Below are 44,192 nucleotides of genomic sequence, written 5' to 3'. Positions count from 1 at the left end.
CATGGACTTCCAGATGTTGAGCCCGGCGAGCGTCGGCACCGCCCAGCCGCCCGAGCCGAAGAACAGCACCGGCTCGCCGGTGAGCTTCGTGAGCCGCCGGTTCGCGCCGGTTCCCGTCAGCCGCACGTCCTCCCGTCGATCGCGAAGGCCGCCGGGTTCGTGTTGCTTCCCGTGTAGCTGCCGTTGAAGCCGATCGCGACCGACTGCCCCGGGGCGACCGCAGCGTTCCAGGACAGCGCCGTGGCGGTCACCTCCGCCCCGGACTGCGCCCACGTCGCCGACCAGCCCTGCGTCACCTTCTGGGTGCCGGGGAACGTGAAGCCCAGTTTCCAGCCCTTCCACGCCGTGGTGCCGGTGTTCTTCACCGTGACCGTCGCGGTGAAGCCGCCGTTCCACGTGTTCGCCGCGTACGTCACCGCGCAGCCGCCCGCCGGCCGGGTCGTGAACGACGCGGCGGGCGAATCCGGGCTCGGCGTGCCCGCGCCGTTGCGCGCCACCACGACCACCGTGTACGCCGTCGACGGGGACAGGCCCGTCAAGGTCGCCGTCGTCCCGGTGACCGTGGTCAGCACCGTGCGGACCGAACCGGCCACCCGGACCACGTCGTAGCCCCGGACGCCGCTTTCCGGATCCGCGGCCGCCGTCCAGGTCACCGTGGCGCCGCTGTCCGACACGGCGGACACCGCGGGGGTGCCGGGCGCGGACGGCGGGGTCGTGTCCACGGTGGACGCCGACTTCTCGGCGGTCCAGCCGGCCAGCCAGGCCAGCGCCGCGTTCCAGTTGATCGCGACCTCGTTCACCGAGTACGCCTGGATGTCGTCGACGAAGCAGCGCTGCGGTGCGCACCCGGTGAGCAGCCGGGCCGCGGTCGGGTCCTGCAGGCCGCTGTTGGGGCCGCCGGACAGCGCGCCGGGCGGCGCGGACGGCAGCGACGCGTCCAGCTGGTGCGCCCAGAACCGGTGGTGCACGTTGCGCACCGGCTGGTCGCCGTGGCCGGACACGTAGGAGTAGTTCGCCGGGTTGCGGCCGAGCAGGTAGTCCATCGCCGCGAACGCGCCGTCGCGGTACCTGGCCTGCCGGGTGAGGTCGTAGGCCAGGGCGAGCACGACGCCGTTGTTGGCCACCAGGCCGTTGGACCCCCATTCGTACGAGCCGTCGGCCGTCCGGTAGGGCGCCGGGTAGCCCATCTCGGCCATCTGGGCCAGGTGGCTGTCGGCGGCCGTCGTGATCGCCGTCCTGATCGCCGCGACGTCCGCGGCCGGCAGGTCGGTCGGCACCACCGCGAGCGTGATGTCCCCGAGCGCTCCCGTCGAGGCCCAGTCGAAGCCGTGCGTGGTGAAGCTCTTGCCGCGGTAGAGCGGAGAGCCGGTGACGTCGGCCCGGTACGCGCTCTCGCCCGTGGTCGTGAACAGCTCCGCGGCGGCCCAGTAGAACTCGTCGGTGACGGTGTTGTCGCTGTAGGTGCCACCGCCGGTGCCGTCGTTCGGATCGGCGAGCACGGCCGGGTTCGCCTTGGCCGCGGCGTACGCCTTCCGCGCCGCGGCCAGCAGCTTCGCCGAGTACGCCGGGTCGGTGGTCCGCCACAGCCGGGACGCCTGCGCGGCGACCGCTGCCATGTTCAACGTCGCCGCGGTGCTCGGCGGCGACAGCCGGCGCGGCTGGCTGTCCTGGTCCGGCCGGGTGGGCAGGGACGTCCACTGCGCGTCGTGGATCTTGTGGTGCACCATGCCCGCGCGCGGTGCGCCGTCCGGTACCTGCATGGCGAGCAGGAAGTCGACCTCCCACCGCGCTTCGTCGAGGATGTCCGGCACGCCGTTGGCCCGTTCCGGGATGGCCAGCGTGCCGTCGCCCAGCGCGCTCGCGTCGCCCAGCCGCACGGCCCGCTCGTACTCGTCGAGCAGCTCCCACGCCGCGATCCCGCCGTTGACGACGTACTTGCCGTGGTCACCCGCGTCGTACCAGCCGCCGCGCACGTCGAGGGTGTAGCCGCAGTCCAGGTCCGCCCGGCAGGGGACGTTGTCGTCGCCCTGGTTCGGCGCGACGTTCACGTGCCCGGCCGGACGCGCGTAGGCGGCGCCGACGTACGCGGCGCCGATCGCGATACCGCTGCGCTGGTGGTAGAAGAACGCCAGTGAGTCGGAGCGCAGCCGCTGCAGCCCGGCGGCGGAGATGCCGAACGGGAAGCTCGTCTCGGTCCCGACGCTCAGCGTGTACCCGGTCCCCACGGTGTCGTAGGCGGAGAAGTCGATTTCGTGCACGTTTTCCCCGGAGGCCGCGTCCGCGCCCCGCGGCGTCGTCCGGCCGGTGGCCACCGCGGTGCCGGCGGAGTTCTTCAACGTCCAGGTCTGCGCGGTGGCCGAGTCGCTGATCAGCGTGGCCCGCTTGGGCAACCCGGGCGCGTAGCTCTCCTGGTTCACCCGGATGCCGCTCGTCGGCGGCAGGCCGCCGGGCGGGAGGACGCCGCCGATCAGCGAGATGTTGTCCAGGCACACGGTGTTGGCGGCGGCCTGGCCGCCGAACCAGAACGCCAGCTGGCCGTTGCCCGCCGCCGGGAAGTCCAAAGTGGACGTGAACGTGACCGTGAAGTGCTGCGTGGACGGGGTGACGGTCAGGTCGGTCCGGGAGATCTGCCGGTAGGGTGACACGGCTTCCCCGGCGACGGCGGAGATCTGCTGGGTGGTCGTCGCGTGCGCGTCGAAGGTCAGGGTGTACTGCTGGCCCGCCTCGAACGGCACCCCGTTCTGGCCGGACAGCGCGTCGTAGCCGTTGGCCGTGCCGCCGGGGACGTCGGTGCAGAACTCGCCGCCGGTCACGCGGCCGGTCGTGCCCGACCCGGCCCACCACGGGTCGGAGGTGCCGCTGGAGAAGCTGCCGTTGAGCAGCCGCTCGTAGTCCGCGGCGGACGCCGGTGCGGCGGCTCCGGCCAGTCCGAGGGCCACCACGACCAGCAGCACCGGTCCGGCTCTCAGCTTTCTCGCCCGCATACGCCATCTCCTCGTCGTCGTCGACTTACGGATGAACCGGACTGAGAGCGCTCCCAGGCGACGGTAACCGGCACTCGCACCCCTTGGCAATCGTCGCCGAAACTTTCGAAGGGCCCTTCCGCGAATTCGGGCGAGAACCCCTTCGCCCCCTTTCCCGATCCGGCATCCCCGGCTACAGTCCAAGCGAATTGGGAGCGCTCCCAGCCTTTTCGGTCCGGCGATGCCGGAGCGGAGACGGTGCTGCGTGCCCGGCACGTTCGCCGGCGCGGCCGTCCTCGCCCCGACGCCACCCCGTCGCTCGAAGGAGAAGGTGCATGCGAAGCAGGACAGTGGCAGCCGGTGCGCTCGCCGCGTTGGCCGTGAGCGGTGTCGTCGCCACGACCACGTTGGCGGGCGCGCGGGCCGCCGGGTCGGCGTACTACACCGACCCGGGTACCAACGCGGCCAGGTGGGTCGCGGCGAACTCCGGCGACTCCCGCGCCGCGGTCATCCGCGACCGCGTCGCCGCGGTGCCGCAGGCGAGGTGGTTCACCACCACGAACACCTCCACGGTGCGCGGCGAGGTGGACGCCTACACCGGGGCCGCGGCCGCCGCGGGCAAGATCCCGATCATGGTCGTCTACGACATCCCGAACCGTGACTGCGGCGGCGCCAGCAGCGGCGGCGCGCCGTCCCACGACGCCTACCGGGCGTGGATCGACCAGGTGGCGGCCGGGCTGGCGGGCCGGCCCGCGGCCATCGTGCTCGAACCCGACGTGCTCCCGCAGATGACGAACTGCCAGAACAGCGACCAGCAGCGCCAGACCACGGCGTCGATGGCGTACGCGGGCAAGAAGCTGAAGGCCGGTTCCACCCAGGCGAAGGTGTACTTCGACATCGGCCACTCCGCCTGGCTGTCCGCCGGCGAGGCCGCGACGCGGCTGCGGGCCGCCGACGTCTCCAACAGCGCCGACGGCATCTCCACCAACGTGTCCAACTACCGCGCGACCGCCGACGAGGTGGCCTACGACAAGGCGATCCTCGGCCAGCTCGGCGACTCGCGGCTGAAGGCCGTGGTGGACACGAGCCGCAACGGCAACGGGCCGCAGGGCAGCGAGTGGTGCGACCCCGGCGGGCGCGCGATCGGCACGCCGAGCACGAACCAGACCGGCGACGGCCAGATCGACGCGTTCCTGTGGGTCAAGCCGCCAGGCGAGGCGGACGGCTGCATCGCGACAGCCGGCCAGTTCGTGCCCCAGCGGGCCTACGACCTCGCCGTCGCGGCGGGTCCCGTGCCGACCACGACCCCGACCACGCCCACCACCGGCAGCACTCCCCCGACCAGCACGACCCCGCAGCCGTCCGGCGGCTGCGCCGTCACGCACCGGGTGGTCAGCACCTGGTCGACCGGCTACACCGGCGAAATCGTCATCGAAAACCGCGGAGCGCCGATCGACCATTGGACGCTCACGTTCTCCGCACCGGGCGTGACGGTCAGCCAAGGCTGGAACGGAAACTGGACCGACACCGGCGACATCGTCGAAGTCGGCAGCGCGGCGTGGAACGGCACCCTCGGCACGGGGGCGACCACGACGATCGGCTACAACGCGAACTACACCGGCAGCGCACCGCCTTTCCGATCGGCGACGCTGAACGGCGCCTCCTGCGCCTGATCACCGCGACCGCACGGGAAGTCCTCTCCGGAGAGGGCTTTCCGTGCGTTCCCTTGCACCGGAATGCCTCGCGATCTGCACGGACGGCCCGATCTCACGGCGATTGTGGACAGCGCACCGCATCGTCAGCATGATCTCCGGCATGGCAATGCAAATCCCCCGAAATGTGACTATTCCGGCTATCGGTGTCACAATAATGGCCGCGGCCCTGACCGTGGCCTGCTCGGCGAAATCGTCGAATGCCCCCGCGCCGCAGAGCATCCCCACTTCTTCCGCGTCACCGGCGGCCGGCACCACGAGTGCGGCCGCCGACGCGACGGCCAAGGCTTCGACCGCGGAACAGGCACTGGCCCAGTGGGTCGGCGCGGTCGTCTCCGGCGACTTCGTCCAGGCGTGCTCCGTCATGGCCGACGCCGGCCAAACGCCGCCGAAGACCTTCACCCCCGAAGCCTGCGCCGGCCAGGACAAGACCATGAAGGCGATGCGCAAGGTCCTCGACGGCTTGCACACCGCGTTCACCCCGGACAACGCGGCGAACCCGCCCAAGGTCGAGGTCGCGGGTCCGGCCGCCACCGGCGACTCGGCGAAGATCGCCGCCGAAAAGATCTCGGTCGAGGGGAAGAAGCTCGACGACATCGTCCTGTCCCACTCCACCGGCGTGAAGCCCGGCCAGACGAACATCACCTTCGGCCTGCAGAAGGTCGAGGAAGCCTGGTACGTCACCAAGTTCGACCTGGACTTCTGAGTCCGGGACGCCGGGAACGGCCGGCGCCGGGCGTCAACGCGAGCCGGCGCCGGACGTGACGGTGAACCCCCGGCTCGGGAAGATCCGGTCCATGAAGAACTCGTGCACGGCGGGATCTTCGTCGGCGCAGCAGTCCGCGAGCACGGAGACGCCGTAGCCACGGTCGGCGGCGTCATAGGCTGTCGCGGCGACCATCGCACTCGTCGCCACCCCGGCGAGGGTCACCGTCTCCACACCGCGGGCCCGCAGGACGAGGTCCAGGTCGGTACCGGCGAAGGCGCTCGCCCGGCGTTTGCGCACGACCACGTCTTCGGGGCGCACCGGCAGCTCGAGTTCGACGCCGGGCGAGCCCTCGTGGAAGACGTCGCCCGCTTCGAAGAACGCGGCGAACAGTGCGCTGTTCGGCGGCAGGTCCGCCCGGTTGACGCGGAAAGCGGTGTGGACGTGGACCACCAGCCCGCCATTCGCGCGCACGCGGGGCACCAGCTCGGTCAGCGGCCCCAGCACCTGCCGGGTGAAGGCGAAGGAACCGAGGATGCCTCGCTGGAGGTCGCCGATGATCAGTGCGGTGCCCATGGGATCAGCTTTCCACCGAGGCGCTCCCCGCGGCGGCCCGCCGTGGCCAGGACGCCGAGCCCGGCCACCTCGGTCACGGCGATCACCGGCAGTAGCGTAGCTCTCGGTGTTCGGCGTTCAGACCTGGAGATACCGCCATTCGGCGGTGGCCAGGAGTCCGATTTATCTGATTGGATCGCCCGAAGAGCGTTTTACAACGTTGTAAAAACGAAGGGGATCTCGCCGATGAGAAGAGCCGCTTCCGTCCTCCTCGCCCTCCTGGTGGCGCTGGGCGTGGCGTCGGGAACGCCGCCCGCCGGTGCCGCCGAGCCCCTGCACGGCCTGAAAGCCGAGTACTTCACGATGTCGGCGCCGGGCGCGCACGACTTCGCGAACCTGGCCGGCACCGCGCTCGACGGGGAGGTCGACCACCCGGACCTGACCTCGGTCTTCGGGCTGGTCGCCGGGCAGACGGAGAACACGACCGCCCGGTGGAGCGGGCAGCTCGCCGTGCCGCAGACCGGCGACTACACGTTCTACGCCATCGGCGACAACGGGTTCCGGCTGTTCGTCGACGGCGCGCCGGTGATCGACCACTGGGTCGGCGACTGGGACCGGGAGCAGACCAGCGCACCGGTCACGCTGACCGCCGGCCGGCAGTACGACTTCAAGCTGGAGATGTTCCAGGACACCGGCGGCGCGAACATGTTCCTGCGCTGGTCGAGCGCGGCCATCGCGAAGCAGATCGTGCCGCTGTCGGCGTTCACGCCGCCGGCCGGCTACACCGGCGTGCCGCGCTCGGCGGAGGTGTCGAAGGACGGTCGCACGCTCACGACCGGCTTCGACGGCCGCGTCTCGGGTACCGGCGACCTCGCCGACCACCTGCGGATCGCGGTCGACGCGACGCCGATGCCGGTCTCGCTCATCACGACGAACCGCGACCGGGTCACGATCCGGCTGGCCGAGAGGGTGCTGAAGGGCCAGCGGGTCACGCTCTACTACGACGGCGCGGGTGCGCTCGCGGTGGACGGCGCGAAGGTCGGCAAGACCGGACGCATCGTCGCGAACGCGTCGACGGAACGGCTCAGGACGCCGTGGGGCGAGGACGCCGACCCGCGCCACCCGTTGCCGGAATACCCGCGGCCGCAGCTCGAGCGCGACCAATGGGTCAACCTGAACGGCCCGTGGGAGTTCTCGGCCGCCAAGGAAGGCCAGCAGCCGGCGTTCGGCAAGCGGCTGCCCGAGAAGGTGATCGTGCCCTACCCGATCGAGTCGCAGCTTTCCGGGCTCGAACGGCACGAGGACCACATGTTCTACCGCCGCACGGTCACCGTCCCGCGCGACTGGAAGATCGGCGGCGGGCAGCGCCTCAAGCTCAACTTCGGCGCGGTCGACTACCAGGCCACGGTCTGGGTGAACGGCAAGCTCGTCGCCGAGCACACCGGCGGGTACACGGCGTTCAGCGCCGACATCACCGACGCGCTCAAGCGCGGCGACGAGCAGGAGATCGTCGTCGCCGTCACCGACACGACCGGCCCGTACCAGCCCAAGGGCAAGCAGTCCGCCAACCCCGGCGGCATCTTCTACACGCCGTCGTCGGGCATCTGGCAGACGGTGTGGCTGGAACCCGTGGCGGACAAGGGCATCGACGAGATCAAGACGACTCCCGACCTCACCACGAACTCGCTGGCGCTGAACGTCAAGTCCGCCGGCAACGCCACCGTCACGGCGGTCGCCAAGGACGCGCGCGGCCGGCAGGTCGCCACGGTCACCGGACCGGCGAACGCGAACCTGAAGCTGCCGGTGCCGAACCCGCACCTGTGGACGCCGGACGACCCGTACCTGTACCAGCTGGAGGTCAAGCTGGGCGGCGACCGGGTCAAGAGCTACTTCGGCATGCGCTCCACGGGCATCACGAACGTCAACGGTGTCCCCAAGCTGACGCTCAACGGCAAGCCGTACTTCTCCCTGATGCAGCTGGACCAGGGCTTCTACCCGGACGGCCTGAACACCGCGCCGAGCGACGAAGCCCTCGTCTTCGACCTGAAGGCGCAGAAGGACCTCGGCTTCAACGCCGTCCGCAAGCACATCAAGGTCGAGCCCGCCCGCTGGTACTACCACGCGGACCAGCTCGGGCTGCTGGTGTGGCAGGACTTCGTGTCCGTCGAGGACGGCAACAACCCCGCGGCGCAGCAGGCGTGGCTCAGCCAGGGCCTGGAAGAGATGCACCAGCTGCAGAACTACCCGTCCGTCTACGCCTGGATCGTGTTCAACGAAGGCTGGGGCGAGTGGGACAAGACCGCCACCGGCCGGATCACCGACCAGGTCAAGGCCACCGACCCGAGCCGCATCGTCAACGCCCACAGCGGGGTGAACTGCTGTGCCTCCAAGGGTGACTCGGGCGCGGGCGACGTCATCGACCACCACGACTACAACAACACCGATCCGGCGCGTTCGGACGGCAAGCGTGTCGCGATGGACGGTGAGCACGGCGGCTTCACGCTACGCACGCCGGGCCACCAGTGGCCGGGTGCGCCGATCGCGATCTACAGCGGTGTCGAGGACAAGGCGGCGCTGACGGCGAAGTACGTCGACAACACCCGCACGTTCTACCTCGGGCAGGCGCGGGCCGAGCTGTCGGCGTCGGTCTACACGCAGGTCACCGACCTGGAAGGCGAGCTCAACGGGCTCTGGACCTACGACCGCAAGCGCATCAAGGTCGACCCGGGTCCCGTCCGCGAGATCAACCGGCGCGTGATCGAGGCCGGTGCCAATGCGGGCAAGCCGTACCCCTACGCGGGGAAGGGTTCGTGGAACCTCGACGAGCGCCGGGGCACGACCGCGAAGGATTCGAGCGGCGGCAACAACCCGCTGACGCTCACCCCCACCGGGGCGGCCTTCAAGGACGGCGCACTGCAGTTCACCGGCGGCTCCGCGGACACCTACGGCCCGGTCGTCGACACGACCGGTGACTACACCGTGTCCGCGAAGGTGCGGCTCGACGCGCTGCCCGGCAACTACGCGACCGCGGTGAGCCAGGACGGCCGGGAGCGCGAAAGCCCGTTCTACCTGCAGTACGGGCAGGGCGCGTTCGCGTTCAGCACGCCCGGCGGCAACCGGGCCCGGTACGAGGTCGTGCCGGAGATCGGCCGCTGGTACCAGCTCACGGGTGTGCGGGCGGGCAACGAGATCCGGCTCTACGTGGACGGGGTGAAGGTGGCGACGGCCCCGGCCGGACCGGCGCTGGTCAGCACCGGCGCGTTCACGGTCGGCCGAGCCAAGTACGACGGCCGCAACGTCGACTTCTGGCCCGGCGCGGTCGACGAGGTCGCCGTGACCGGCAAGGCGTTGACGGACACGGAGGTGGCCCAGCTCCCCTGAGCCCTTCCTCGGACGGCGCGGGTGCCACGAATCGCGGCACCCGCGCCGTTCCGCGTCGCACGTCTCGTCACGGCAGCGGGTAACGCACCCCGGTGAGCTGCTCGCACCGCTCCCACACCATCGCCCCCGCACCCTCGTCGCGCGCGACCGCGGCCGCCTCGACGCGTTCCGGCCGACCCTTGATGCCGTGTGGCCCGGCCGGGCCGTACAGGTCACCTCCGCGAACCTGCGGATCGACGGCCGCCCGCAGTGTGGGCAAAGCGCCTTCGGCCGCCGTGTTGACCAGCGGCGCCAGCAGCCACCGGACCGGCGGTGCCGAAGCCACCCGCAGCACACCGCCGCTGTTGCGGCCGAATTCGGTGGCCGCCGCCCCGGGGTGGGCGGCCACCGAAATCGCCGGCGTCCCGGCTGCCGCCAGCCGTCGCTGGAGCTCCGTGGCGAACAGGACGTTGGCCAGCTTCGTCTGCGTGTAGGCGCGCCAACGGCGGTACCGGCTCTTCGCGAAGCCGAGGTCGTCGAGGAGCAGCCGGCCCATCTCGTGGCCGCCGCTGGTCACCGTGACGATCCGCCCGGCCGGTGCGGCCGTCACGCGGTGCAGCAGCAGCCCGGTGAAGGCGAACGGCCCCAGCTGGTTGGTGACGAACGTCCGGTCCACGCCGTCCACAAGGGACAGTTTCCCGAACGCGGCTCCGGCGTTGTTGATCACCAGGTCGATGTGGTCGAACTCCTCGTCGAGGACCGCCGCCGCCGTGCGGACCGACGCCGCGTCCGCGAGGTCCAGCCGGACGGTGCGGAGGTCGGCATCCGGTGCGGTCGCCCGGATCGCGTCGCACGCCGCGGCGGCCTTGCCCGTGTCCCGGCACGCCAGGACCACCCGCGCGCCCCGTTCGGCGAGCATCCTCGCGGTCTCGAAGCCGACCCCGGAATTCGCGCCGGTGACGACCGCGATCCGCCCTCGCTGATCCGGGATGTCGGCGGCGGTCCAGCCCGAGCTCGCCATGAGCGCGTTCCCTCCTCGACGCGACGTCGTCGCACCGCAGTTCCGGCGTATGCCGCAAAAGACTAGGGAACGTCGACGGGGTCGCGAATCCCCGCTCCGGGGACAGCGCGGGTAGCTCCCCCGAGGGACATCGAGCGGAAGAACGGCCGGGCCTCAGCCGGGCATCGTGAGGACGACCTTGCCCCGCAGGTGCCCACGGTCGAGCAGCCGGTGCGCGTCGGCGATGCGCTCGAACGGGAAGGTCTCCTGGACGTGGACCCGGAGGCGGCCCCGGTCGACGAGATCGGCGAGGCCTCGCAGGGCGACCGGATCGGGGTCGACCGCGATGCCGCTGAAGCGACTGCCGGCCGTCTCGCACCGGGCGGCGAGGTCCGCGTTGTCCTCCGCGACCGCCGTCACCAGGTGACCGCCGGGGCGGAGCACGTCGAGCGACCGTTCGGCCGTCTCGCCGCCGATCGTGTCCAGGACCACGTCGACGTCGCGAACCGCGCCGGTGAAGTCGACCGCCGTGTAGTCGACGACTTCGTCGGCACCGAGTTCCTTGACGAAGCCGGCCTTGTCGCCGCTCGCCGTCGCGATCACGTACGCGCCGAGCGCTTTCGCGATCTGGACGGCGACGTGGCCGACCCCGCCGCCGCCCCCGTGCACCAGAACGCGATCGCCCTCGGCCACCCCGGCGAGGTCGACCAGGCCCTGCCACGCCGTCAAGCCGGCGATCGGCAACGCCGACGCCTCGACGTGGGACAGCGAAGCCGGCTTGCGCGTCAGGTGCAGAGCCGGCGCCGCCACCAGTTCGGCGTACCCGTCGGCCGCGCGCGGGAACAGGGGCATCCCGAACACGTCGTCGCCGGGCCGGAACCGCCACGTCTGCGGCGACGCCTCGACCACTCCGCTGATGTCCCAGCCGAGGACGAAGGGCGGCCGGCCGAGCAACGGGAACTCGCCGGCGCGCAGCCGCGCCTCCAGCGGGTTCAGCCCGATCGCCTTGACCCGGACGACGACTTCGGTCGGCCGGGGCCGGGGCTCGGGGGCGTCCACGACGGTGAGGACCTCGGGACCACCGAACGACTGCTGGGTGATGACCTTCATGGTCTCCTGACTCCTTTTTCGGGTGAGCTGCGACCCCAAGCTATGGTCCCGATGGGAACCCCCGGGTACCTTTCGGCGCCATGAGCGGTTTCCGCCCCCGGGACTTCTTCCTCGCCGACTGCCCCGGGCGCCTCGCGGTCGAGCTGATCGCCGACAAGTGGACGGTGGTCGTGCTCGCCGGCCTCAGCGAGGGCCCGGTGCGCCACGGCGACCTGGTGGAGCTGATCGGCGGCATCTCCCGCAAGATGCTCACCCAGACGCTCCGGCGGCTCGAGGCACACGGGCTCGTCCACCGCCGCGCCTACGCCGAGGTGCCGCCCCGCGTCGAGTACGAACTGACCCCGCTGGGGAAGACCCTGATCGACCCGATCCACGTCCTGACCGAGTGGGCCAGGACGAACGGCGACGCCGTGCTGGCCGCGCTCGACGCCGGATCCTCGGCGGCACCTCGCGGCTCTTGACGAAACACGGCGGCAAGATCACGCACGCGTGAAACCGGCCCCAGTGGGTACACGCGCTTGTCTCCTTGTGAGACGAAGGGTGGCGCCGGTTGAGCCAGCAGCCGGCGCCACCGCCCGGCCTCGGGGCCTCCGAGAGCTTGATCACGTCGGTGGCGACCGGCACCGCCGGTGTCGATCCGGTACCCGGCCCACGAGCCACCACGGAGGAGGATTCCGACATGAGCGATGTCGACAAGCAGACCGACGTCGGCTGGGAAGCGGATCGTGTCCGGTTCCGCGCCGATCCGGCCGGTGACGGCTGGGACCGTTGTCCCCTCCCGGAAGACGGGCCGCTGGCTCACCACTTCGGCGCTTTGGCCGGCACGCTGCTGGAGGCCGAAACCCTGCACGAGGCGATGAGCCAGGTGGTCGTCGCGGCGTTGCGCATCGTGCCGGAGGCGGATCTGGCCAGCATCACCCTCCGCTCCCCCGACGGCGGCTTCCACACGGCGGTGAGCACCGACGAGACCGCGGAGGAGCTGGACCGGATCCAGTACCTGACCGGCGAAGGCCCCTGCGTGGCGGCGGCGGAGCACCGAGGTCCCGGCCACGCGCTGGCCGACGACCTGGCCCGCTCGGCGGAGTTCCCGGAGTTCGGTCCGCGCGCCGCCGAACTCGGCTTCGGGTCGCTCCTGGCGACCACGCTGCTCACCGAGCGCGACTCCGACCGGGAACCCGGCGCCATCAACCTCTACAGCCGGCGGCGCGGAGCTTTCGGCGACGGAGCGGTCGACCACGCGCTGGTCCTCTCGGCCCACGCCTCGGTCGCGCTGGCCGGGACCGCCGCGCACACGGCGGCCGCACTGCGCGAAGAGCAGTTGCGGCGCGCCATCGACAGCCGGGACGTGATCGGCCAGGCCAAAGGGATCTTGATGAACCGCCGCGGGGTGAGCGCCGACGAAGCGTTCGACATCCTGCGTCGCACCTCCCAGGAGCTCAACGTCAAACTGAGCCGGCTGGCCCACACCCTCACCGAGCGGCACCAGGAACTGGACGGCTGATGCGCACGTTCACCTGCCCGGAATGCGCCAACCTGCTGTTCTTCGAGAACTCCCGGTGCGTGGTCTGCGGCACCGCCGTCCGCTACGACCGTGCGACCCGCGCGATGGTCGAAGCCGAGGACTCGCACGGGTGCGCCAATGCCGAGCTCGCCGGGTGCAACTGGACCGCGGCCGAGGGCATGCTGTGCGGCTGCTGCGCCTTGACGAGAACGCGGCCCGACGACGGCGACGACCGGGCCCTCGACGCGTTCCGCCGGGCGGAAGCCGCCAAGCGCCGGCTCGTTTACCAGCTCGACGACCTCCGCCTGCCGGTGACCGACCGCACGGCCGATCCCCGGCAGGGCCTCGCTTTCGACCTACTGTCCAGCCGCGACCGCCCGGTGACCACCGGGCACGCCGGCGGCGTCATCACGATCGACCTCGCCGAGGGCGACGACAGCCACCGTGAAGCCGTCCGCGCCCGCCTCGACGAGCCCTACCGCACGCTGCTCGGCCACTTCCGGCACGAGGTCGGGCACTGGTACTGGGACCGCCTCGTCGCCGACGGGCCCGCGCTGCCGGAGTTCCGCCGGCTGTTCGGCGACGAACGAGCCGACTACCGGCAGGCCCTGAGCGACCACTACGCGACGACGCCCGGCACCGCGTGGGCGGAGAGCCACGTCAGCCACTACGCCGCGGCGCACCCGTGGGAGGACTGGGCCGAGACGTTCGCCCACCTGCTGCACATCCGCGACACCGTGCAGACCGCCGCGGCGGTGGGCGTGCTCGTGGCCGGCGACCCGATCGAGCCCCACCGGAGCACCCCGGTCGACGCCATCCCCGACGAGCACGGCGACGACCTCGACGTCCTGCTGGCGACGTGGACGCCGTTGTCGCGCGCCCTCAACCAGCTCAACCGCAGCATGGGCAAGGACGACCTCTACCCGTTCGTCCTCGCGCCCCGGGTCCACGCCAAGCTGAAGTTCGTCGACGACCTCGTGCGGCCCGGCCGCTGACCGGCCGGGCGGGCACCGCGTCAGCCGAGCCGGACCACGGCCCACACCGTCTTGCCCGCGTCATCGACGGCCTGGCCCCAGGTGCTCGCCCCGTCGCCGACCATCCGCATCCCGCTCACGCTGCGGACGTCGGGAGCCGGAACGTACGCGAGCGCCGGACTGTGGTCGGCGACCTTCACCACCACCCGGTCCGTCTCCACGGCGAGCACGACGTGGCGGCAACCCCCGCCGTGGAGCACGGCGTTCGACATCAGTTCGTCGACCACCAGCAGCACGTCGGTGACCCGGTCTTCGGGGAGGTCCGGGCTGACCTGCCGGAGGGTCCACCGCGTCCACGCGCGGGTCCGGCCGGGGCTCTCCGGGCCGTCTCCGGGCACCAGCACGCAGCGGGCCTTCGTCCGGGTGGGCGTCGCGGGGTCCTGCGGGTCGTCGATCGTCACCGGGGCCTGCCTTTCGCCGAAGTCGAACCGAGGGCTACCCGTTCCCCCCGCGTTTACTCCGCCGCGACGCCGTGACGCCGTGACGCCGTGGTGACTACCCCCGGCCGACCGCGGGATAGGCGCGGTTGAACCGCGGCGGCGTGTAGGGCAGATAGCGTCCTTGCCCGCCGTCCACGGCCATCGCCAGGCGGTTCATCGTCGCGGGTGCGGTGTCCGGCCAGTGCCCGGTCCGCAGCCGCGCCAGCATCCGGTCGATCGCCGCCTGCTGCTCGCCGGTGGTGTAGGTGCAGTGGCCGGCGGTCCGGACGTAGGTCTGCCGGAGCAGGGACGCGGTGCCCGCCCGGCCGGCCAGTGCGCCGTAGGACTGCTGCTGGGCGACGGTCGAGATCTGGTCGCCGGTCCCGTTGACGGTGAGCACCGGGATCCGCAGGTCGCCGGTGAACACGATGCCCCGCTCCAGGTGGCGGACGGCCGCGGGATCGGCGGACACGCGGGGTTCGGCCGCGAGCCGTCCCAGGTCCGCGCGCAGGTCGAGCCCCGCCCGCTCGTACAGCCGGCGCACGGCGTTCCGCTGGTCCGGCGTCGCCGTCGCGAGCTGGCGTGCGTAGTCGACGCCGGTGTTCCACGACGGGTTCCCGCCCGTCACCTGCTCGATCGCCCGGCGGCTGCTGACCGCCTGCCCGAGGTAGGGCAGCGGACCACCGGCGAGCGCCAGGTACATTCCCTGCTCGACGCCGTCGGCGTCACGGCCGTCCGGCACCGGGGTCGTCGTGCCGTCGGCGGCCAAGCCCCAGCCCGGCAGCTGGCCGATCGCCGCCGCGAGCGCGATGCGTGCCCGGCCCGCCGCGGTGCCCTGCGCCGACGTCACCGCCGACAGCCACCGCTGCTGGGTGCCGGGGACGTCGGCGGGGATGCCGGTGACCGGCAGGGCGGTGTCGCGGAACAGCAGGGTCTTGAGCGTGAAGACGGTGTCGAGCTTCTGGTTCCACTGCCCGACCGAGCCGCCGAGGCCGCCGCACATCGGGACAGCCGCGTCGAAGCGGTCCGGGTGCACCTGCGCGGCGCCGGCGGCGACCATGCCGCCCATCGAGCGGCCTTCGGCGATCGCGTACCGGGCCGGGCCGAACGCGGTTTCGAACCGGCGAAGCGCTTCCGCCTGGTTGTCGATGGCTCGCGCGATGTTCCAGCCGGTGACCGTGCGCGTGGTGCCGCCCACGGCGTAACCGCGCTCCAGCAGGCTCGCGGTGAGTGCGCTCGCCAGGCCGCCCGCGGCGAAGTCGAGGTCCACCAGCACGGCGCCGTTCCAGCGGCCCGGTCTGGCGAAGGTGTACGGCGTGCCGTCGGCCAGCTGCCCGTCGACGCACCGCGCGGCCGAAACCGGTGCGGGGCAGGGTTTCCCGGCTTCCGCCGCGTGCGCGGTCGCGGGGAGACCGGCCGCCAGGACCGTGAGCACGGCCAGGTGGGACAGCACCTTGGTGCGCATGAGCAGCTCCTTCATCCCTGCGAGGCCGCGTTGAGGACCGGCTTCGGAACCGAGACCTGGTTGAGTCCCCAGCGGGACATGATTCCGACGTAGGTACCGTCCTGGAAAAGCTCTTCGAACACCTTCTGCAGGACCGGCCCCAGCTTCGAGGACTTGGGGACGTACAACGCCAGGTCGTCCTTGGTCGCTCCCTGCGCTTCGGTCTGGGTGACGTACTTGTTCCCCCCTTGCCGCTGCGTGACGTCGATCGCGGCGGCCTCGGTCATGCCGGCGGCGTCCGCGCGGCCCGAGCGGGTGGCCAGCAGCGTGGCGTCGGTGTCGTCGAGCCCGACCGTCCGCGTGGCCGGGCGCTTGCTTTCCGTGCAGAACCGGGACAGCTTGTTCAGCTGGTCTTCCACGACGCTGGCGGTCACCACGGCGACGCGCTTGCCGCAGAGGTCTTCGACCCGGGCGATCCCGGCCGTCGAGCCGGTCGGGAACACGTACGCGGTGCGGGTGGTCATCCAGGTGATCGTGTCGAACTGCTTCTCGCGCTCGGCGGTGGCCTTGACCGGGCCGTTGAACGCGTCGTACCGGTTGCCCAGCATGCCCTGGAGCGCGGCCGGGAGCCCGGCGACGACGGTGGTCCGCGTCCGCACCCCGAGCACCTGGCCGATCGCAGCCTGGAAGTCGGCGTCGATTCCGGTGACCGACCCGTCCGGGGCGACCGTGCGGTAGGGCGGGTGGGAGTCGCCGGCGAACCGGATCACCCCGGCGTCCTTGATCGCCTGCGGCAGCGCGTCGTGCAAGGACTGCACCACGGCGAGGTTCGTCCCGGTCGCCAGCGGCGGCGAGCCGGCTCCCACCGTGCACCCGCCGGCCGCCAGGCCGAGGGCGGCGGCCGCGAGGATCGTTCTTCGGCTTCGTCGGCGAAGAGGTCGTCTCACAGGGGTTCCTTTCCTGACGGTCAAAGCAATGCGTCGAGCCAAGCGGTCATGCGCGCGTCGAGGTCGCCGCCCGTGCGGGCGTCGACGTTGTCCGCGTGCAGTTCGAGCACCGGGACGCCCGCCGCGCGCAGGGCCCGGGTGGTGAAATAGCTGCCGCGGGCGTCGTCGGAGACCAGGTGCACCACCCCGTCCACCCCGTGGTGCCGGGCCTCCTTCACGTACCACTCCGCCGACCACGGCGGTGTGTAGAGCTGGTCGCCGAAGGCGGCGAAGCGGGCGGCGAGGGCGCGCAGCGGGTCGTCGCCGTAGCGCAGGTAGCCGTCGGCCGCGATGGCCAGGTACATCGACCACACGAAGACCGCGCCGTGCGACCGCTGGAACCGCTGGTAGAACTCGAGGTCGAACCACAGCCCGCGGCCGATCCACATCAGCCGCAGCCGCTCGTCCGGGCACACCGCGACGCCCGTGTCGATCCGCTCGCGCACCTCGTCGTGGAACGCGCGCGCGGCGTCGCGCGCCCATTCGGTCCCGCGATGCCACTGGGGCACCATGACGCTCGGGATGCCGTCGGTGACGGCGATCGGGCACGGCCGGGCGGCGGCGATGAGGTCACGGGTGCGGCGGTTCCACTCCTGCTGCTCGTTGACCAGGTCCAGGACCTCCCGGAACCGCGTCTCGGAGAACACCCGGCCGGTCGTCTGCTCCAGGAACCGGATCAGCCCGGTCAGCTCGCCGGTCAGCAGGTCGAGACGGTCGCTGCCGATGGCCTCCTCCCAGCGGTGCGGCATCAGCTCCCACCACCGCTCCGGAACCTCGTTCTCCGCCGCGCTCTCGAGCGGGTAGTAGGTGACGCCGGGCTGGGCGTCCCAGACGTCGAAGATCTTCCGGGACGCGTCGCCGGTGGTCTCCCCCAGCACGATCGACGGCTTCGGCAGCCCACCCCACGGCGCCTGGCCGGGATCGTCCTCGAACGCCGACGCGAGCGACGTCGCGCTGTACTGCTCGACGTAGTCGGGGTAACCGCGTTCGCGCAGCAGCCCGAGGTAGCGCTGGGTCTGGCGTTTCGCCGCGACGATCGAGGCCCACCACTGGTTGACCACGTACGGGATGTCCATGGCGCGGAAGATCTCCTGGGGCGCGTCCGCGTTGACCAGCGCCACGGGGCCATCGGCGGCGCGGACCCGGGCGAACCACTCGCGCTGGTAGGCGGTCGCGGTGGTCGCCGACGCCAGCCGGGCGGTCATGCCGCCGCTCCCGCCGGGACCAGGGCCGCCAGCGCCTCGGGAGTCAGCTCGCCGTAGGGCTGCCGCTCGGCCAGGACCGCGCGCAGCCCGGTCGCGGCCCGCTGCTCCGGGAAGTCCCACGGCGGCGCGTCGTCGTGGACGCGCGCGTAGGAGAACAGGACCTCCGCACCGCAAGCGCGAGCAGCCGCGGCCGTGTGCGCGGCGCGCTGCCGGATGGACGCGCGGGGGGCGGCGGGGCCGTTGTGCTGGTAGCGCTCGGCGAGCGCGAGTTCCGTGGGCGCCGCACAGGTGCGGGCGAACAGCAGCTCCCCCCAGTCGTGGTCCTCCCCCACGACGAGGAAACCGTTGTGCTCCAGCGTTTCGTACACCTCCGGGGAGTCGTGCGAGCTCCCGGTGAGGAACAGCCGCACCCCTTCGGTCTCGCGGGGGTCGGCGAGGACCCGATCGACGAGCGCGATGGCCTCCGTGACCGGCACCGCGGTGGTCGCGGCGACGAGTGCGAGGAAGCGGGTGCCGCTCAGCCGGTTCGCCCGGCGCAGGGCGGCGGCCTGCCCAAGCGACCGCCGGAGGGTGTCGTGGGCGGTGATGGCCGCGGCGAGGTCGTCGTCGCCGATCGGCCGCCACTGCCCCAGCCACTCGCGCAGCTGCGCGATCTTCGCGTGGACGTACCGGGTGGTCGTGTGGTGCGGCAGGTGCAGGACGTCCACCAAGCGCACCGGCGGCAACCGCCGCTCCGGCTCGACCCGGTGCAGCTCGCGCAAGGCGTAGAACAGCCGCAGCGAGGCTTCGCAGTCGCGGGACACCACGATGGCTTCGAGCGGACCGTAGTCCTCGGCGAGGATCCGCGTCAGGATCGACCGGGCCACCGGGTCCACGCCCCGGCCCAGGTACCGGTCGCCGGGCGCGCGGTCCTGGCCGGGCTTTCCGGTCAGCCGCAGCGGGAGCAGCCCCGCCGCGGTGATCAGCTCGACCGGGACGTCCGCGCCGACGTACCCCACGGCGCTCAAATCACGGCCTCCGCGACCAGGTCCGCGACCTGCTGCTCGGTGTAGCCGAGCAGCTCGCGGTAGACGTGCTCGTTGTGCTCGCCCAGCCCGGGTGCGGGCCGGTCGAGAGCGACGCGGGCGCCGGAGAACCGGATCGGCACCCCGGTGCCGGCCAGGTCGGCCACCGCGCCGTGCCGCGGGTGCGTCAGCGGCACGACCTCCTCGCGGGCCAGGACCAGCGGATCCCGCACCGCCTCGCGCGGCTCGCGGACCTCGGCCGCGGGCACGCCTTCGGCGGTGAACGCGGCGAGGATCTCGGCCAGCGGCCGCACCCGGCACCATTCGCGGATGAGCTCGTGCAGCTCGTCGGCGGCGCGGACGCGCTGGTCCCGCGTCCGGTAGCGGTCGTCGTCGGCCAGTTCCGGACGGCCGATCGCGCGGAGCACCCCGTGCGCGAACGCGTCGGTCGGCGCGCAGAGGGCGAGATAGCCGTCCAGCGCGGGCAGGATGCCGAACGGCGCCAGCCGCGGCACCATCGACCCGGTGCGCTGCGGCAGGCCGACCGCCTCGAAGGCGTCGAACGGCTCGCACGCGACCAGCGAGGTCAGCGCGCCGAGCATCGACACGTCGACGTGCTGGCCCTCGCCGGTGTGTTCGGCCTGCAGCAGCGCGGAAACGGTGCCGACCACCGCGAACAGCGGCGCCAGCAGGTCGCCGATCGGCAGGCCGAAGCGGACCGGGCCCTCGTCGGGCTCGCCGGCGGTCATCATGACGCCGCTCAGCGCCTGGATGATCGAGTCCATCGCCTTGCCGGAGCCCGGGCCACCCTGCGCGCCGAACCCGCTGATCGAGGTGTAGACGAGCCGGGGGTTGATCTCCCGGACCCGCTCGTAGGAGATGCCGAGCCGGTCGGTGACGCCCGGGCTGTAGTTCTCGACCAGGATGTCGGCGTCGCGGACGAGGTCGGTGAACACCGCGCGGGACCGGGGGTTCTTCAGGTCGAGCGTGACGCTGAGCTTGTTGCGGCCGCGCAGCAGCATCGACACCGACAGGTCGTCGTCGTGCCGCCGCGCCAGGTTGAGCCCGTCGCGACCGACGTAGGGCGCGTTGTTGCGGGAGGAATCCCCGCCCGTGGCCGGGTTTTCGACCTTGATCACCGTGGCGCCGAGCCCGGCGAGCAGCAGCGTCGCGTACGGTCCGGCGAGCGCGGTGGTCAGGTCGACGACGGTGCGGCCGGCCAGTGGCTGGTCGGTCATGCGGGAACCCCTTCGGAGAGAGCGACGAGCACTTCGGTGCCGCGGGTGGTGAACCGGCCGTTCAGCCGGGCACCGCGGGTGATGTCCTCGACGTACTTCGCCACGGCCTCGCCCTGCGGAGTGCCCCCGACCGGCACGGGACGGCCGCGGTCGTCGATCCAGCACGGGACGAAACCGGCTTCGCGGATCCCGTTCTCGTCGAAGCGGCAGAAGGCGATGACCGTGTTGCGGCTTTCCGGGTGGAACGGGAAGAACGGCATGTCCGGGTCGGGCGCGAAGCCGTAGAGCTTCGTCCGCCGCTCGGCCCACGCGCGCAGCTCGTCCGCGCCGACCCCGGCTCCCGGCGTCAGGGCGTGGGTGACGGTGGCGAAGTTGCCGAGGCCGTGGAAGATCGGCCGTCCTCCGTGGACCTCGATGCCACGCATGATGTGCGGGTGGTGGGAGAACACGGCGTCGGCACCGGCGTCGACCGCCGCGCGGGCGACCGGGCTTTCGTACATCGCGACGGTGACCGGCGTGTGCCCGACGCCCTTGTGCAGCGCCACGAGCACGACGTCGGCCTCGGCCCGCAGACGGCGCACGTCCTCGGCCATCGCCTCCAGGCTGTCCGGGTCGGCGAAGGTGTAGATCTTCGGCGGTCCGCCCGGGCTGGCGTGGTCCAGTTCGTAGTGCGTGAGGACGTGGACGTACGCGCACCCCGGCTTGCGGGAGGCCGCCCAGGACTCGCGCGGGCCGACGCAGTTGTAGGACAGCACCCCGATGCGCAGGCCACCGCGTTCGACGATCGCCGGGCGCCGGGCTTCGGCCAGGTTCGTCCCGGCGCCCGCGGTCACCATGCCCGCCGCGCGGGAGTAGGCGATCGTGTCGGCCAGCCCCCCGGCACCGGCGTCGAGGACGTGGTTGCCCGCCAGGGTGACCACCTCGAAACCGGCCTCGGCCACCGCTTTCAGCGCCGCGGGATCCGCGGGCGGCGCCGGGACGTCGGTGCTCTGCTGCACCGCGGTGGTCGAGTGCGGCACCTCGACGTGCCCGATCGCCAGGTCCATCCCGCGCAGCACCGGCGCGGCCGGGGCGAGGAAGGACTCCGGGTCCGGCTCGTCCAGAATGAGGTCGCCGACAGCGCCGACAGTGATCACGAAACACCCTCCTTTTCGGACAGATGACGGGACAGGAAGGCACGCAGCCGGTCGGTGCGCGGCCGCGCGAAGAACTCGCCGGGCGGACCCTCCTCGACGATCCGGCCCGCCTCCATGAACACGCACCGGTCGGCCACCTCACGCGCGAAGGCCATCTCGTGGGTGACCACGACCATCGTGGTCCCCGCCGCGGCGAGGCTCCGGAGCACGGCCAGGACCTCGTCGACCAGCTCCGGGTCGAGGGCGCTGGTCGGCTCGTCGAACAGCATGATCCGCGGCCGGACCAGGACGGCCCGGGCGATGGCGACCCGTTGCTGCTGCCCGCCCGAGAGCTGCCGCGGGTAGTGGTCCTCGCGCCCGGCCAGGCCGATGCGCTCCAGCAGTTCCCGGGCCTCCCGCTCCACAGTGGACCGGTCCCGCCCGTGGACGCGGATCGCCGCGTCGGTCACGTTGCGCAGCACCGTGAACTGCGGGAACAGGTTGAACTGCTGGAAGACCATGCTCATCCGACGGCGCTGGGCGGCGATCCGCCGCTCGGTCAGCGGACGCAGGCCGGCCGGGGAGCGCCGGTGGCCCAGCAGCTCGCCGTCGAGGTACATCGCGCCGCCGTCGATGGGCTCCAGCTGGTGGGCGCAGCGCACGAGCGTCGACTTGCCGGAGCCCGACGGCCCGACCACGACGACCGCCTCCCCCTCGTGGACGTCGAGGCTGACGCCGTCGAGCGCGGTCACCGTGCCGAACCGCTTGCGGACGTCGCCGATCCGCAGCACCGGCGCGCTCATCGCGCACTCCGGTGCCCGCGGGAGAACCGGCGTTCCAGCCGGCGTTGCCCGGCCGTCAGGACGGTGACCACGACCAGGTACCAGAAGCAGGCGACCAGCAGCATCGGCACGATCTCGTAGGTGCGGTTGTAGATGACCTGCACCGAGTGCAGCAGGTCCGACATCGCGATGACCGACACCAGCGCGGTTCCCTTGAGCACGTTGATGAACTGGCTGCCCGCGGGTGGGATGATCACGCGCATCGCCTGCGGCAGCACGATCCGCAGCAGCGTCTGGCCCGGCGGGTAGCCCATCGCGCGGGCCGCGTCGCGCTGCCCGGGGTCGACCGACGTCACCCCGGCGCGGAAGATCTCCGCCAGGTACGCCGATTCGACCAGCGACAGGCCGATCACCGCGGCCGTCAGCGGCGTGATGACGCTGTTGGCGTCCCAGCTGCCGAAGACCGGGCCGAACGGGATGCCCAGCGAGAGCCGGGGCAACAGGTAGGCGAGGTTGAACCAGAAGATCAGCTGCACCAGCGGCGGGATGCCGCGGAACAGGCCCACCCACAGGGTCGCCACCCACCGGGCGGGCCCGAACCCGCTCAGCTGCATCGCCGCGACCACCCCGCCGGCCAGCGAACCGAGCACCATCGCGGCGACCGCGAGCAGCACCGTGGTGCCGAGGCCGGCCATGACGCTCTTTTCGAAGAGGTACTTCGCCACGACGTCCCACTGGAACCGGGGGTTGCCGACCAGGAAGACGACCAGCTGGGCCAGCACCACGGCCAGCACGAGCACGAACAGCCAGCGCAGCGGGCGGAAGCGGCCGCGGGCGGCGGCGACGTCGTCACCGGCCGCCGACGTCTTCTCCACAGTGGACACCGCGGTCATTTCGCGGAGGCCACGTCGAACAGCGGCTGCGGGACCGTCACGTCCTCGAGGCCCCACTTCTGCATGATCCGGGTGTAGGTGCCGTTGCGGAACAGCTCTTCGAAGGCCTTCTGCAGGACCGGGCCGAGTTTGCCGGCCTTCGGGGTGTAGAGCGCGAGGTTGTCCTTCGTCGCGCCCTGCTCCTCGGTCTGCGTCACGTATTCGTACTGCCCCTTCTGCTGGCTGGTGACGTCGATCGCCGCGGCCTGGGTCATCCCGGCGGCGTCGGCGCGGCCGGACTTGGCGGCCAGCAGGGTGGCGTTCGTGTCGTCGAGCCCGACCACCTGCACGGCCGGGCGCTGCTTGCCCTCGCAGAACGTGGACAGCTTGGCGAGCTGGCCCTCCACGACGCTGGCGGTGACCACCGCGACGCGCTTGCCGCACAGGTCAGCGGCCTGCTTGACGCCCGCGGCGGAGCCTTCGGGGATCACGTAGGCGGTGCGGGTGGTCATCCACGTGACGGTGTCGAACTGCTTCTCGCGTTCGGCGGTGGCCTTGACGGGTCCGTTGAAGGCTTCGTAACGGCCGCTCAGCATGCCCTGCAGCGCGGCCGGGAGCCCGCTGACGATGGTGGTTTCCGTGCGCACGCCCAGGAGCTGGCCGAGCGCTTCCTGGAAGTCGTGGTCGATGCCGGTGACCGTCTTGCCGTCCGGGCCGACGGTCCGGTACGGCGGGTGGGAGTCCCCGGCGAACCGGAGGACGCCCGAGTCCTTGACCGCCTGCGGCAGCTGGTCGTGCAGCGCCTGGTCGGTGGTCAGCGCGGCGGCCGTGGGCGCCGGGGCCGCACCGTCGTCGACCGTGCAGCCGGCCAGGACGAGCCCGGCGGCGACCACGGCGAGCGAGCTTCGACGCCATTGACGAAGAGAGGAACCCATGTCGTTTTCTTCCTGGGGAAGGCCGTCCTGGCCGGGCGGCGAGGGAACCTGAAGAATCAATTGGTTGCTATCTGGGCGCCGATCGTCGCATGATGTGTCGCGTGATTCAACCCCTCGATGCGACCGGGCGGAGCGCACTGCCACCATGGACACCCGCGGTGGGCAGCTCCGGCCGACCGCCGAGCCGAACCCCGGAAGAGGCAGGCGCGCGATGACGACCGGCCCGCTGCCCCGCGCTCAGCAGGGAGCCGAACCGCAGCTGCTCCTGACTTCCCTGCTCGGCGACTTCTGGTACTGGCGCGACGAGCACATCCCGTCGGCCGCGCTGGTGGAGCTGCTCGGCGAGTTCGACATCAGCCCGGCGAGCGCGCGGGCGGCGATCCGCCGGCTCGCCGCCCGCGGCCTGCTCACCGTGTCCCGCAGCGGGCGGACGACGGCGTACGGCATCCCGGCCCGCACGTCCGAGGTCATCATCGAGCGCACGCACCGGATGCTGACCTTCGGCACGACCGCGCCCGACTGGGACGGGCAGTGGACCGTGGTCACCTTCTCGGTACCGGAACAGGACCGCGGCCTGCGCACCGCGCTGCGGTCACGGCTGCGGGTCCTGCGGTTCGCCGCGCTCTACGACGGGGTGTGGGTCAGCCCGCACGACCTGACCGGACCGGCGCTGACCGCACTGGACGAGCTCGGTCTCCGCAGCGCGACGGTCTTCCGCGCCACCGAGGCCCCGGGGCCGGCCGCGGCGGTCGCGGCGTTCGACCTCGAGCCCCTCGCCCGGGAGTACGAGCAGTTCGTCGAGCGGTACGAGCAGGTGCTCACCGGCCTGGACGCCGGCCTGATCAGCCCGGCGCAGGCCTTCCGCGCGCGCACCGAGCTGCGCGTCGACTGGCGCCGGTTCCCGGAGTCCGACCCCGACCTGCCCGCCGAACTGCTGCCCGCCGACTGGGCCCGCGACCGGGCCCAGAAGGTCTTCCTGCAGATCTACGACCGCCTCGGCCCGCTCGCGGAGCTCCGGTTCCGGCAGGTGCTGGCGGCCACGGACCCCGCACTCGCCGAATTCGCCTCCCACCACGACTCGGTGAAGGTGGCGGCGTTGTTCGCCGGGCTGGGCGATCGTCACCCGGCGGGCGACACGCCGTTCGAGCAGGCCGCGCAGGCCCGGCGCCTGGACGACGCGCGACGCCGGTAAGCGCGGCACTTCCCGGTTCGTTCGCCTGAGCACCTGCCCCGGTCCGGGGACCGAAAGTCGATCGAAACTCTTTGCGGGCCGGCGATCCACCGTGTTCTTCTGCTGGCGGTAAGTAACTACGTCGACTCGTCCAGGTCACCGGCGACCCGCGGTGGGCAGTTCCTGGGCGCGCATGCCGGTAAGGAGACCACCGATGGCAGGAAGTTCGCCGGGCCCGCGCAGATGGTGGCGGTCACCCGCCACCCGGGCACTGGCCGGAGTGGCCACCGTCGCCGCGACCGCCGCTGTCCTGGTGACAGCCCCCGGCGCCGACGCGGCGGCCAGCACCCTGGGGGCGGCCGCCGCCCAGTCCGGCCGCTACTTCGGCACCGCGATCGCCGCGAGCAGGCTCGGGGACTCGGCCTACACCACGATCGCCGGGCGCGAATTCAACATGGTCACGCCCGAGAACGAGATGAAGCCCGACGCGACCGAGCCCAACCAGAACCAGTTCAACTTCTCCTCCGGCGACCAGATCTACAACTGGGCCGTCGGCCACGGCGCCAAGGTCCGCGGCCACACCCTCGCCTGGCACGCCCAGCAGCCGGGCTGGATGCAGAGCATGGGCGGCAGCTCGCTGCGCAACGCGATGATCAACCACATCCAGAAGGTGATGGCCCACTACCAAGGCAAGCTCGCCTACTGGGACGTCGTCAACGAAGCCTTCAACGAGGACGGCAGCCGCCGCTCGTCGAACCTGCAGAGCACCGGCAACGACTGGATCGAGGTCGCGTTCAAGACCGCGCGCGCGGCCGACCCGTCGACCAAGCTCTGCTACAACGACTACAACATCGACAACTGGAACTACGGCAAGACCCAGGGCGTGTACAACATGGTGCGGGACTTCAAGTCCCGCGGCGTGCCGATCGACTGCGTCGGCCTGCAGGCCCACTTCACCGGCGGCAGCTCGGTGCCGAGCAACCTGCAGACCACGATCTCCAGTTTCGCGGCCCTCGGCGTCGACGTGGCGCTCACGGAGGTCGACGTCACGAACGCGTCGACCTCGCAGTACGCGGCGCTGACCCAGGCGTGCGTGAACGTCGCGCGCTGCGTCGGCATCACCGTGTGGGGCGTGCGGGACAGCGACTCCTGGCGATCCGGCGAAAGCCCGCTCCTGTTCGACGGCAACGGGAACAAGAAAGCCGCCTACAACTCGGTGCTGAACGTCCTCAACTCCGGCGGCGGGACGACCACGACACCCACCACCACACCGACGAATCCGACGACGACACCGACGACTCCGACCACCACCCCGACCACCCCGGGCGGGGGCAGCTGCACCGCTTCGCTGTCGGCCGGGCAGTCCTGGAGCGACCGGTACAACCTGAACGTCTCGGTCAGCGGCGCCAGTTCGTGGACGGTCACGATGACCGTGCCGAGCCCCGCGCGGATCAGCGCCACCTGGAACATCAACGCGACGTGGCCCAGCAGCCAGGTCCTCGTCGCGACGCCCAACGGGAACGGCAACAACTGGGGCGTCACCATCCAGCACAACGGGAACTGGAACTGGCCCAGCGTCAGCTGCAGCACTTCCTAGGGTGCCCACGGGTGGCTCGTCCGCGCGAGCTGCGCCGGCGAACGAGCCACCCGTGCGGTCACGGTTTCCCGGGCGTCCCGCCCTTGCCCTTGACCTTCCCGGCGTCCGGGTGACGACCGCCCTCCGGCTTCGCCGGGCCCTTCTCGGGCCCCGCACCGGCTTTCGGCGGTGCGGCGGCCACCACACCGTGGGACGCGGGCCTCGCGGCCTGCGACGAGACCACCACGACGGCCGACGCCGTCACCTGGGACGGCAGGACGACGGAACTGGTGGGCGGTGCGGCCTCGGGCAACCGGGCCGGGGGGTTCCCCGGATCGGCCTGCCCGGTGAGCACCACCGCGAGCACGGCGGCCGCCGCGGCCGTCAGGACACCGGCCGCGGCCACCACCCGCCGTCTCCGCGTGGGCGCCGCGGCGGCGAGCGGGACCTCGTCGAGAGTGGGGGAAGGGCCGCGCAGCAGCTCCGGCAGCTGCGCGGCACTCGGCCGGTCCGCGGGTTCGCGGGCGGTCATCCGGGTCAGCGCGTGCGCGAGCGGCTCGGGCGTGCCGGCGGGCACGCACGGCGCGCGGTGCAGCCGAGCCATCGCCGATTCCGCCAGGGTGCCGGGGAACTCGCGCTGCGCGGTCAGGCACTCGATCAGGATCAGGCCGAGTGCGTAGATGTCGGCCGGCGGGCCGGCCGGCTCCCCCAGGATCTGCTCCGGCGCCAGGTACGCAGCCGTGCCGGTGACCAGGCCGGTACCGGTGATGTGCGTGGAATCCAGCGCGTGCGCGATGCCGAAGTCGGTGATCACCGGACCGTCGGGACCGAGCAGGACGTTCGCGGGTTTCAGGTCGCGGTGCACGATGTGCCGGGCATGGACGTGGGCGAGCGCGTCCGCCAGCCGGACCCCCAGCTCGCCGACCTCGTCCGCGGTGAAGGGCCCGGCGGCCAGCCGCTCGGCGAGGTTCTCCCCGTCGACCAGCTGCATCACCAGGTACGGCCGGTCCCCTTCGGTGCCGCTGTCGAACAACGCGACGACCCGCGGGTGGTGGACGCTGGCCAGCAGCGTCTTCTCCCGCGCCCGCCGCAGCTCGTCCACGGCCACCGCCTGACGGTCGTAGACCTTGATGGCGACCGCGCGTCCCAGCTCCCGGTCGAAGGCCCGGTAGACCAGGGCCGTGGCTCCGCTGCCGATCGGCGAACCGACCTCGTACCGCCCGGCGATCACGTCCGGCAGTTCGTTCGTCAGTTCGCTCGTCATCGGCAGGTACCCCATCCGGCTCGTGGTCCTACCCGGTACCCGGAACGCGGGGCGGGGTAAACACGAGTGGCCCGGAACACGGGACCGGCCTCAGCGCCGATCGCCCTCCGCGCGGACCACGAGAGTCCGCGCGACCAGGTCGCCGATCCGCTGGCGCCGCCGGGTCACGACCACGCTGACGACCGCCACCAGGCCCAGCAGCAGGCCGTCGATCGTGAGGAGCACCCAGCGGACCAGGTAGGCACGCCCGCTCGGCCGGCCGCCCCGCAGGGTCTCGACCCGCAGGCCCATCACGAGCATGCCCGGGGTGACCCCGCCGCGCCGCACCGGAATCCAGATCTGGATCACGATGTCGGCGGCGTAGAAGACCGCGAGGAACGTGATCGCGGGTGCCCAGAGGATCAGCTTCGGCGGCACCCAGCCCCACCGCAGCAAGGGAATGGTGACGAGCCCGGCCGCGAGCGCGGCGAACACCCCCACCCCGACGGCGAGAGCCTGGTCCAGCACCGCCTGGACCACCCGGCGACCCGCCATCCCCAGCCGCTCCGGCACCTCGGCCGTTCGCCGGGGGCCGGCCGGTTCCGGGGCCGGATCAGGCGGGGCGGTCATCGCGCTGACTCCACACCCGGCGAGTTTCGCACACCGGCCGAGGACGGGCTCACCCGAGCAAACCACGCTGCCACGCCCACACCGCGATCTCCGTGCGGTTCCGGAGTTCGAGCTTGCGCTGCACGCCGGCCAGGTGCGTCTTGACCGTCGACAGCGAGACGCCCAGCTCGTCGGCGATCTCGGCGTTGGTGCGGCCCCGGGCGACCGCGAGCACGACGTCGGATTCCCGGTCGGTCAGGAGGGCCGGCGTTCCCTGCGCGCGCCATCGGGCTTTCTCGGTGAACCGGGCCAGCAAGCGCAAGGTCACCGACGGCGAGACCATCGCCTCACCGCCGGCCGCCGCGCGGACGGCGTCCACCAGCATCCGCGGACCGGCGTCCTTGAGCAGGAACCCGCACGCGCCGCCGAGCAGGGCGGCGTAGACGTTCTCGTCGGCGTCGTACGTCGTCACCACCACGACCCGCAGCGGGTCCGCGACGGCCGGTCCGGCCAGCAGCTCGGTCGCCCGGAGACCGTCCACGCCCGGCATCCGGATGTCCATCAGGGTCACGTCCGGCCGCAGCTTCCGCGCCAGCCGGACCGCGGCCTCCCCGTCGGCGGCCTCGGCGATCACCTCGATGTCCGGCGCGGCGGTCAGCACCAGCCGGAAACCGGTGCGCACCATGGCCTGGTCGTCGGCGACGAGCACCCGGATGGTCATCAGATCCCCCGCGGCAACGACTCGAAGGGCGCGTCCTCGGCGCCGAGCGGAAGACGGGCCGAGACCCGCCAGCACGAGCCGGCCTCGCGGCCCGCGGTCAGCTCGCCGCCCAGCATCGCGAGGCGCTCGGTCATGCCGATGATCCCGAACCCGCCCGGCGATGGCAGCGGTGTCGCCGGGACACCGTTGTTGCGCACCTCGAGCACGAGGTCGTCGACCTCGACACGCGCGGACACCGACACTTCGGTCGCCGCCGGCGCGTGCCTGCGGACGTTGGTCAGGGCTTCGGTCACGACGCGGTGGAGGGTCGTCGCCAGCTGCGCCGGCACGGGAAGCCGGTCCAGTTCGTCCGCGACGTCCACCCGGGCGGCGGAACCGGCGGCCGCGCGCACCGCGTCCCCGAGCGCGGCGCCCGACGGCGGGGGCACGTCTTCGGTGTCCCGCAGCATCCCGACGAGCTGCCGGGCGGCGGCCAGCGCGGTGCCCCCGGCCTCTTCGATCTCGCGGTACACCGCGGCGTGGTCGCCGATGTCCGGATCCGCTTCGGTGATCGCGCGGGCCGCCTGCACCCGGACGACGATTCCGCTGACGTGGTGGGACACCAGGTCGTGCAGTTCCCGGGCCAGCTGCAGGCGTTCCTGGCCGCGCGCCCGCTCCAGCGCGTCCCGCTGCCGGGCGTCCGCCGCCCGCAGGAGGAGCCCGACCCCGAGGCACGCGCCCCAGTACGCCGCGGCGGCCACCGCCACCAGCGCCTCCGGCGCGCCGGAACCGTAGCGGAGCAACGGCGCGGCGATCATCACGACACCCAGCGCCGGCACCAGCGCGGCCGCGTGCTTCGGCTCGAGCCTGCGCGCGGCCGCGGCGGCGAGGATCCCGGCGGCCACGACCTCGGAGACCGGCGGCTCGCTCCGCGTGTGCCCGGCGAGCGGCACGATCGTGGCGACCACCGACAGCGCGACGACGACGCTTCCCAGCACGCCGATGTGGCGGGGGAAGCGCCGCCGCAGCACGGCCAGCACCGGGATCGCCGTCCCCGTGGACGCCAGGATCCCGGCCAGCGGGGCCGCCCACCCGTGGTCCCCACCGGGCCCGCGCACGACCAGCACCGCGTCGGCGACGACGGCCGCGGCCAGCACCGCGATCTCGGGGCCGAGCATGCTGTGCCGGGCGCGGTTCCCCGCTGTGCGCATGGGCGTCATGATCCACCGGCCGGGGTCACCCCGCGCGCCGGACCCCGGCGATGTAGCGGTTGGAGGGCGACGCGTAGCTCAGCACGGTCGCCACGACCGCCACCCCGCAGCTGACGTAACCCGCCCACGACGGCTCCGTGGCGACCAGTGAACCGGCCTGCAGCAACGTGAAGATGGTGAGCGTGACGCGGGCCCAGTTGCGGCCCGCCTTGAGCTTGAACGACAGCCACAGGTAGACGAGCGCGATGACCGCGGCGATCGCGACCGGGATGGCCTGGGCCAGCAGGGTGAGCTTGTCCAGTTGTTCCGGTGACACGGTGGCGTTCGTGCGGCGCAGGGCGGCGGCTATTTCTTCGCGCGAGCCGAGGATGACCACGGCGCCGGCGATCGAGGAGACCGTGGACACCAGGAAGCCGAAGAACGCGGCGATGATCGTGCTGGGCGGGTTCTCCCGCACCGTTTCGGTAGTCATACCGGGAAATTAGGACCCCGCGCCGCCCGCCACCCGCTGAGTCGCGCTCGTCTCGTACTTTCGGCCGAGGTATCGACGCTTTCGATCAGCTCGGACCGAGGAGCTGATCGAGGATCCAATCGAGGCCGAACCCGGACGTGCCGAGGGTGGGGTAACGCTCGGCGGAGCCGAGGACGTGCGCGCGGACCTTGGCGATCGCGGCCGGGCCGTCCAGCCGGCGCCAGGTCGCGTCCGCCATCGACGAAGCCGGCAAGTTCCGGCTGCCGGTCGAGCGGACTTTTCCCCTGTCCGACATCACTGAAGCCCACCACGCGAGCGAGACCGGCCACGGCCGGCTGGTCCTCATCGCCGGCTGAGGGAAATCAGGTTCGATCGGCCACCGCCGGCTTGACGGTTTCTTCGGCGAACTCGCGGAAGGTGGTGGGCGTGGTGTTCTCGGCGGTGCGCGGTGTGGTGTTGTTGATGCCGCGTTCGCCGGCGCGGTCCATGTCCATCATGGACCGGGCCATCGCGTCGGAGAACCCGCGTCCGGTGAGGAACTGCTCGATCGCGGCGCGTTCTCCGAACTGGTACCGGACGGGCGTGCCGAGAACGTCGGTGAGGGTTTCGGCGATGTCGTGGTACGAGAGGTCCTCACCGCCGAGGGTCTCGACCGAGTCCTGCCCGGTCCAGGTGCGGTCGAGCAGGTACCCGGCGGCGAGCGCGGCGATGTCCTTGGTCGCGATCCACGGCATCCGGAAATCGGCGGGCAGGGTGCCCGGGACGACCCCGTTCCCGATCGCGGCCACCTGCCGCAGGATGTTGTCCATGAAGGTCGGCAGGGCCAGTGCGCGCACGTGCGCGCCGGTGCTGCGGAAGAGGTCCTCCATCGCGTGTGACGCCGACACGTGCCCGGCGTAGATCCGCGAGCCGCGCCCCAGCGCGGAAATGATCACCACGCGCGGTACCGCGTGGCGGACGACGGCGTCGGCACCCGGGATGGAGGCGGTCACGTACGCCTCGTAAGGACTGCTCGCGGTCGCGGCGGCCGGCATGAGCCAGAACAGCGCGTCGGCGCCGTCGAGAGCGTGGTCCAGGACGTCGCGATCGCGGTGCGACCCGACGACGACTTCGGCTCGCTCCCGGACATCGCCGGGCAGCTTGGCGGGGTCCCGGACGACGAGCCGGACCGGCTCGCCCCGCCCGAGCAGCATGGGGACGAGCTTGGCGCCGATCTGCCCGGTGGGAGCGGTGACGACGATCATGGATGATGACTCCGATCGCTGAGCAGCAGAAGTAAACTCGACTGTACCGTATACTTTGAGGTGGACGCCATGGCCCGACGCGGGGAAGCGCTGCGCGAGCACATCCTCGACACGGCGAAGCTCGCGTTCCTGGAGACCGGCTTCGACCGGACCTCCATGGACGCGATCGCGGCACGCGCGGAAACGTCGAAGCGGTCCCTGTACGCGCACTTCCCGACCAAGGACACGCTGTTCCTCGCGGTCGTCGAACGCATCCGCGCCCTGTTCGGCGACCGGATGGGCACACCGGCCGACTACGCCGGGCCACCGGAGGAGGCGATCGTGCGGTACTGCGGGCGCTTCGTTCAGCTGCTGGGCTGGTCCTCCGTCGGGAAGATGGTCCGCCTCGGCATCGGCGAGGCGGACCGGCTGCCGGACCTGGCGGCGGGACTGTTCGACGTCCTCTTCGGAGTCACGACCGGCAACCTCGCGGCCCACCTGGTGACGGCGTCGGGGCTCGCGGCCGGCGAAGCCGAGGCGGTGGCGAACGAGCTGATCGGCCTCGCCGTCCACCCGGCCCTGCCCCGGCTGCTGTTCGGCATCGATCCGCTCACCGAGGAGCTGCCGGACCCCACCCGGCTGGCGGCCGACGTCGATCTCGACCGGATCCGCCGGCTCGTCCGCCTCCTCGTACCACCGCCGCCCGAACCGTGAATGCGAGGCACGGCTCGAGCGGCGGCGGTCCCGGGATCTGTTCCTGAAACGTCGTGACCAGCAGGGCAACCAGCTACCCCGTAGACGGGCAGACGGACGCCCACCGACCTGCTTACCAGCATCGCAACGCCCGCGAAGCGCTACTTCAACCGCCTCAAGCCTTAACCAGTTCCGCGCCACCGCCGTCCGAGCCGCGAACACCAAGCACAGCTCGGGCGGCGGTCCGGGATCTGTTCCTGAACGTCGTGACCAGCAGGACAACCGGCTACCCCGTGGACGGGCAGACGGACACCCACCGGCCTGCCTTCCGACATCGCAACGCTCGTGAAGCGCTACTTCACCCGCCTCAACCTTCAATCACCTCAAACAGTTCCGCACCACCGCCGCCCGAGCCGTGAACACGAAGCACGGCTCGGGCGGCGGCGAAGACGACGGTCCTAGGCCGCTGCGGCCCACTGCTGGTTGGACCCGCCGTTGCACGTCCAGATGATCACCTTGGTGCCGTTGGCCGTGGCGGCGCCCGTCACGTCCAGGCACAGGCCCGACTGGCCGTTCGTGATGGTGCCGCTGCCGGTGAACGTCCACTTCTGGCCGGTGCCGCCGGTGCAGCTCGCGATGACCGCCGCCGTGCCGGCCGCCGCGCCGCCGCTCGCGGTGTCCAGGCAGCGCTTGCCGTCACCGGAGTAGACCGTCAGCTCCCCCGTGCTTGCGCGGGTCCACTGCTGGTTCGTCCCGGTGTGGCAGTCCCAGATCTGCAGCGCGGTGCCGGCCGCCGTCGCCGAGCCCGGCACGTCCAGGCAGCGGTTCGACGCCACGGCGCGGACCGTGCCCCCGCCGCCCGGGTTCGGCGCACCGCCGTTCAGCACGTCGAGGACGGCGGTGTACGCCTGCTTCTTGCCGTAGTTGCCGTCGAACAGCAGCGGGGTGTCGCCCGAACGCCACGAGTACTTGTCCGTCACGCCCCACACCGTGATGCCGGTGCAGCGGGACACCGCCATGCACGCCTGGGCGACCTGCCGGTAGACGTTCGCCTGGCCGGAACCCGAGCCGCCGACGTCGAGCTCGGTGATCTGGACGTCGACACCCAGGTCGGCGAAGCGCTGCAGGTTCGCCTGGTAGCTGCCGAGGTTGGAGTTCGAGCCGAGGTGGCTCTGGAAGCCCACGCAGTCGATCGGCACGCCGCGGCTCTTGAAGTCACGGACCATGTTGTAGATGCCGGTGCTCTTCGCGTTGACGCCGTCGGTGTTGTAGTCGTTGTAGCAGAGCTTCGCGTTCGGGTCGGCCGTGCGCGCCGCGCGGAAGGCGTCCTCGATGTAGCCGTCGCCGAGCTTCTGCTGGAACACCGACTGCCGCCGGGTGCCGTTCTCCTCGAACGCCTCGTTGACGACGTCCCACGCGATGAGCTGGCCCTTCCAGTGGCCGGCCGCCTGGCTGATGTGGTTCAGCATCGCCGAGCGCAGGTTGTTCGCGTCCAGGCCGCTCACCCAGCCGGGCAGCTGCTGGTACCACACGAGCGTGTGCCCGCGGATCTTCATGCCGCGGCTGCGGCCCTGGACGGCGATCTGGTCGCCGGGCCCGAAGTTGAACTGGTTGCGGTTCGGCTCGACCGTGTCCCACTTCATCTCGTTCTCCGGCGTGACGCCGTTGAACTCCGCCGCCCACGTGTTGACGTAGGCGCTCTCGCCCAGGTGGCTCGTCGAGATCGCGGCACCGAAGTACCGCCCGCTCTGCGCCGCCGCGGCGCCGAGGGTGCTCGCCGCCCCGGCGACGCCGGGCGACAGCACCAAGGCGGTCGCCGAGAGGCAGGCCGCCGCCAGGACGGTGACGGCGGTCCGGGTGCGTGAACTGATGGTCATGACAACTCTCGTTTCGTCTCGGGTGGGGGGATCAGCCCAACGCCCACTGCTGGTTGCCGCCGCCGTTGCAGGTCCACAGCTCGACCGGCGTGCCGTCGGCGGTGGCGGCGCCGGTCACGTCGAGGCACAGTCCTGATTGGACACCGGTGACCGTGCCGTCGGAGTTGACGGTCCACTGCTGGTTGCCCTGGCCGTTGCAGGGCCACGTCACCACCTTCGTGCCCGCGCTCGTGCCCTGGCCGGAGGCGTCCAGGCACAGCGTGGCCCCGCCGAGCGTGGCCGTCAGCCTGCCGTCCGACGTGCGTGTCCAGGTCTGGTTCGCCTGGCCGGTGCAGCCGGCGATCTGCGCCTGCGTGCCCTGCGTCGAGTTCGGGGCGGACAGGCACTTGCCCGCGCCGACCGCGCGCACCGGCCCGGTGCCGGTGGTGTTGCCGCCGGTGCCGTACCCGGCCGCGACGATGTTGGCCTGCACGGCGTTCTCGGTGGCGTCCGACGGGTAGCCGGACGTCATGACGCCCTCGTAGAACGTGCCGGCGGAGCCGATGCTGTTGTCGCCGCCGGTGCCGAGGATGATGGCGCCTTCCTTGCGCATCGGGTTGTAGCCGGACACGTTGGGGCGCACGCCGTCGTAGAACGTCGACACGCCACCGGACTGCGCGTTGCCGCCGCGGATGGCCCACCGGTTCGGGCCGCCCTTGACGATGGCCGTCAGGTACCGGTGGCTGATGCTCGGGTCGTTGGCGTTGTACCGCTGGTTGACGCCGGAGAAGAGGCCGTTCTCGAGGTCCGCCATGATCCACGGGCCGTTCCCGGCACCGTAGCCCCAGACCTTGATGTTGCCGAAGTAGATGGCTTCCATCGTGCCGTTGCCGTTGTCCCGGCTGTTGCGCTCGGCGTTGCCGTAGTCGAAGCAGCATCCGCCGTTGTAGTGCGTGCCGTCGAAGATGGCGTACATGCCCTCCGGCTGGTCCCCGGTGGCGGTGCCGGTGGCGTTGTTGTCGCGGTAGCCGGTACCGGGCGCCACGAACACGCCGTACGCCTTCTGACCGCCGACCGTGGTCGGGGCGGCGGTCGCGTTGGCCAGGTTGTCGTACCCGCCCGCGGCCGGGCCGGAGAAGCCGCCCGGCGGGGCCTGGGTGAGGTGGTTGCCGCGGCCGGACTGGTCGTAGATCACGGTGATCAGGCACGTCGTCCCGGCGCAGAAGGAATCCTGGGCCGCGGCGTTCGCGACCCCGCCGGCGCTCAGGACGCCGATGTCCCGCGTCGTGTTGTCCGAAGCGCGCCGCACCTGGTAGAGCGAGCCGTTGTACGCGCCGTACAACGCCCGCGTGGTCGCGTGCGCGGCCACGCACGGCGTGCCGCCGGCCGCGTAGAGGTCGCATGGTCCCTGGCCGGCGGCCTGCGACGGCGTGGCCGTGCCGGCCACCGCGCCCGCGGCGATCACCACGGCCGGCCACCACGTTCTCCAGCGTGCACTCATCGGTGAACTCCTTTGTCCGGAGGAAAGGCGATCAGCTCCGCGTCCACTTCTGGGCGCTGCCGCCAGTACAGGTCTGCAGGGTCACCGGCGCGCTGTTCCCGGTGCTGCCCGGGGTGAGGCACAGTCCGGACGCGACACCGGTGATCGTCCCGTCGGCGGCGGCGGTCCACTGCTGGTTGGTCCCGCCCGTGCAGTCCCAGATGATCGCCCGGGTCCCGGCGGCGGTACCGGCACCCTCGGCGTCGAGGCACTTGCTGCCGTACACCTGCAGCTGCTTCCCGGAAGTCAGGGTCCACTGCTGGTTGCCGCCGCCGTTGCAGTCCCACAGCGTCACCTGGGTGCCGTTGGTCTGGGAGACGTTCGGGACGTCGAGGCAGCGGCCGGCGCCGGTGTTGCGCAGCACGGAGGTCGACCCGCCGCCCGAACCGGCGACGGCGAGGTTGTCGAACTGCGCGGTCTCGCCCTGGGCCGTGCCGATCCCGACCTGGCCGGCCGGGAAGGTGCTGTCGGTGACGGTGCCGAGCACCGCGCCGTCGACGGAGGCGGTGATGGTGCTGCCGGAGAAGCCGAACGACAGCTGGTGCCAGCGGCCGGTGCCGAGCGCGGTCGTCGTGCCGCTGCGCAGCGTCGTGTTCTGCTGGCTGGTGTTGTTGCGCCGGATCGACCAGGCGCCGGTGTCGCTCACCCGCAGGTAGTACGCGTTCAGCGCGCCCTGATTGCCGGTGTCCTGCGAACCGGCCCGGCCGAGCAGCTCGACGTACCCGGACTTCTCCAGCAGGACGTCCGTGCTCAGCGTGTAGTTGCTCCAGGCCACGTTGCCCAGCAGCGCGTAGGGATCGGTCGTCTTCTTCCACGGGATCGCCTTCTGGGGAGCCGACTGGCGCACGCACGTGCCCGCGCGGCCGGCGCCGCACGCGGACGTCTCGAAGGCGCCCTCCATGTCCATCAGGTACTTGGCTTCCTTGCCCTTCGCGTACCCCTCGAAGTCGTCGCCGTAGGGCAGGTTCAGCGAGCCCTGCGGCGGGCCGGCCGCGGTGCCCTTGCCTTGCCCGGTGGTCGTCGTGACGGTGTAGAGGTAGCCGGGCTGCGCGGTCAGGGAGAAGGCGCCGCCGGACGGGGTGATGTCCGCGCTGTGGACGAAGTGGTCGCCCGCGTTGTTCGAGTTCAGGTTGGTCGCCCACACGTGCACCTGGCCGGTCGACAGCCCGCCGGTGACGTTCAGGTTCAGCGTCTGGGCCGCGGTGGCGTCCATCGTCTCGATGATCGTGCTGTAGCCGGTGTTGTCCGGCGACTTCAGCGAAACGTAACTGCCGTTGGCGCGGTTGCCGCCCAGGTAGCCGCTCGAGGAGTCGAGGTACTTCCAGCCGGGTGCGGTGAACTGCGTGGTGTGCGCCAGCGCCCAGGCGTCCTTGCCGACCGAGTAGTACCCCGACCACGGCTGGTTGGCGAGGATCAGCCCCACCGTCGGCCAGGGGATGTTCGGTGTGGTGGCGGCGATCAGGTCCCAGTTGAGGTACGCGGTCATCTTGCCGTCGAGGTAGACGCGGTTGATCCCGCGGGCCAGCGGCTTGGCGCCGTCGTTGTAGTCCTGGGAGCCGTTCTCGCTGGACCACAACGTCTTCCCGGTGTTGACGACGTTCGCCGGGACGCTGCAGGAGGTCTGCGCGCTGAGGTAGCCGCAGGTGTAGTGGGCGCTGAGCACGTCGCTCGCGGCGCGGTAGGCCGCGTTGGTCGAGATCGCGCTCGCGGGTCCCCAGTCGCCCGGCCACGAGTCGCCGGAGATGACCTTGACCGCGCTGTACCCGTTGGCGTTGAGCGCGTTGCGCAGGGTCACGGTCCAGTCGGCGCTCCACTGCTTCTCGTTCTGGACGCTCGTGAGGTAGTCGATGGTCAGCCCGTGCTGCTTGGCGCACCCCAGCCACGAGAGGTAGTAGTCCGTGAGGTCGTTCGAGAAGAACGTCCCGTTGCCGATCCAGCCCGGCGCTCCCCAGGGCAGGCCGACGAGCTTGATGCCGGGGTTGCGCGCCTTGGCCTGGTCCATGATCCACCACTCGTAGCCGCGGTTGCAGTCGAGATCGCCGCGGAAGTGCGCGTGGCTGGGTTCGGCGCCGCTGGTCGAGTTGGTGTCCCCGCCCATCTCCACCTTGAGGATCTGCAGCGCGGCGCCGTAGCCGGGCTTGAAGAGGTAGTCGAGGATCTGGCCGCGCTGCGGCTCGGGGTAGTCGATCAGCAGCCGGCTGTTGCCCCCGCCGCCGCTGACCGCTCCGACGCCGTCGAACGTCCGGCCGGCCGAACCGCCGTCGATCGTGATCGAGGTGGCGGCTTCGGCCGGTGCGGCGGCCACCACTCCCCCGGCCAGGACGACGGCCGCGGCCATCGCCGCTCGAACCCTTCCGCGCATGGTGGTTCTCTCCTCCGGAGACGGGGATCAGACGGCCGTGACGGTCCATTGGTTGTTGGTGCTGCTGTTCGGCGCCCACAGGACCACGGTGGACCCGGACGTCGTGGTGCCCGCGCCGTCGAGCGCGGTGCCGGTGCCGCGGTTGACGATCTGGTAGCGCCCGTTGCCGAGCCCGGCCAGCCGCCACTGCTGGTTGTCGCCGCCCGTCCAGGCCGCCTGCCCGGCGCTGACGCCGTTACCGGTGCGGCCGAGGCTGTCGGCGACCATGCCGTTGGTGCGGTTGACGATCCGGTGGTACCCGGTGCCGAGGTCCACCAGCTGCCACTGCAGGTTGGTGGAGCCGTCGTAGGACCACTGCTTGAGCACCGACCCGGACGCGACGTTCCCGCCGCTGTCGAGCGCCAAGCCGGTCGTGACGTTGGCGATCCGCACCCAGCCGGTGGGGAGCGGCCCGGACCCGGGCGCCGGGATCTGGCCGGCGAACGTCAGCTTCACCACGTACGCCGGGGCGCTGAACGGCGCGGTGGCCGACGGCATGCGGATGTGCAGCCCGGAGCCGTCCTGGGTGCGGTCGGGCAGGTCGGTGTAGGTCCCCGCGGTGGCGCCGAGCAGCTGCACGGTCTTCAGCGAGGCGAGGGTGATCCGGTTCGAGCCCAGCGTCGGGATGTCCAGCGTCGCGCCCGGCCAGCCCAGGACCGTCGCGTACAGGACGGTGTTGTCCTTGCTGCGCGTGAACCGGAGGTCGCGGTTGGTGCCCTCGCGCGGAGTGGTGAAGGAGCCGCCGCCCATCTGCGTCGGGCCCTCGCCGTAGACCGACCAGGCACGGGTCGCGTAGATCGACTCGCCGAAGCGGCCGAGGTAGTCGCCGATGCCGAGCAGGATCGTGCGCTGCCCGGCCGGAATGGTGCCGTCGGCCATCGGTGCGATGTTCAGCAGCATGGTGCCGTTCTTGCTGACGCGGTCGATCAGCGAGTGCAGCATCGCCTTCATCGAGTAGTAGCCGATGCCGGTCGTGTAGCACCAGCTGGAGGAGGAGATGCTGTCGTCGGTCAGCCAGTACGGGTTCTGGAGGTCCCCCGGGCCGCCGCGTTCGAAGTCGAAGACCTCACCCCGGTTGTCGAAGCCGTCCTTGTAGGTGGCGACGACGTCCTTGTTCCACGCGACGGCCTTGTTGTAGTAGTACGCCAGGAAGTTCAGGCGCCGGGACTCGTCGACGCGGGGCAGGTTGAAGTCCTGCCAGAGCAGGTCCGGCTGGTAGCCGTCGACGACCTCGGCGAGCTTGTCGTACCAGAGCTGGTTTTCCGCCGCCGAACCCAGCTGGCCGTACAGCTTGCGCAGGCTGGCGTCCGATTGCGCCGGGACGTGGTCGTAGAAGCCGGTGAAGTGGTAGGCGTGGTGCAGCGACACCATGAACTTCAGGCCGCGGGCGCGGATCGCGTCGGCGTGCAGCCGGACCAGGTCCAGCCGCGGGCCCTTGGCGACGGAGTTCCATTCGTTGACGGCGCTGTTCCACATCGAGAAGCCGTCGTGGTGCTCGGCGACGGGCCCGGCGAACTTCGCGCCGGCGTCGGCGAACAGCTGCGCCCACTCCGCCGGGTCGAAGTTCCCGCCCGCCGACTTGAGCTTCGGCGCGAACTGGACCCAGTTGCCCGCCTTGTCCCGGGCCCCGTTGACGAAGTTGTGGTACGGCCACGCCGACGGGTCGCCGTACACGGCCTGGTGGTGGTTGTTCTCCGCGGAGCCGCCGATGTACATGTTGCGCGGGTACCACTCGTTGCCGAACGCGGGGACGCTGAAGACGCCCCAGTGGAAGTAGATGCCGAACTTGGCGTCCTGGAACCACTCCGCCGCGGGCGGGTGCTGGTCGACCGAGGACCACGTGGGCGTGTAGCTGCCCGGCCCGGCCGTCGCCGCCGCGGTTCCGCCGCGCAGGAGGCCCGCCGTCGCGGCACCGCTCACGGTGATCAGGCCCAGCATGGTGCGTCGGCTGAACTCGGGCATGGCGCGAAAGCCTCCTCGACACCGGAAAAGAGTTAGCGCTAACAAGAACTGCAACCGAATTCAGGTGTAGGCGCAGACGGCATCCACGGTCAAGCCTTCCGGCGGATCACTGGTGACAGCTCGCCTAAACCCCAGCGTGGACCCGACTAAAGATGTGTAACTTTCAGGCTCGGTGGCGAATGGTTGTGAGCGTGAACATCGCCGTGCCACACTCCTCCTCGCCCGGCTCCGGAGCGCGAGCACAGTGACCACGACCCCAAGGAGCACTCGTGAAAGCCGCGTCCTCCCCTTCGGCGATCTTCAAGCCCCGGCGCTGCTTCGCGCTGATCGCCGGACTGCTCTGCGCTCTGGGGATGTTCCCCGCGGTGGCCCGAGCGGACAACCCGATCATCCAGACCATCTACACCGCCGACCCGGCACCGCTGGTGTACAACGGCCGCGTCTACCTCTACACCGGCCACGACGAAGACGGCTCGACGAACTTCACCATGAAGGAATGGCGGGTGTGGTCGTCGGCGGACATGGTGAACTGGACCGACCACGGGTCGCCGCTGAACCTCGCCAGTTTCACCTGGGCGAGCGCCAACGCCTGGGCGGGCCAGACCGTCTACCGGAACGGCAAGTTCTACTGGTACGTCCCCATGACGAACCGGGCCACCGGCTCGATGGCGATCGGCGTGGGCGTGTCGGCCAGCCCCACCGGGCCGTTCAGCGACGCGCTCGGGCACCCGCTCGTCGGCAACGGCGAATTCGACCCGACGGTGTTCGTCGACGACGACGGCCAGGCCTACCTGTACTGGGGCAACCCGCACCTGTGGTACGTGAAGCTCAACGCGGACATGATCTCCTACTCGGGCGCGCCCACGCAGATCCCCCTCACCACCGCCGGGTTCGGCACGCGCCCGGGGAACACGAGCCGGCCGACCCTGTTCGAGGAAGGCCCCTGGGTCTACAAGCGCAACGGCTTGTACTACAACGTGTTCGCGGCGAAGTGCTGCTCGGAGTTCATCGGCTACTCGACCGCTCCCGGCCCCACCGGGCCGTGGACCTACCGCGGGACGGTCATGCCCACCCAGGGCGCGAGCTTCACCAACCACCCGGGGGTGATCGACTTCAACGGGAGCTCCTACTTCTTCTACCACAACGGCGCCTTGCCGGGCGGCAGCGGTTACACGCGCTCGGTGGCCGTCGAAAAGTTCGCCTACAACGCCGACGGTTCCATCCCCACCATCACCATGAGCACCACCGGCGCGCCGCAGGTGGGGACGCTCAACCCGTACACCCGGCAGGAAGCGGAAACGATCGCCTTCGAATCCGGCGTCGAGACCGAACCGTCCGGCGAAGGCGGGATGAACGTCGGCTACCTCGAGAACGGCGACTGGATCAAGGTCAAGGGCGCCGCTTTCGGTGCCGGTGCCCGGTCGTTCACCGCGAGAGTGGCGTCCGCGGCCGGTGGCGGCCGGATCGAGGTCCGGCTGGACGGGACCGGCGGCACCCTCGCCGGGACCTGCACCGTGCCGGGCACGGGTGGCTGGCAGACCTGGACGAGCGTGTCGTGTCCCGTGACCGGAGCCGTCGGCACGCACGACCTGTACCTCCGGTTCACCGGGGGCAGCGGCTACCTGTTCAACGTGAACTGGTGGCAGTTCGCCGCCTGAGCGCGGATTCGGCCACCCACCACCGGAAAGGGACGACGATGTCCGTTCGAACGCGTCAGCGGATCGCGTACTTGCTCACCGCCGCGGCGGTGGCCGCCACGGCGTGGTCACCACCGGCCGCCGTCGCCGCACCCGGCAGCCCGGCGCTCACCCCGCCGCTCGGCTGGAACAGCTGGAACAGCTTCGGCTGCGGCGTCAGCGAAACGGCGGTCCGCCAGGCGGCCGACGCGATGGTCTCCTCGGGGATGAAGGACGCGGGCTACCAGTACGTGGTGGTGGACGACTGCTGGTTCGACCCGCAGCGCGACAGCCAGGGCGCCCTGCGCGCCAGCCCGTCGAAGTTCCCGAGCGGCATGAAGGCGCTGGGCGACTACATCCACGGGCGTGGCCTGAAGTTCGGCATCTACCAGGTGCCGACCGACCGCACCTGCGCCCAGCGGACCGGCACCTACCCCGGATCCACCGGCAGTGCGGGGCACGAGGCCCAGGACGCCCGCACGTTCGCGTCGTGGGGCGTGGACTACCTCAAGTACGACTGGTGCTCCCCCGCCGGCACCCGCGACGAGCAGGTCGCCCGCTTCGCCCTGATGCGCGACGCGCTGCGCGCCACCGGGCGTCCGATCGTCTACAGCATCAACCCCAACAGCTACCACGCCATCACCGGGGACAAGTACGACTGGGGCCAGGTCGCCGATCTCTGGCGCACCACCGAGGACCTGCTCGACATCTGGCAGAACGGCAACACCAACAGCTACCCGATGGGCGTGGGCAACGTCCTCGACGTCACCGCCCCGCTGGCCGCGCAGGCCGGTCCGGGACACTGGAACGATCCCGACATGCTGGTGGTCGGGCGGCCCGGGCTGTCGCTGACCGAGTCCCGGGCCCACTTCGCGCTGTGGGCGCTGATGGCCGCGCCGCTGATGGCGGGCAACGACATCCGCACCATGTCGGCCGACGTCAGCGCGATCCTGCGCAACCCCCGGCTGCTGGCGGTCGACCAGGACCGGCTCGGCGCCGGCGGCCGCCGCGTGCGCGACGACGGCGACGTCGAGATCTTCGCCAAGCCACTGGCGGACGGGTCGGTGGCGGTCGGCCTGCTCAACCGCGGCGTCGGCACGACGACCATCGGCACGACCGCCGCCCAGATCGGGCTAGCCGGTTCGGCGTTCACCCTGACCGACCTGTGGACCGGGACCACGTCGACGACCGGCGGCTCGATCTCGGCGAGCGTGCCGGCCCACGGCGTCGCGGCCTACCGCGTGTCCGGCGGTTCCCCGCTGGCCGCCACGACGTCCCGGCTGCGGGGCACGGGATCGAGCCGGTGCCTGGACGTCGAAAACGCCTCGACGGCCCCCGGCGCGGGCACGGTGATCTGGGACTGCCAGACCGCGGCGAACCAGCTCTGGACGACCTGGCAGAACGGCGAAGTCCGCGTGTTCGGCGACAAGTGCCTGGACGGTTCCACCAGCGGCGCCCGCGTCCTCAGCCGGCCGTGCACGGGTCAGGACAACCAGAAGTGGACGCTGGCCGCCGACGGCTCGGTCCGGAACGTCCAATCCGGACTGTGCCTGGACGCCGAAGGCGCGGCGACCGCCAACGGGACCCGAGTGGTCCTGTGGACCTGCAACGCCCAGCCGAACCAACGATGGGCGCGCGCCTGAGCCGTCGAGGCCCGGACCGGGGCCGGTAAGTGGCAGTCAGGTGCTCTGCCCCGGCCCCGGAGACCGGGGTGCCGAGCACGGACGCACCCAAGGTTGCGTTCGGTGCGTGTGACGCGCCGAACGCAATTTTGGGGGCGTTCGCCGCCGCCACCGAGGAAGCACCAGTCGAGCCAGCGGTGGACCCGCGCCTGACCAGCCAAGGAAGGCAGTGGCGGCCGGATGCTCTGCCGCGGCCCGGTCGTGAGTGGGAAACAGGGTTAGAACGCTGTTTCCCA

General features: G+C 71.4%; 36 protein-coding genes and 1 pseudogene. 12 read left to right on the top strand and 25 right to left on the bottom strand.

Annotated features, from left to right (window positions below; genetic code table 11):
* Nucleotides 1-116: 116 nt before the first annotated feature.
* Nucleotides 117-2,984, bottom strand: coding sequence for a glycoside hydrolase family 9 protein (locus tag ABZ342_RS40655; RefSeq protein ID WP_360485008.1), 2,868 nt, complete (start codon nucleotides 2,982-2,984; stop codon nucleotides 117-119).
* A gap of 329 nt (nucleotides 2,985-3,313) precedes the next feature.
* Between ABZ342_RS40655 and ABZ342_RS40650 the strand changes: the two genes are divergently transcribed.
* Nucleotides 3,314-4,636 carry a glycoside hydrolase family 6 protein gene (locus tag ABZ342_RS40650; protein WP_360485014.1) on the top strand — a complete coding sequence of 441 codons (1,323 nt, stop codon included), beginning with the start codon at nucleotides 3,314-3,316 and terminating at the stop codon, nucleotides 4,634-4,636.
* Nucleotides 4,637-4,832: 196 nt separating this feature from the next.
* Nucleotides 4,833-5,381: a hypothetical protein gene (locus ABZ342_RS40645; RefSeq protein ID WP_360485005.1), complete on the top strand. Its 549-nt coding sequence runs from the start codon at nucleotides 4,833-4,835 to the stop codon at nucleotides 5,379-5,381.
* Between the two features lie 33 nt (nucleotides 5,382-5,414).
* On the opposite strand, the gene ABZ342_RS40640 is transcribed toward ABZ342_RS40645, so the two are convergent.
* The gene (locus ABZ342_RS40640; RefSeq protein ID WP_360485002.1) at nucleotides 5,415-5,957 is read right to left on the bottom strand and encodes an isochorismatase family cysteine hydrolase; all 543 of its coding nucleotides are present in this window, start codon (nucleotides 5,955-5,957) and stop codon (nucleotides 5,415-5,417) included.
* Between the two features lie 225 nt (nucleotides 5,958-6,182).
* Here ABZ342_RS40640 and ABZ342_RS40635 point away from each other — a divergent pair, with 225 nt between their 5' ends.
* Nucleotides 6,183-9,317 carry a LamG-like jellyroll fold domain-containing protein gene (locus ABZ342_RS40635; protein ID WP_360484999.1) on the top strand — a complete coding sequence of 1,045 codons (3,135 nt, stop codon included), beginning with the start codon at nucleotides 6,183-6,185 and terminating at the stop codon, nucleotides 9,315-9,317.
* A gap of 67 nt (nucleotides 9,318-9,384) precedes the next feature.
* Here ABZ342_RS40635 and ABZ342_RS40630 read toward each other — a convergent pair whose 3' ends face one another.
* The gene (locus tag ABZ342_RS40630; RefSeq protein WP_360484996.1) at nucleotides 9,385-10,317 is read right to left on the bottom strand and encodes an oxidoreductase; all 933 of its coding nucleotides are present in this window, start codon (nucleotides 10,315-10,317) and stop codon (nucleotides 9,385-9,387) included.
* A 153-nt stretch (nucleotides 10,318-10,470) separates the two neighbouring features.
* Nucleotides 10,471-11,406: an NADP-dependent oxidoreductase gene (locus tag ABZ342_RS40625; RefSeq protein WP_360484993.1), complete on the bottom strand. Its 936-nt coding sequence runs from the start codon at nucleotides 11,404-11,406 to the stop codon at nucleotides 10,471-10,473.
* Nucleotides 11,407-11,486: 80 nt separating this feature from the next.
* Between ABZ342_RS40625 and ABZ342_RS40620 the strand changes: the two genes are divergently transcribed.
* The 3 genes from ABZ342_RS40620 (at nucleotide 11,487) to ABZ342_RS40610 (ending at nucleotide 13,902) form a co-directional block, all read left to right on the top strand.
* The gene (locus ABZ342_RS40620) at nucleotides 11,487-11,867 is read left to right on the top strand and encodes a helix-turn-helix domain-containing protein (protein WP_155542703.1); all 381 of its coding nucleotides are present in this window, start codon (nucleotides 11,487-11,489) and stop codon (nucleotides 11,865-11,867) included.
* 218 nt (nucleotides 11,868-12,085) lie between these two features.
* Entirely contained in the window at nucleotides 12,086-12,907 is an 822-nt protein-coding gene (locus ABZ342_RS40615) for a GAF and ANTAR domain-containing protein (protein WP_360484989.1), read from the top strand.
* Nucleotides 12,907-13,902 carry a putative zinc-binding metallopeptidase gene (locus tag ABZ342_RS40610; RefSeq protein WP_360484986.1) on the top strand — a complete coding sequence of 332 codons (996 nt, stop codon included), beginning with the start codon at nucleotides 12,907-12,909 and terminating at the stop codon, nucleotides 13,900-13,902. The genes ABZ342_RS40615 and ABZ342_RS40610 overlap by 1 nt, the downstream gene beginning before the upstream one ends.
* 20 nt (nucleotides 13,903-13,922) lie before the next feature.
* On the opposite strand, the gene ABZ342_RS40605 is transcribed toward ABZ342_RS40610, so the two are convergent.
* From ABZ342_RS40605 to ABZ342_RS40560, 10 genes are all read right to left on the bottom strand, one after another.
* Nucleotides 13,923-14,342, bottom strand: coding sequence for an ATP-binding protein (locus ABZ342_RS40605; RefSeq protein ID WP_155542700.1), 420 nt, complete (start codon nucleotides 14,340-14,342; stop codon nucleotides 13,923-13,925).
* Between the two features lie 94 nt (nucleotides 14,343-14,436).
* Nucleotides 14,437-15,825, bottom strand: coding sequence for a hypothetical protein (locus ABZ342_RS40600; RefSeq protein ID WP_360484982.1), 1,389 nt, complete (start codon nucleotides 15,823-15,825; stop codon nucleotides 14,437-14,439).
* An 11-nt stretch (nucleotides 15,826-15,836) separates the two neighbouring features.
* Complete coding sequence (locus tag ABZ342_RS40595; RefSeq protein ID WP_360484979.1) at nucleotides 15,837-16,751, bottom strand: transporter substrate-binding domain-containing protein; 915 nt, start codon at nucleotides 16,749-16,751, stop codon at nucleotides 15,837-15,839.
* A 20-nt stretch (nucleotides 16,752-16,771) separates the two neighbouring features.
* Nucleotides 16,772-17,995, bottom strand: coding sequence for a 2-hydroxyacyl-CoA dehydratase family protein (locus ABZ342_RS40590; protein ID WP_155542698.1), 1,224 nt, complete (start codon nucleotides 17,993-17,995; stop codon nucleotides 16,772-16,774).
* Nucleotides 17,992-18,993 (bottom strand): 2-hydroxyacyl-CoA dehydratase family protein, encoded by a 1,002-nt coding sequence (locus tag ABZ342_RS40585; protein WP_360485011.1) that lies wholly within the window; start codon nucleotides 18,991-18,993, stop codon nucleotides 17,992-17,994. The genes ABZ342_RS40590 and ABZ342_RS40585 overlap by 4 nt, the downstream gene beginning before the upstream one ends.
* 5 nt (nucleotides 18,994-18,998) lie before the next feature.
* Nucleotides 18,999-20,237 (bottom strand): CoA transferase, encoded by a 1,239-nt coding sequence (locus ABZ342_RS40580; RefSeq protein WP_360484976.1) that lies wholly within the window; start codon nucleotides 20,235-20,237, stop codon nucleotides 18,999-19,001.
* The gene (locus ABZ342_RS40575) at nucleotides 20,234-21,373 is read right to left on the bottom strand and encodes a CapA family protein (protein ID WP_360484973.1); all 1,140 of its coding nucleotides are present in this window, start codon (nucleotides 21,371-21,373) and stop codon (nucleotides 20,234-20,236) included. The genes ABZ342_RS40580 and ABZ342_RS40575 overlap by 4 nt, the downstream gene beginning before the upstream one ends.
* On the bottom strand, nucleotides 21,370-22,155 hold the full coding sequence (locus ABZ342_RS40570; RefSeq protein WP_360484970.1) for an amino acid ABC transporter ATP-binding protein: 786 nt from the start codon (nucleotides 22,153-22,155) through the stop codon (nucleotides 21,370-21,372). The genes ABZ342_RS40575 and ABZ342_RS40570 overlap by 4 nt, the downstream gene beginning before the upstream one ends.
* Nucleotides 22,152-23,027 carry an amino acid ABC transporter permease gene (locus ABZ342_RS40565; RefSeq protein WP_360484967.1) on the bottom strand — a complete coding sequence of 292 codons (876 nt, stop codon included), beginning with the start codon at nucleotides 23,025-23,027 and terminating at the stop codon, nucleotides 22,152-22,154. Before ABZ342_RS40565 ends, ABZ342_RS40570 begins: the two co-directional genes overlap by 4 nt.
* Nucleotides 23,024-23,941 carry a transporter substrate-binding domain-containing protein gene (locus ABZ342_RS40560; protein WP_360484964.1) on the bottom strand — a complete coding sequence of 306 codons (918 nt, stop codon included), beginning with the start codon at nucleotides 23,939-23,941 and terminating at the stop codon, nucleotides 23,024-23,026. The genes ABZ342_RS40565 and ABZ342_RS40560 overlap by 4 nt, the downstream gene beginning before the upstream one ends.
* Nucleotides 23,942-24,152: 211 nt before the next feature.
* Here ABZ342_RS40560 and ABZ342_RS40555 point away from each other — a divergent pair, with 211 nt between their 5' ends.
* Both ABZ342_RS40555 and ABZ342_RS40550 read left to right on the top strand, forming a co-directional pair.
* Nucleotides 24,153-25,133, top strand: coding sequence for a PaaX family transcriptional regulator C-terminal domain-containing protein (locus tag ABZ342_RS40555; RefSeq protein WP_360484961.1), 981 nt, complete (start codon nucleotides 24,153-24,155; stop codon nucleotides 25,131-25,133).
* 193 nt (nucleotides 25,134-25,326) lie between these two features.
* Nucleotides 25,327-26,709: an endo-1,4-beta-xylanase gene (locus ABZ342_RS40550; RefSeq protein ID WP_360484958.1), complete on the top strand. Its 1,383-nt coding sequence runs from the start codon at nucleotides 25,327-25,329 to the stop codon at nucleotides 26,707-26,709.
* Nucleotides 26,710-26,767: 58 nt separating this feature from the next.
* On the opposite strand, the gene ABZ342_RS40545 is transcribed toward ABZ342_RS40550, so the two are convergent.
* From ABZ342_RS40545 to ABZ342_RS40520, 6 genes are all read right to left on the bottom strand, one after another.
* Nucleotides 26,768-27,952 carry a serine/threonine-protein kinase gene (locus ABZ342_RS40545; RefSeq protein WP_360484955.1) on the bottom strand — a complete coding sequence of 395 codons (1,185 nt, stop codon included), beginning with the start codon at nucleotides 27,950-27,952 and terminating at the stop codon, nucleotides 26,768-26,770.
* Between the two features lie 90 nt (nucleotides 27,953-28,042).
* Entirely contained in the window at nucleotides 28,043-28,561 is a 519-nt protein-coding gene (locus ABZ342_RS40540) for an RDD family protein (protein WP_360484952.1), read from the bottom strand.
* A 49-nt stretch (nucleotides 28,562-28,610) separates the two neighbouring features.
* The gene (locus ABZ342_RS40535) at nucleotides 28,611-29,261 is read right to left on the bottom strand and encodes a response regulator transcription factor (RefSeq protein ID WP_155542689.1); all 651 of its coding nucleotides are present in this window, start codon (nucleotides 29,259-29,261) and stop codon (nucleotides 28,611-28,613) included.
* Nucleotides 29,261-30,451 carry a histidine kinase gene (locus ABZ342_RS40530; RefSeq protein WP_360484949.1) on the bottom strand — a complete coding sequence of 397 codons (1,191 nt, stop codon included), beginning with the start codon at nucleotides 30,449-30,451 and terminating at the stop codon, nucleotides 29,261-29,263. The genes ABZ342_RS40535 and ABZ342_RS40530 overlap by 1 nt, the downstream gene beginning before the upstream one ends.
* Before the next feature lie 25 nt (nucleotides 30,452-30,476).
* Nucleotides 30,477-30,923, bottom strand: coding sequence for a hypothetical protein (locus tag ABZ342_RS40525; protein WP_155542688.1), 447 nt, complete (start codon nucleotides 30,921-30,923; stop codon nucleotides 30,477-30,479).
* Between the two features lie 85 nt (nucleotides 30,924-31,008).
* Nucleotides 31,009-31,218 (bottom strand): hypothetical protein, encoded by a 210-nt coding sequence (locus ABZ342_RS40520; RefSeq protein ID WP_360485017.1) that lies wholly within the window; start codon nucleotides 31,216-31,218, stop codon nucleotides 31,009-31,011.
* Here ABZ342_RS40520 and ABZ342_RS40515 point away from each other — a divergent pair.
* Nucleotides 31,160-31,279, top strand: a pseudogene (locus ABZ342_RS40515) (zinc-binding dehydrogenase); the annotation flags it as partial. The gene ABZ342_RS40520 and the pseudogene ABZ342_RS40515 sit on opposite strands and share 59 nt — an antisense overlap.
* A gap of 6 nt (nucleotides 31,280-31,285) precedes the next feature.
* On the opposite strand, the gene ABZ342_RS40510 reads toward ABZ342_RS40515, so the two are convergent.
* Nucleotides 31,286-32,167, bottom strand: a complete 882-nt coding sequence (locus ABZ342_RS40510) for an NAD(P)H-binding protein (protein WP_360484946.1) — start codon at nucleotides 32,165-32,167, stop codon at nucleotides 31,286-31,288.
* A 69-nt stretch (nucleotides 32,168-32,236) separates the two neighbouring features.
* On the opposite strand from ABZ342_RS40510, the gene ABZ342_RS40505 reads away from it, so the two are divergent.
* Nucleotides 32,237-32,860: a TetR/AcrR family transcriptional regulator gene (locus ABZ342_RS40505; RefSeq protein WP_360484943.1), complete on the top strand. Its 624-nt coding sequence runs from the start codon at nucleotides 32,237-32,239 to the stop codon at nucleotides 32,858-32,860.
* 437 nt (nucleotides 32,861-33,297) lie between these two features.
* On the opposite strand, the gene ABZ342_RS40500 is transcribed toward ABZ342_RS40505, so the two are convergent.
* From ABZ342_RS40500 to ABZ342_RS40485, 4 genes are read right to left on the bottom strand one after another with little or no spacing between them, the layout of a single operon-like run.
* Nucleotides 33,298-34,716, bottom strand: coding sequence for an endo-1,4-beta-xylanase (locus ABZ342_RS40500; protein WP_360484940.1), 1,419 nt, complete (start codon nucleotides 34,714-34,716; stop codon nucleotides 33,298-33,300).
* 31 nt (nucleotides 34,717-34,747) lie between these two features.
* Nucleotides 34,748-36,196 carry an arabinofuranosidase catalytic domain-containing protein gene (locus ABZ342_RS40495; RefSeq protein WP_360484937.1) on the bottom strand — a complete coding sequence of 483 codons (1,449 nt, stop codon included), beginning with the start codon at nucleotides 36,194-36,196 and terminating at the stop codon, nucleotides 34,748-34,750.
* Nucleotides 36,197-36,227: 31 nt separating this feature from the next.
* Nucleotides 36,228-38,597 (bottom strand): ricin-type beta-trefoil lectin domain protein, encoded by a 2,370-nt coding sequence (locus tag ABZ342_RS40490; protein WP_360484934.1) that lies wholly within the window; start codon nucleotides 38,595-38,597, stop codon nucleotides 36,228-36,230.
* A gap of 27 nt (nucleotides 38,598-38,624) precedes the next feature.
* Nucleotides 38,625-40,598 (bottom strand): alpha-L-fucosidase, encoded by a 1,974-nt coding sequence (locus tag ABZ342_RS40485; RefSeq protein ID WP_360484931.1) that lies wholly within the window; start codon nucleotides 40,596-40,598, stop codon nucleotides 38,625-38,627.
* Between the two features lie 269 nt (nucleotides 40,599-40,867).
* On the opposite strand from ABZ342_RS40485, the gene ABZ342_RS40480 reads away from it, so the two are divergent.
* Both ABZ342_RS40480 and ABZ342_RS40475 read left to right on the top strand, forming a co-directional pair.
* On the top strand, nucleotides 40,868-42,256 hold the full coding sequence (locus ABZ342_RS40480) for a glycoside hydrolase family 43 protein (RefSeq protein ID WP_360484928.1): 1,389 nt from the start codon (nucleotides 40,868-40,870) through the stop codon (nucleotides 42,254-42,256).
* 38 nt (nucleotides 42,257-42,294) lie between these two features.
* Entirely contained in the window at nucleotides 42,295-43,917 is a 1,623-nt protein-coding gene (locus tag ABZ342_RS40475) for a ricin-type beta-trefoil lectin domain protein (protein ID WP_360484925.1), read from the top strand.
* Nucleotides 43,918-44,192 lie beyond the last annotated feature (275 nt).

This window comes from Amycolatopsis sp. NPDC005961 (assembly GCF_040629235.1).
Lineage (GTDB): Bacteria > Actinomycetota > Actinomycetes > Mycobacteriales > Pseudonocardiaceae > Amycolatopsis > Amycolatopsis camponoti.
The sequence above is the reverse complement of the archived record's forward strand: the minus strand, read 5'-3'. Positions and strand labels throughout refer to the sequence as shown.

Coding starts and splice junctions, on each gene's coding strand:
- ABZ342_RS40590 (WP_155542698.1), bottom strand. CDS start 17,995: ATGACCGCCCGGCTGGCGTCGGCGACCACCGCGACCGCCTACCAGCGC.
- ABZ342_RS40555 (WP_360484961.1), top strand. CDS start 24,153: ATGACGACCGGCCCGCTGCCCCGCGCTCAGCAGGGAGCCGAACCGCAG.
- ABZ342_RS40535 (WP_155542689.1), bottom strand. CDS start 29,261: ATGACCATCCGGGTGCTCGTCGCCGACGACCAGGCCATGGTGCGCACC.
- ABZ342_RS40550 (WP_360484958.1), top strand. CDS start 25,327: ATGGCAGGAAGTTCGCCGGGCCCGCGCAGATGGTGGCGGTCACCCGCC.
- ABZ342_RS40540 (WP_360484952.1), bottom strand. CDS start 28,561: ATGACCGCCCCGCCTGATCCGGCCCCGGAACCGGCCGGCCCCCGGCGA.
- ABZ342_RS40505 (WP_360484943.1), top strand. CDS start 32,237: ATGGCCCGACGCGGGGAAGCGCTGCGCGAGCACATCCTCGACACGGCG.
- ABZ342_RS40490 (WP_360484934.1), bottom strand. CDS start 38,597: ATGCGCGGAAGGGTTCGAGCGGCGATGGCCGCGGCCGTCGTCCTGGCC.
- ABZ342_RS40635 (WP_360484999.1), top strand. CDS start 6,183: ATGAGAAGAGCCGCTTCCGTCCTCCTCGCCCTCCTGGTGGCGCTGGGC.
- ABZ342_RS40565 (WP_360484967.1), bottom strand. CDS start 23,027: ATGACCGCGGTGTCCACTGTGGAGAAGACGTCGGCGGCCGGTGACGAC.
- ABZ342_RS40495 (WP_360484937.1), bottom strand. CDS start 36,196: ATGAGTGCACGCTGGAGAACGTGGTGGCCGGCCGTGGTGATCGCCGCG.
- ABZ342_RS40645 (WP_360485005.1), top strand. CDS start 4,833: ATGGCCGCGGCCCTGACCGTGGCCTGCTCGGCGAAATCGTCGAATGCC.
- ABZ342_RS40655 (WP_360485008.1), bottom strand. CDS start 2,984: ATGCGGGCGAGAAAGCTGAGAGCCGGACCGGTGCTGCTGGTCGTGGTG.
- ABZ342_RS40485 (WP_360484931.1), bottom strand. CDS start 40,598: ATGCCCGAGTTCAGCCGACGCACCATGCTGGGCCTGATCACCGTGAGC.
- ABZ342_RS40620 (WP_155542703.1), top strand. CDS start 11,487: ATGAGCGGTTTCCGCCCCCGGGACTTCTTCCTCGCCGACTGCCCCGGG.
- ABZ342_RS40600 (WP_360484982.1), bottom strand. CDS start 15,825: ATGCGCACCAAGGTGCTGTCCCACCTGGCCGTGCTCACGGTCCTGGCG.
- ABZ342_RS40530 (WP_360484949.1), bottom strand. CDS start 30,451: ATGCGCACAGCGGGGAACCGCGCCCGGCACAGCATGCTCGGCCCCGAG.
- ABZ342_RS40615 (WP_360484989.1), top strand. CDS start 12,086: ATGAGCGATGTCGACAAGCAGACCGACGTCGGCTGGGAAGCGGATCGT.
- ABZ342_RS40580 (WP_360484976.1), bottom strand. CDS start 20,237: ATGACCGACCAGCCACTGGCCGGCCGCACCGTCGTCGACCTGACCACC.
- ABZ342_RS40545 (WP_360484955.1), bottom strand. CDS start 27,952: ATGACGAGCGAACTGACGAACGAACTGCCGGACGTGATCGCCGGGCGG.
- ABZ342_RS40520 (WP_360485017.1), bottom strand. CDS start 31,218: ATGTCGGACAGGGGAAAAGTCCGCTCGACCGGCAGCCGGAACTTGCCG.
- ABZ342_RS40610 (WP_360484986.1), top strand. CDS start 12,907: ATGCGCACGTTCACCTGCCCGGAATGCGCCAACCTGCTGTTCTTCGAG.
- ABZ342_RS40625 (WP_360484993.1), bottom strand. CDS start 11,406: ATGAAGGTCATCACCCAGCAGTCGTTCGGTGGTCCCGAGGTCCTCACC.
- ABZ342_RS40630 (WP_360484996.1), bottom strand. CDS start 10,317: ATGGCGAGCTCGGGCTGGACCGCCGCCGACATCCCGGATCAGCGAGGG.
- ABZ342_RS40560 (WP_360484964.1), bottom strand. CDS start 23,941: ATGGGTTCCTCTCTTCGTCAATGGCGTCGAAGCTCGCTCGCCGTGGTC.
- ABZ342_RS40510 (WP_360484946.1), bottom strand. CDS start 32,167: ATGATCGTCGTCACCGCTCCCACCGGGCAGATCGGCGCCAAGCTCGTC.
- ABZ342_RS40570 (WP_360484970.1), bottom strand. CDS start 22,155: ATGAGCGCGCCGGTGCTGCGGATCGGCGACGTCCGCAAGCGGTTCGGC.
- ABZ342_RS40500 (WP_360484940.1), bottom strand. CDS start 34,716: ATGACCATCAGTTCACGCACCCGGACCGCCGTCACCGTCCTGGCGGCG.
- ABZ342_RS40475 (WP_360484925.1), top strand. CDS start 42,295: ATGTCCGTTCGAACGCGTCAGCGGATCGCGTACTTGCTCACCGCCGCG.
- ABZ342_RS40640 (WP_360485002.1), bottom strand. CDS start 5,957: ATGGGCACCGCACTGATCATCGGCGACCTCCAGCGAGGCATCCTCGGT.
- ABZ342_RS40525 (WP_155542688.1), bottom strand. CDS start 30,923: ATGACTACCGAAACGGTGCGGGAGAACCCGCCCAGCACGATCATCGCC.